We start from the raw sequence: 49,381 nt of genomic DNA, 5'->3' as shown, positions 1-49,381 counted from the left end.
ATCAAGCCAAACAACCCTGCCTGATCAACTCCTTCTGGGCTTCGATGACCCGAAGCAACTCGCTGCCGAAAACCGCGTAACTCTTTGTTTACCAAGGAGTTTTCCGTTTCGACTACGCCGGAAGTGGGGCGAATTATAGACTTCCAGAATCTGCCGTCAACCCCTGATTTGGCTTTTCTATCAATAAGTTGCAGAAAGCCGGAAACCAGGCCGATTCTCTCTATATATAGGAGAGCAACCCCCTCCCTTTTATATAGAAGGAATCTTCAGAGCACCCCCGCCTCTCTGAAAGCGGAAACCGTATCTGCGTCCAGACCCAACACTCGCTGCAAAACCTCCAGCGTGTGCTCGCCCAATAACGGAGGCGCATTACGATACTCCACCGGCGTTTCCGACAGGCGAATAGGGCTCGCTACCTGCGGCACCATCCCTGCCAGCACATGGGGTAGCTCGATCGCCAAACCACGCGCCTTGACCTGAGGATCAGCAAACATCTGAGCCAAGTCATTAATAGGTCCGCATGGCACACCCGCCTGCTCCAGTTGCAGTACCCACTCAGCCGTGGTCTTGAAGACGGTCGCCTGACGGATCAGCGGGATCAACACCGCACGATTCGCCACCCGCAGCTTGTTGGTCGCGAAGCGTGGGTCATCCGCCCACTGAGGCTGCCCAGCCACCTCCGCAAACTTGCGGAACTGCCCGTCATTACCCACGGTGAGGATGAAGTCGCCATCTGCCGTAGGAAAATCCTGATAAGGCACGATGTTCGGATGAGCATTACCCAGGCGCTTAGGCGCATTACCCGTAGTCAGATAGTTCATCGCCTGGTTGGCCAGACACGCAACCTGAACATCCAGCAACGCCATATCGATATGCTGACCGCCACCGTCATGATCCCTATGGGCCAACGCGGCAAGGATCGCAACAGTCGAATAGAGTCCGGTCAGGATGTCTGTCAGCGCCACACCGACTTTCACCGGCCCTGCGCCCTCATCCCCCTCAGGTCGACCGGTCAGACTCATCAGCCCACCCAGGCCCTGGATCATGAAGTCATAACCCGCACGCTTGGCGTAAGGCCCGGTTTGGCCAAACCCGGTAATCGAGCAATAAATCAGATTCGGATTGATGGCTTTGAGCGACTCATAGTCCAACCCATAAGCCGCCAGGCCACCGACCTTGAAGTTTTCGATCAGGATGTCCGACTTGGCTGCCAGCTCACGCACCAGCTTTTGCCCCTCTGGACGCGTGAAGTCGATGGTCACCGATTGCTTGTTGCGATTGGCCGACAAGTAATAGGCGGCCTCGCTGGTGTTCTCGCCATAGGCGTCTTTCAGGAAGGGCGGTCCCCAGGCGCGCGTATCGTCGCCATTGCCCGGGCGCTCGACCTTGATCACTTCGGCGCCAAGGTCCGCAAGGATCTGCCCGGCCCAAGGCCCGGCCAGCACCCGCGATAAATCCAGTACCCGTAGATGCGAAAGCGCGCCCATGGACGTTCTCCTATTAATAGAACGCCTGGATGCCGGTCTGCGCGCGACCGAGGATCAGTGCGTGGACGTCATGCGTACCTTCATAGGTATTCACCACTTCCAGGTTGACCAGATGGCGAGCGACACCGAACTCATCAGAGATGCCGTTGCCGCCCAGCATGTCGCGCGCCATGCGAGCGATGTCCAGGGACTTGCCGCAGGAGTTGCGCTTCATCATCGAGGTGATCTCGACTGCCGCAGTGCCTTCATCCTTCATACGACCCAGACGCAGGCAGCCTTGCAGCGCCATGGTGATTTCGGTCTGCATGTCTGCGAGCTTCTTCTGGATCAGTTGAGTGGCGGCCAACGGACGGCCGAACTGCTGACGATCCAGGGTGTACTGGCGAGCGGTGTGCCAGCAGAACTCGGCAGCGCCCAGCGCTCCCCAGGAAATGCCATAACGCGCGGAGTTGAGGCAAGTAAAAGGGCCTTTCAAACCACGGACGTCAGGAAAAATGTTCTCTTCAGGGACAAACACGTTGTCCATGACGATCTCGCCGGTGATCGATGCACGCAAGCCAACCTTGCCGTGGATCGCCGGAGCACTCAGGCCTTTCCAGCCTTTCTCCAGGACGAAGCCACGGATGTCGCCCGCATCATCCTTACCCCAGACCACGAACACATCAGCGATCGGACTGTTGGTGATCCACATTTTGCTGCCGGAGAGGCTGTAGCCGCCTTCCACTTTGCGTGCACGAGTAATCATCGCGCCCGGGTCGGAACCATGGTTAGGCTCTGTCAGACCGAAGCAGCCAATCCACTCGCCCGAGGCCAGTTTCGGCAGGTACTTCTGCTTCTGGGCTTCAGTGCCGAATTCATTGATCGGCACCATTACCAGCGAGGACTGCACACTCATCATTGAGCGGTAACCGGAGTCGACACGCTCGACTTCACGAGCGATCAGACCGTAGCTGACATAATTGAGGCCGCTGCCGCCGTACTGCTCAGGGATGGTCGCGCCCAACAGGCCGACTTCGCCCATTTCACGGAAGATCGCTGGATCAGTCTTCTCATGGCGGAAAGCTTCGAGAACGCGCGGTGCGAGCTTCTGCTGAGCGAATTGCTCGGCAGTGTCGCGAATCATGCGTTCTTCTTCGGTGAGCTGTTGATCCAGCAGCAGAGGATCGATCCAGTTGAAGCTAGCTTTACCGCCCATGAGTGTGTCCTCTCGAATCGGGTCAAATAACGTGGACTGATCCTAGGCCTGGCCCGGCATTACGGCAAACGAGGATTTTGCATACTGTTGTGCTAATTTCTCACTCCGTAACGTCGCGAAATAGCCTTTATGCGATGTATTAGTGAGGTTGGAGTACATGCGTCGGAAAATCCCTAGCACCACCGCCCTGATCAGCTTTGAAGCGGCAGCGCGCCACGAAAGCTTTACTAAAGCGGCGCAGGAACTTTCGCTCACTCAAGGCGCTATTTGCAGACAGATCGCCAGCCTTGAGGAGTTCCTCAGCGTAGAACTTTTCCGACGCTCGCGGCGCGGAGTGAAGCTGACGGAAGCCGGACTTTCCTACAGCCGCCGCGTAGCCACCCAGCTTGACGCGGTTGAGCGGGACACCTTGTCCGTGATGGGACAACAGGGCGCCAATGTGATCGAACTGGCCGTCGTGCCGACCTTTGGCACCCAATGGCTGCTGCCACGGCTCAAGGACTTCCAGCACAAACACCCGGAAGTGACGGTCAACCTCACCAACCGCACACGCCCCTTCCTGTTTGCCGACACCGATTTCGATGCCGCGATTTACTTTGGTGATGCGGATTGGTCGGGTACCGAATCCCACAGGTTGATGGGCGAAAATCCGATGCCGGTATGCAGCCCTACGCTACTGGGCAAAAAAGCCAATCTGACAGCCGATGAAATCGCCGAAATGCCCCTGCTGCAACAGACCACGCGCCCTTATGCCTGGCGCCAGTGGTTCAACTCTCAGCACCTTAATGTGCCGCGCGACATGACAGGACCGCGCTACGAGCTATTCTCCATGCTTGCCCAAGCGGCGATGCACGACATGGGGATCGCGCTGATTCCGCCATTCCTGATTCAGCGCGAACTGGCGGAGAAGCGCCTCGTGATAGCCAACACCCAGGCGCTGTCGAGCATCAAGGCTTATTACCTGATGATTCCGGAGCGAAAGGTCGAATCGGCGTCTCTAAGGGCATTTCGCGATTGGCTGGTCACCCAGGCCCAAAGCTACAGCCTAGAAGGGTAAAGGCTTACCGCTGTTAGCTGACCCCGTAGTCAGCAAAATCAAAGCCCTACAGATGTACGTTTTTGTCGCATATTGGCAGACTGTACCGACGAGCAGTACAAACGTCCCACAAGTCCCTGCCGACGTGGCTTTGAGCCTCTATTCACCAGCAATGACGCCTCATTCACCGTGCCGATGTGTAAATTCTTGAAATTCGGCCAGAATCCTTACAAGGCACGCCCTGCAAGGGATCTAGGCGGTTGGTTGCGACATTCGGTCACGGGGTGACTTGTAGTTAATTTTCCGTCACCCGTCATAATCCCTTGAAGGGCACAAAGTTCGCCTGCAAAATGCCGCGCCCCGCCCAGATTTGGCGGGATCGTGCTGATCGGCCGCCCCAGCCGCACCATCCGAAGTGCCTGGGTTTACTCAATAAGATCACGCAGGAGATTTGACGTGCACATTGGTGTTCCTCTCGAAACCCAGACGGGTGAAACGCGGGTTGCTGCAACCCCGGAAACCATCAAGAAGCTGATCGGCCAGGGTCATAAGGTCACTGTGCAAAGCGGCGCCGGCATTAACGCCAGCGTTGTCGACAGTGCCTATGAAGCGGCAGGCGCAATCATTGGCAGCGCCAACGATGCGTTTGGTGCCGAGCTGATTCTCAAGGTAGTCGCCCCCAGCGACAGCGAGCTGACGCTGATTAGAAGCGGCACCGTTGTGGTCGGCATGCTCAACCCGTTCAGCAATGAAACCATTGCCAAGCTGGCCGAGTGCGGCATTACCGCGTTCGCGCTGGAAGCGGCTCCGCGCACCTCCCGCGCTCAAAGCCTGGATGTGCTGTCTTCCCAAGCGAACATCGCCGGCTATAAAGCCGTGTTGCTGGCCGCTCACCACTATCCACGCTTCATGCCGATGCTGATGACGGCTGCGGGCACCGTGAAAGCGGCACGCGTGCTGATTCTCGGCGCTGGCGTCGCGGGTTTGCAGGCGATCGCCACGGCGAAACGTCTGGGGGCGGTGATTGAAGCGTCTGACGTGCGTCCTGCGGTAAAAGAGCAGATTGAATCCCTCGGCGCCAAGTTCGTCGACGTGCCGTATGAAACCGATGAAGAGCGCGAATGCGCTGTCGGTGTCGGCGGTTACGCCCGGCCAATGCCCGCCAGCTGGATGCAACGTCAGGCCCTGGCCGTGCACGAACGCGCCAAGCAGGCTGACATCGTCATCACCACCGCACTGATCCCGGGCCGCAAGGCACCGACGCTGTTGAGCGCGGAAACCGTGGCGCAGATGAAGCCAGGCTCGGTGGTCATCGACCTCGCCGCAGCTCAGGGCGGCAACTGCCCGCTCACCGTGGCCGACCAGGTCGTGGTCGAGAATGGCGTGACCATTTGCGGGCCGACCAATCTGGCCGGCGCGGTCGCGGCAGACGCTTCGGCTCTGTACGCACGCAACCTGCTGGACTTCCTGAAGCTGGTCTTCAACAAAGAAGGCCAGTTCGAGATCAACCTCGAAGACGATATCGTCGCCGCGTGCCTGATGTGCCGCGACGGCCAAGTCATCCGCAAAAACGCCTAAGCAGGGATTCAGACGATGGAAGAGCTTATCTCCCCCGGTATCTACAACCTGATCATCTTCGTGCTGGCGATTTATGTCGGTTATCACGTGGTCTGGAACGTTACGCCTGCACTGCACACGCCATTGATGGCGGTGACCAACGCGATCTCGGCGATTGTCATCGTCGGCGCAATGCTGGCCGCGGCTTTGACCGTGACGCCACTGGGCAAGACCATGGGCACCCTCGCGGTGGCTCTGGCTGCAGTGAACGTGTTTGGTGGCTTCCTGGTTACCCGCCGGATGCTTGAGATGTTCAAGAAAAAAGCCCCCAAAGCCGTAAAAGAAGAGGCGCCTAAGTAATGAGCATGAATCTTGTAACGACGCTCTACTTGATCGCGTCGATCTGCTTCATCCAGGCCCTTAAAGGCTTGTCGCACCCGACCACATCGCGGCGCGGCAACGTATACGGCATGCTCGGCATGGCGTTGGCGATCCTCACCACTGTCGGCCTCATCTATAAGCTGGGCGCGGAGCTGGCCACCGCCGGTATCGGTTACGTCATCGTCGGTCTGCTGGTCGGCGGCACTGCCGGCTCGATCATGGCCAAGCGCGTTGAAATGACCAAGATGCCGGAACTGGTCGCTTTCATGCACAGCATGATCGGTATGGCCGCGGTGTTCATTGCCATCGCCGCCGTCGTTGAGCCGCAATCCCTGGGCATCGTCAAGCAACTGGGTGATGCGATTCCTGCGGGCAACCGTCTGGAGCTGTTCCTCGGCGCCGCCATCGGCGCAATCACTTTCTCCGGTTCGGTGATCGCATTCGGCAAGCTGTCAGGCAAGTACAAGTTCCGCCTGTTCCAGGGCGCACCGGTACAGTTCGGGGGCCAGCACAAGCTGAACCTGTTGCTGGGTCTGGCCACACTGGCGCTGGGCATCACCTTCATGCTGACCGGCAACCTCAGTGCCTTTGCACTGATGCTGGCCCTGGCTTTCGTGCTGGGTGTGTTGATCATCATCCCGATCGGCGGTGCAGACATGCCGGTGGTGGTGTCGATGCTCAACAGCTACTCCGGCTGGGCAGCGGCAGGTATCGGCTTCTCGCTGAATAACTCGATGCTGATCATCGCCGGTTCGCTGGTGGGTTCGTCCGGTGCGATCCTCTCGTACATCATGTGCAAGGCGATGAACCGCTCGTTCTTTAATGTACTGCTCGGTGGTTTCGGCAATACAGTGGACGCGGCTGGCCCGGCCGGTTCGAAAGAAGCCCGCCCGGTGAAATCCGGTTCGGCTGACGACGCGACCTTCCTGCTGACCAACGCCGACACCGTGATCATCGTTCCGGGTTACGGCCTGGCGGTCGCTCGGGCGCAACATGCGCTTAAAGAGTTGACCGAGAAGTTGACCCACCGTGGCGTGACCGTGAAGTACGCGATCCACCCGGTTGCCGGTCGCATGCCTGGCCACATGAACGTGCTGCTGGCCGAGGCCGAAGTGCCTTACGACCAGGTGTTCGAGATGGAAGACATCAACTCCGAGTTCGGTCAGGCCGACGTGGTGCTGGTACTCGGCGCCAACGACGTGGTCAACCCGGCCGCGAAGAACGACCCGAAATCGCCGATTGCCGGCATGCCGATTCTCGAGGCGTTCAAGGCCAAGACCATCATCGTCAACAAGCGCTCGATGGCCAGCGGTTATGCCGGTCTGGACAACGAACTGTTCTACCTCGACAAAACCATGATGGTCTTCGGTGACGCCAAGAAAGTCATCGAAGACATGGTCAAAGCTGTCGAGTAAAACCTGCTCCAACGCAATACCCAAAACCTCAGCCTTTAGTAGGCTGGGGTTTTTTTATTCCCCGTGAAACCCGACCAAAGGCTCTAAATCAGGCCTCTGCATTCGACCATGGTAGCGGGACGGATTTTTTTCAAATCACTAGACTGCACACCTTGCTTCCGTTACCCGAGATAACCATCCATGTACCGTGATCGTATTCGCTTGCCTTCGTTGTTGGAAAAGGTGATGAGCGCCGCTGATGCTGCCGCTCTGATTCAGGACGGCATGACCGTCGGCATGAGTGGTTTCACTCGCGCTGGCGAAGCCAAAGCCGTCCCTCACGCCTTGGCCGAGCGCGCCAAAATCACTCCGCTGAAAATCACGTTGATGACCGGCGCCAGCCTGGGCAACGACCTCGATAAACAGCTCACCGAAGCCGGTGTACTGTCGCGACGGATGCCATTCCAGGTCGATAGCACTTTGCGCAAGGCGATTAACGCCGGCGAAGTGATGTTCATTGACCAGCATCTCTCGGAAACCGTGGAGCAACTGCGCAACCAGCAACTCAAGCTGCCGGACATCGCCGTGATTGAAGCCGTGGCGATCACTGAGCAGGGCCATATCGTGCCAACCACTTCGGTGGGCAACTCGGCCAGCTTCGCGATTTTCGCCAAACAGGTGATTGTCGAGATCAACCTGGCGCACAACCCGAACCTCGAGGGTCTGCACGACATCTATATCCCGACTTACCGCCCGACCCGCACGCCGATTCCTCTGGTAAAGGTCGACGATCGCATTGGCAGCACCGCCATCCCGATCCCGCCGGAAAAGATTGTCGCCATCGTGATCACCAATCAGTCCGACTCGCCCTCCACCGTCCTGCCGCCGGACGTCGACACCCAAGCCATTGCCGATCACCTGATCGACTTCTTCAAGCAAGAAGTGGCCGCAGGGCGCATGACCAACAAGCTCGGCCCATTGCAGGCCGGTATCGGCACCATTGCAAACTCGGTGATGTGCGGCCTGATCGACTCGCCATTCGAAGACCTGACCATGTACTCCGAGGTGCTGCAGGACTCGACCTTCGACCTGATCGACGCCGGCAAGCTGAGCTTTGCGTCAGGCAGTTCGATCACCCTGTCGAGCCGGCGCAACGCCGACGTCTTCGGCAACCTCGAGCGCTATAAGGACAAACTGGTACTTCGCCCTCAGGAAATTTCCAATCACCCCGAGGTGGTACGGCGCCTGGGCATTATTGGCATCAATACTGCGCTGGAATTCGACCTGTACGGCAACGTCAACTCCACCCATGTCTGCGGCACACGCATGATGAATGGCATCGGCGGTTCCGGTGACTTTGCGCGTAACGCGCACCTGGCAATCTTCGTGACCAAATCCATCGCCAAGGGTGGTGCAATCTCCAGCGTGGTGCCGATGGTCAGCCACGTCGACCATACCGAGCATGATGTCGACATCCTGGTGACGGAGATCGGTCTGGCCGACCTGCGGGGCCTGGCACCGCGGGAGCGGGCTCGAGTGGTTATCGACAACTGCGTGCACCCGGACTATCGCCAGGCACTGGATGACTACTTTACGGCAGCCTGCGCATTGGGCGGGCACACCCCGCATATCCTGCGCGATGCCCTGAGCTGGCACATCAGCCTGGAAGAAACCGGGCGAATGCTGGCGGTCTGATTCAGCAAAAAAACAGCTGACGCAAACACAGTTGCGTCAGTTGCCTTTGGCCACATTAGATTCTGTTTAAAACTGTACTGCTGTACTGGTCATTTCCTACCGTATTTGCCTACGCATTCAAGCGAAAACATCAAAATCGCACCAATGTAGTGCCGATAGGTACAGTTGCCTCAATTTCGACCAGTACACCCCCTATTAACAGTTAACTGGTCCCTCACAATACAGGTGAACTGTATCTACAGAGACTAGCCAAACGAGAGGATCATTGGCATCAGTTAACCACTACCTAATCCCGCCACAAGCGGAAGGATGTCAACCATGGAACGTACACTCAGTTCCGAACTGTTCTTCGAAGATACCGCTGCAAAAACCCAGGCTTCCATGCCTCTTCGCGTTATTGCCAACCTGATGCTGTGGCAGCGCCGCATCTCCAGCCGCCATCAACTGGCTCGTCTGGATTCGCGTCTGCTGGCTGATGCCGGGATTAGCGAAGCACAACGCTACGAAGAGCTGAGCAAGCCGTTCTGGCGCTAAGTTAGCGTCGCTGGCTCTGACCCACCGGGTCCACCGCCAGCACTCCAAATTGAAAAAACAAAGCCCGTCGTGGGAAACCACGACGGGCTTTGTCGTTTTCGTTCTTTGTTGGTGCCGGTACAAAAGGAATACCGGGCGACCAGTACAGTTAAAATAATTACATAATTGAATCGGTACAATTTCTCAGCGGTGTATCTGTAGATCCAGAGGTGAAGGACTCAACATGGAAGTCCTGACTCACCGGCAAAAGGACTGCGCCTTGAATAATCTACTGAATGTTTCCGCTTCTGCCCTTCAACCGAAGCCGCGATTCGTCAGGCTTAAACACTTGCTGAGGGTGCTCGCCGGCAACCTTGAGAGAGCTAGAACCCGACGTTTGCTGGGCCAACTCAATGATCAGCAACTCTCGGACCTGGGCATCAGCCACGCGGATCGGCTCAATGAATTGGATAAACCGTTCTGGCGCTAGGGCTCTGCTTTAACAGAAGGTACTGTTCGAACCGATAAAAGCAGGCCTAATATCGAACCAGAACGTGGCGAGCGCTGTACGACAGGCGTCTGACTCAACAGCTACTTCAACACTCTCAATCGGTTATCCAAAGGAGTTACACCATGTCCCGTCTTCGTCTGCTCAGCGCTGCAGCCCTGCTTGCCGTGGCTGCCAATTCCCACGCGACCAGCTTTATCGTGACCACGGATGCCGTTGTTGGCGCGCTGAAGTCCAGTTCCGATGCAACATCCGATGTCACTTCTTCCTTTCGCGATGACAAGATCGTGCGCGCTGCCCGTGACGACGCCGCCAGCTTCGTCGCCAGCGAAGGCGCCATTCGTGGCGTGAAACTGGAAAGCGCACTTGACCACATTCGCCACCAGGCGCCTCAGCTGAACGCCACTGATGCACAGCTGGCACAGGCCATCCTGACGATCTAAGCGACGCTGACACGTGGGACACGCTTGTCGTGTCCCAATGTTTCGGCGCTGGCTCTAGCCCGGGCATTGCGCTAGCCTTTGGACTCGCTTTCGACAATCGAGTCTCATGCGTCTTCCTTCAAAGCAGCTTTTCATTTCAGTATTTATCGCAGCCTGCTGGTCGGGCCCGACCTATGCCTTCGACGCGTTCAACCTGTCGACCCAAGGCATCGTCATCACGGGTTACGCCACCAGCATGGTGACCGCCGCCCCCTTCGACCGTAAGCTGCTGATCGAGGCACACGATGACGCTGCAGCGTTCATTGCCAGCGACGGCCAGTTACGCGGAGCGCAGCTAGAGTCCGCGCTGATTTACCTGCGCCGCAGCCAGCCAAAACTTCATGCAAGCGACCTTGAACTGGCGCAGGCAATTCTCGTCCAATAGTTATCCTTTGTCCTTGCGGAGTCGTTCCATGCGTAGCCCTCTAATTGCTGTTGCCCTTGGCCTGCTTTTATTGGCCGATGTGACCCAGGCGCATACCCTGGTCGCCACCAGTAACATCATCATCAATGCCACCCAGCGCACCCTTGATTTCACGTCTGACACCACCACGTCGATCCGCGATTCGAAGATCATCCGTGAAGCCCACGACGATGCCGCCAGTTTCGTTGCCAGCGATGGCGACATACGCGGCGCGCACCTTGAAGCGGCCATCAACACGTTGCGCACTCGTGTGCCGGAAGCCCGGGACGCCAGTGATCAGGTGCTCGCCGAAGCCATCCTCGCACTGTGAGGTCGCCAAGCGCCTGGCTGGTGGCCGGGCTGATGTTGCTGCTGTGCAACACGGCCCAGGCTGGCCTGCAATTACGGCTCAAGACCGAGGGTCTGAGCCCCGAACAACAGCAAGCCAGTCAGGTGTTGCTCGATGAAGCCATGCAGGCTTTGCCGCCACGCTTTATCGAAAAACTGGACCGGCGCATTGATGTCGGCTGGACCGACGACATGCCGAGTAATGCCTATGGCCAGGCCTCGCTGGTGTCCGAACTCGACCTGAACCGCAACCTGCTCGCAAGCCTCACGGACGGCAGCGCCGCCACCAAGAAAACCTATCGCCCCCATGGCACCGTCCGCCGCGAGATGCTCGCAACGGTGTTGCATGAACTCACCCACATTTACGACCGTTCACGCCTGTGGCCGGACGCGGAACGCACGCTGATACAGCGCTGCACCCGGCGCAACAGCAGTTCCGGCCTGATCGGCATCCCGGATGAATGCCGTGGCCAATCCGACCGCCGCTTTACCCTGAGCGATGACCCGCGCCTGCTCGACCTGGCCGGCTGGCCGCAATACGTCGGTCGCCGTGGCGAGCGCGAGCAGCACAACCGGCAAATCGCCCGCAGCCCGGACATCTACGAAACAAGCAGTCCCAAAGAGTTTGTCGCGGTCAACATGGAGTATTTCCTCCTCGACCCGAGCTATGCCTGCCGTCGCCCCGCGCTGTATCGCTACTACAAAGAACATTTCGGCTGGGCTCCCGCCGCCAAGGACACTTGCAGCAAATCCTTTGCCTTCCTCAATGCCGGCAACGACTTTGCCAAACAACCGCTGGGCCAGGTCGATCCGGAACGGGTGTACGCCGTCGACTATCTGCTGGCCGAAGCCAACCAGAACTGGGTCAGCCGCTGGGGGCACAGCATGTTGCGCCTGGTGATCTGCGCGCCAGGTAGGCCCCGCGGGCCAGATTGCCGCCTCGATCTCGACCAGCATCTTGTGTTGTCCTACCGCGCCTTCGTCGGCGACGTGCAGCTCTCGAGCTGGGATGGGCTGGTGGGTAAATACCCCTCGCGCCTGTTTGTACTGCCGTTGGCCCAAGTGATCGACGAATACACCAAGACTGAACTGCGCAGCCTGGCCTCGGTACCGCTGAACCTGTCGCGCAACGAAATTGAAGACGTGGTGGAGCACGCCGCCGAGATGCACTGGAGTTACGACGGAAACTATTTTTTCCTGTCCAACAACTGCGCGGTGGAAGGCTTGAAGTTGCTGCGCAGCGGTACCAACAATGCGCAACTGGTCGGGCTCGACAGCATCATGCCCAACGGTTTGCTGGAAGTGATGAAGGGCCGCGGACTGGCGAATACCAGCGTGCTCGACGACCCACGCGAAGCGCTGCGCCTGGGTTATCGATTCGACTCCTTCCGTGACCGCTATCAAGCGATGTTCGAAGTGCTGAAGAAGCACTTGCCGATCAAGCAGGAAAAAGTCGAAGACTGGCTGGCACTGAAAGCTGAAGAGCGTCGGCAATGGTTTGAACAAGCTGACCTACGCACCAGTGCCGCGCTGCTGTTGCTGGAGCAGGCCAGCTTCCGTCAACAGTTGGTGCTGGCCCAGGATGAAGTGAAACAACGTTATCTGGGCGCTCGGGAATTGAAGAACGGCGGCATGGACAAGGCGAACGCAACCTTGCAGCAGATTCTCGCCAATAGCGGCTTCCTCAGTCGTCCGGCGGAGCTGCTCGGCACCGGCGGTTATGGATTGCCTCAACCGAATGAATGGCAGCGCCTGGAATCGGAAAGCAGCTTGCGGCAGAAGCAGCTTCAGCTGCTGACCGGAGATCTGGACAAGGAAGTCAGGGCGCTGCTCGACCCAGGCCGGGCAGCTGAGATGGCTGCCAATGAAGCTAACCTGAAACTGGTTGGCGAACATTTGCGCAAATTGCATAAAGCAGCGGGCGGCCTGGAGTTGCCATAAGCAAGAAGGCGTCGTGGATGACCCATGACGCCTTCTTTTTGCCTGCACGTTAGATCAAAGCACCCCTTCCAGAATCTCATAGACGATCCCGGTGCCCACGGCGATCAGCACAATGTCGCCCCCCGCACGGCGCCATTCGTAGCCCGGGTAATACGGCAGCCGTCCCAAGGCACGGTCATCCAGACGCTCACCGTAATAGCCGTGAGGCAACGGCCGGCCACGCACCAGATGAACACCTGGAGGGGGAGGTGCGCCGCGTACAAAATAGCCGTGGTTATCGTGAATAGTCTGGCGCACCGGGCCGAAATCCCGTGGCGGAGGGCCGCCGCGATGATTGTCCTGCGGGCCACGGTGGTCATCGCCATGATTGTCACCACGGTTATCGTAATGGCCCTGCTGCGGGCCGCCGTGGTCGTGATCGTCGCGCTGATCGGCGCTCGCATGCAGCAACGGCGTGGCACTGAGCATCAGCACGCCCAGGCTGGCAATCAGACGTTTCGGCATTTTCATCGGGTCTTTCCTCACTGCACAAACAGCAAAAAGGGCTTCAGAACGTAGTCCTGAAGCCCTCGGTCTTGCTGTTTAGTCTGTACCGTGAGGCTCTAATTCCTCTGTATCAGGAACTTTACCTTCAGCTGACGCGGGCCTTACGCACGCCGTCAGCCAGCGCCGAGCACAGACTCAGCACGCCATCAACCGCCTGTTCCGGCGTGGTGGCATTGGCGATGTGATCGATCAATGCCGAACCCACCACCACACCATCGGCCAGACGCGCGATGGACGCCGCTTGCTCCGGTGTACGAATGCCGAAGCCAATACTGATCGGCAGGTCGGTGTGGCGACGCAGACGGGCAACGGCTTCTTCAACATGCTCCAGGGTCGCCGCACCCGCCCCGGTCACACCGGCAACAGAGACGTAGTAGACAAAGCCAGAGCTTCCGTTCAGAACAGTCGGCAGACGCACATCATCGGTTGTCGGTGTGGTCAGACGGATGAAGTCCAGGCCCGCTGCCTGGGCCGGGTCGCACAGCTCACCGTTATGCTCCGGCGGCAGGTCGACCACGATCAAACCATCAACCCCGGCCTCTTTAGCGTCGGCAATGAAACGCGGCACGCCGTACATGTGGATCGGGTTGAAATACCCCATCAGCACCAGCGGCGTCTCGGTATTGCCTTCACGGAACTCGCGAACCATTTGCAGGGTTTTCGCCAGGTTCTGCTTGGCGCCGAGTGCGCGGATGTTGGCTAACTGGATGGCCGGGCCGTCGGCCATTGGATCGGTGAAGGGCATGCCCAACTCGATCACGTCGGCACCGGCACCGGGCAAGCCTTTGAGGATCGCCAGGGAAGTGTCATAGCTCGGGTCGCCAGCGGTGACGAAGGTCACCAGGGCGGCGCGATTCTGTTCCTTGAGTTCGGCAAAGCGCGTTTGCAGGCGGCTCATCAGTGTTTCTCCTGCTTCGATTGTTCCATGTGGTGCATCACGGTTTGCATGTCTTTGTCGCCACGACCGGACAGGTTGACCACCATCAGGTGATCTTTGGGCAGGGTCGGTGCGCGCTTGAACACTTCGGCCAAGGCGTGGGCGCTTTCCAGTGCCGGAATAATCCCTTCCAGGCGGCAGCATTTGTGGAACGCATCGAGGGCTTCGTCGTCGGTCACCGAGGTGTACTGAACGCGGCCGATGTCATGCAACCAGGCGTGTTCCGGGCCGATGCCTGGATAGTCGAGGCCGGCAGAGATCGAGTGGGCGTCAATGATCTGGCCATCGTCGTCCTGCAACAGGAAGGTTCGGTTGCCGTGCAGCACGCCCGGAACACCGCCGTTCAGGCTGGCAGCGTGCTTACCGGTTTCGATGCCATAACCGGCGGCTTCCACACCAATGATTTCGACGCTTTTGTCATCAAGGAACGGGTGGAACAGGCCCATGGCGTTGGAACCGCCGCCGATGCACGCCACAAGACTGTCCGGCAGGCGACCTTCCTGAGCTTGCAGTTGGTCGCGGGTTTCCTTGCCGATAACGGACTGAAAGTCGCGAACCATCGCAGGATAAGGGTGCGGGCCGGCCACAGTGCCGATCAGGTAGAAGGTGCTGTCGACGTTGGTTACCCAGTCACGCAACGCTTCGTTCATCGCGTCTTTCAGGGTGCCGGTCCCGGCGACCACCGGGATCACTTCGGCGCCCAGCAGCTTCATGCGGAACACGTTGGCCTGCTGACGTTCGATGTCGGTGGTGCCCATGTAGATCACGCAATCCAGGCCGAAACGCGCTGCCACGGTCGCCGTCGCCACGCCGTGCATGCCGGCGCCGGTCTCGGCGATGATGCGTTTCTTGCCCATGCGCCGCGCCAGCAGAATCTGGCCGATGCAGTTGTTGATCTTATGCGCGCCGGTGTGGTTCAGCTCTTCGCGCTTCAGATAAATCTTTGCGCCGCCGCAGAATTCGGTCAGGCGTTCGGCGTAATACAGCGGGCTTGGACGTCCGACGTAGTCCCGCTGGAAGTAGGCCAATTCTTTTTTGAATGCCGGATCTTCCTTGGCCAATTCGTATTCACGGGCCAGGTCGAGGATCAACGGCATCAGGGTTTCGGCGACGTAACGGCCGCCGAACGAGCCAAACAGGCCGTTGGCGTCGGGGCCGTTGCGCAGATTAGTCTGGGTCATGGGTCGCTCCAGTAGGATTCGTGAGATGACAATGACGGTCACTCTACCCCTGACGCCCCAGCCTGAAAACCGATAAGATCGCCGCAACCTGTCAGGAAAACTCACAGATCTCATGAGCCACGACCTTCCCCCGCTGAACGCCCTTCGCGCCTTTGAAGCGACGGCCCGACTGAACAGCGTCAGTCAGGCAGCCGAACAGCTGCACGTCACTCATGGTGCGGTCAGCCGGCAACTCAAGGTGCTCGAAGAACACCTCGGCGTCAGCCTGTTCATCAAGGATGGACGCGGCCTGAAACTCACAGATGCCGGTGTGCGTTTGCGCGATGCCAGCGGTGAAGCCTTTGAACGTCTACGCACGGTTTGCGCAGAGCTGACCCAAAGCACCGCTGACGCTCCATTTGTTCTCGGCTGCTCGGGCAGTTTGTTGGCGCGCTGGTTTATTCCACGCTTGGGACGATTGAATGCGGACCTGCCGGACCTGCGTCTGCACCTGTCGGCGGGCGAAGGCGATCTCGATCCGCGACGGCCGGGGCTCGATGCCCTGCTGGTGTTTGCCGAGCCGCCATGGCCGGCGGACATGCAAGTCTATGAGTTGGCCAGCGAGCGAATCGGCCCGGTGATGAGCCCACGTTTCGCAGGTTACGAACGGCTGCAAGGTTCGCCGGCCACAGCGTTATTGAACGAACCCTTGCTGCACACCACCTCGCGCCCACAGGCCTGGCCGAGCTGGGCACAGCAAAGTGGCCTCGACGCCAAGGCGTTGAAGTACGGTCAAGGTTTCGAGCATTTGTATTATCTGCTGGAAGCCGCAGTGGCGGGGCTGGGGGTGGCGATTGCACCGGAGCCGCTGGTGGCTGAGGACTTGAAGGCCGGCCGCCTGGTTGCGCCCTGGGGATTCAGTGAAACCCCGGCGCAACTGGCTTTGTGGCTACCCAAGCGCGCCGCGGACGGGCGCGCTCGGCAGTTGGCGCAGTGGCTCAAGGCTGAACTGCGCCAGACAGATTAGTCGCCGCGCTTGAACAGCAGATAAGCCGCGAGCAGACCCAATGCGCCCACTGCAACGCCTGCGGTAGTCCAAGGGTGCTCCTGGGCGTAGTCCCGAGTGGCAATCCCGGTTTCGCGGGTTTTGACTTTGACTTCTTCATACGCATCGCTGAGCAGATGGCGCGAATGCTTCAGCGCGTTCTCGGCGTTGCTTTTCAGCGCTTTGAGGGTTTTACGCGACTCGTCCGAGGCGTCGTCTTTCAGATTTTCCAAAGATTTCAGCAGACTCTCGATCTCGGCTTCCATGCTTTGCAATGAGGCTTTACGTAAAGAGGTGTTGGCCATGGTGGCTCTCCTTCATTGATGATGAGTAGCGTGTGTTGGTTGGGACTTCAAGGGTTCGAGAAAGTGCAGTAATTCTGAACTTCTGCGTTGCAACAGCCGACAGAAGTAATACGAAAAATCACTGCTAGGCTGTATTTCATACCCCAAGGAGAACGCCATGACTGACCATCACACCTACAAGAAAGTCGAGCTTGTCGGCTCGTCCACCACCAGCATTGAAGACGCCATCAACAACGCGCTGGCCGAAGCCAATAAAAGCATCAAGCACCTGGAATGGTTTGAAGTGACCGAAACCCGCGGGCACATCAAGGACGGCAAGGCCGCCCACTTCCAGGTCACGCTCAAGGTCGGGTTCCGGATTGCCAGCAGCTGAGTTTGAGCTAGTCTTCTGAACTTGCGCGCTGGCCGAGTGCCATAGGGAAATGGCAAAGCGCTACATGAGTACCTCCGGCTGATGGCTGGATGCTCCCTTTGATCCGACCAGGGAATGCAACCGATGAAACATTTTATTTTAGCGGTAGGTTTGTTGAGCCTTGCGGGTACAGCGTTTGCTGAGGGCAAGTCGTGCGAAGAGCTGAAAGCCGAAATCGCAGCGAAACTTGATGCCAAGGGCATTTCTAATTATTCATTGGAAATAGTCGATAAAGGCGCTGCTGCCGGCGGGAAAGTCGTCGGCACCTGTGAGAAGGGCACGAAGGTCATCGTCTACTCGAAGTAGGTCGAATCCTGCGCACATCAAAAAGCCGACGCAATGCGTCGGCTTTTTGATGTGCGGCGTGTCCGAGCCTCAGCCCTTCATGACCTGCGCCAGCAGCTCATAGGAATGCACCCGATCCGCATGTTCGTAAAGGTCGCAGGTGAAAATCAGCTCGTCTGCCTGAGTCTGCTCGATCAGCACCTCCAGCTTGGCGCGGATTTTCTGCGGGCTGCCCACCATCGCAAGACCGAGGAAATCACCCACGGCTTCCTTCTCATGGGGCAGCCACAGGCCATCCATGGTTTTCACCGGCGGACGCTGCACCAGGCTTTGGCCACGCATCAACGCCAGGATGCGCTGATAGACCGAAGTCGCCAGGTAATCCGCTTGTTCGTCAGTGTCAGCGGCGACCAGCGGCACGCCGAGCATCACATACGGCTTATCCAGCACCGCCGAAGGCTTGAAGTGATTGCGGTAGACGCGAATCGCCTCATGCATGAAGCGCGGTGCGAAATGCGAGGCGAAAGCGTAGGGCAAACCTCGTTCACCGGCCAGTAGTGCACTGAACAGACTAGAGCCCAGCAACCAGACAGGGACATTGGTCCCGGTGCCCGGCATGGCGATGATGCGCTGGTCTGGCGTGCGTGGGCCGAGATATCGCATCAGCTCCGTAACATCTTCCGGAAACTCGTCGGCGCTGCCGGAACGCTCGCGGCGCAAGGCACGGGCGGTCATTTGATCAGAACCGGGGGCGCGCCCCAAGCCCAGATCGATCCGGCCTGGATACAGGCTTTCGAGGGTGCCGAATTGTTCCGCGATCACCAGCGGCGCGTGGTTGGGCAGCATCACGCCGCCGGAGCCGACACGAATGGTCGAAGTGCCACCGGCCAGGTAGCCGAGCAATACCGAGGTGGCCGAACTGGCGATGCCGTCCATGTTGTGGTGTTCGGCGACCCAGAAGCGGTTATAACCGAATTTCTCGACATGCTGCGCCAGGTCCAGGGAATTGCGCAGCGACTGGGCCGCGCTGCCGTTCTCGCGCACGGGCACCAGATCAAGGGTCGAGAACTTGATATCGGACAGTCGTTTCATAAGCCTGCTTCTCCAATGGTGAGCGCAGGTTTTTTCTTGCGAACGAAAACCTGCCGAATCTATAAGCGTGCTTCATGCAATGAGGGCATATACCCGAGATTCAATAGCCAAGACATAAATTCCTACGAAAACGGTAGGACTTTTGAGATGGGGTGAACTTTGCACCACCGTCTATCCTCAGAACCCTAGCAACCGAAAACCACGAAGGTGCGACGTTTCGCGCCGGATCTTGAGGAGGCAGACATGGCTATTACGAAGAAAGCATCGGCTCATTGGGAAGGTGATCTGAAAACCGGCATCGGCTCGATCTCCACTGAAACCGGTGTACTCAGAGAAGCACCCTACGGCTTCAAGGCTCGTTTCGAAGGCGGCAAAGGCACCAATCCGGAGGAACTGATCGGCGCGGCGCATGCGGGATGTTTCTCGATGGCGTTTTCGATGATCTTGGGTGATGCGGGGCTCAAGGCTGACAGCATCGATACCAATGCTGAAGTCACCCTGGATCAAGTCGACGGTGGTTTTGCGATCACGGCGGTGAAATTGATCCTCAAGGCGAAAATCCCCGGGGCGACTCAGGCGCAGTTCGAGGAGCTGAGCAACAAGGCCAAAGAAGGTTGCCCGGTATCCAAAGTGTTGAATGCGAAGATCAGCCTGGATGCGACATTGGTTAGCTGATGATCAGGCGCTGAATGTACTGAAGCCTTCGCGGGCAGACTTGCTCCCACATTTGGAATGCATTTCAAAAAGTGGGAGCGGGCTTGCTCGCGAAAGCGATCTTCTAAGCGACACAATCCCAACGGCTAAACCTGCGCTTTGTGAGCGAAGTCAGAACTCGCTTTACCAAACTGTGGTCGAATAAATGACAGCAGCTGAACCGCAGTCCCCTGCGCGTTGCCTCAATGGAGCTTCAACCATGAAACGTTTTGCCTTGGCGATTATCTGTTGCGCGCTGGCCACTTCGGCCCTGGCGGCACCGAAATCCTGTGAAGAACTCAAGGCCGAGATCGAGGCCAAGATCCAGGCCAATAACGTCTCGTCCTACACCCTGGAAATCGTCACCAATGACGAAGTCCACGATCAGAACATGGTCGTCGGCACCTGCGAAGGCGGCACCAAAAAAATAATTTATCAAAAAAACGACCGCTGATTTGCCTCACATCAGGCAGTAGGCCTCGCGATCTTCAGCGACGATCTCCCGCTTGGCGTTGTACAACCGGGCGCCGGGGGTGAACGCTATCGAACGGCCTTCCAGCACATAACGCTGGCCGGCTTCGAAATGATCGTAGTTGATGGTCAGGTAGCACAGCCGTTCCGTAGTGGAACTCATCATGCCCATGCCCCCGCCACCGGGCACTTCAAAGTCGAACCTGACGACCAGCTCATGGCTGCCGGGCGTCACCTGGAAAAAACGCCCGTCACGCAATCGCTGTTTGTCCAGTCGCTCCGCCATCAGCAACTTGTCGTTGGGGAATGGCGTCGAGAACTCGATCCAGGCCATCTGCGGATTTACCGCCGGTAACGGACTCTGGCAGCCGGCAACTACGCCTGCGGCGAGCAACAGCATCAATCTGCGCACGATGAATGTCCCAAAGGATGGTCATTCAGCATAGCGCCGATCAGCTGCTTTGGCAGCCAGCGGGCGTGCCTTGGCCAATCACTTTTCGTTGCTGGTCATAGAGCTTTGCCCATGGCCGGAAGCCGATATTCCCCGCTTGCAGCTGATACCGCTCACCGGCGTTGAAGTCATTGAATTTCACATTCAACTGGCAATCACGCCAAAGCGGTTCGGCGTCAGGGCCGATGTTGGTGGGCTGGACCGGAAACTGGTAACGCACCGTCAGCTCATGACTGCCCGGATGTACCTCGAAATAGCGTTTGTCGGTGGAGGCCTTGTCATCGACTTCCAGCGCTTGCAGGGCGGTGTCTTCTTGCTGTGAGTCAAGTTCGATCCACGCTTGCGACGGATCATGATGAGGTAAGCCGAAACCAGCACAGCCGGTCAGCATCAACAAGCCTCCCGTCAGCATCAATTTGCGCATAGCGGAGCTCCAGTCAGGCGGGATAGTCTTGCGGGCAGACTCTCCAGGGATGATTTTATTTTGATCAGGCCGCTTCCAAGCCTTGGGTTACTTGATCGCGTTTTGCGGATTTTGTTTCCGGGCGTGTTGCTTTTATTACTCAGTGGTTGCGCCGGCGTCAGTTACTACAGCCAATTGGCCAGTGGTCAGCTGCAGTTGCTGCGGGCCAGGGAGCCGGTGGCCGAGGTGGTTGCCGATCCGTCTCGCGATCCGATGCTGCGCGCGCATCTGGTCCAGTCACAAAAGGCCCGGACATTCGCCAGCCAACAGCTGCATCTGCCGGATAACCAGAGCTACCGTCTGTACGCCGACATTGGCCGGCCGTTCGTGGTCTGGAACGTCTTTGCCACGCCGGAATTTTCCCTGACACCGCAAAACCATTGCTTCCCTATCGCCGGTTGCGTCGCCTATCGCGGTTATTACAGCCAGAGTGCTGCCCGCGGCGAGGCTGCCTTACAACGCCTGAAAGGTATGGACGTGTCCATTGGCGGCGTCGAGGCCTATTCGACGCTCGGCTGGTTCAACGATCCGATTCTCAGCTCAATGATGGGTTGGGGCGACGAGCGGCTGGCAACGCTGATCTTCCACGAGCTCGCCCACCAACGCTTTTATGTGAAGCACGACACCGAGTTCAACGAGTCCTTCGCCACCTTTGTCGAGCAGGAAGGCACCCGGCAATGGCGAGCATCGCGCAGTCTGGCACCGGACAACGGCGCACAGGCGCAGCATCGAGACCAATTTATTCAATTGGTTCTGGATACGCGCACGCGACTCGAAAAGCTCTACGCCCTACCGCTACCCACCGATCAGATGCGCCAGCGCAAAGCAGCGGAGTTCGAACGACTGCGTCTTGAATATCGACAACTGCGCGACAGCCGCTGGGCCGGGGATAAACGCTATGACGCGTGGATCAATGCGCCAATGAACAATGCCCGGTTGTTGCCGTTTGGGTTGTATGACCAATGGGTCCCGGCGTTTGCGGCGCTGTTCAGGCAGGAGGGTGGGGATTGGCTGAAGTTTTATGCCGCCGTCGAGCAGCTTGGTGCGATGCCGGTTGATAAGCGCAAGGCGGCGCTGAAGGCTTTGGCAGGATCATAAAAGTGTTGGTGGTTGAGCGGGGCTTTTCGCGGGCAAGCCCGCTCCCACAGGCTCCGTGTCGCGTACGAAAAATGCGTGCGACATAGGTCCTGTGGGAGCGTGGCTTGCCCGCGAAGGCGTTTCAACTAACGCTGCAAAAACGCCCGATGCATCTCATCCAGCGTTTCAAAGTGATAGGCCGGCGCTTCTGCGCTCAACTCTTCCCGGCTGCCAAAACCATAACCCACCGCCGCCGCATCCAGCCCGTTGCTGCGCGCGCCGATCAGGTCGTGCTTGCGGTCGCCGATCATCAGGGTGTTGGCCGGGTCCAGGCTTTCTTCGGCCATCAGGTGGGCAATCAACTCGACTTTGTTAGTGCGTGTGCCGTCCAGTTCGCTGCCGTAAATCACCTTGAAGTGCCTGGCGAAGTCGAAGTGCCGGGCGATTTCCCGGGCGAACACCCACGGCTTTGAGGTTGCGATGAACAACTGTCGCCCTTGCCCGCCGAGGGTTTCCAGCAACGGTGTGACGCCGTCGAACACACGGTTTTCGTACAGGCCGGTGACCTTGAAGCGTTCGCGGTAGAAATTCACCGCTTCCCAGGCCTTGGGCTCGTCGAAGTCGTAGAACTGCATGAACGCCTGCAACAACGGCGGGCCGATGAAGTGTTCGAGCTTGGTCAGGTCGGGTTCATCGATGCCCAGTTTGCTCAGGGCGAACTGGATCGAACGGGTGATGCCCTCGCGCGGGTCGGTCAGTGTGCCATCAAGGTCAAACAAAACGGTTTGGTAATGCATGTTGAATCCTGAATAAGGGCGCAGGGTCAGAGCTGGTCGTAGCCTTCAGCCAGATGCAAATTCTTGAGCTTCACGTAGTTCGCCGCGCTGTACGTGAAAAAGGCATTTTCCTTGTCCGTCAGCGGACGGATTTGCTTCACCGGGCTGCCCACATACAGAAAGCCGCTTTCCAGACGCTTGCCTGGCGGCACCAGGCTGCCGGCGCCGACAATCACATCGTCCTCGATCACCGCGCCATCCATGACGATGCTGCCCATGCCGATCAGAATCCGGTTGCCGACACTGCAGCCATGCAGCATGACCTTATGGGCAATGGTCACGTCGTCTCCGATCAAGCAGGGAAAGCCATCGGGATTGAACGGCCCGGCATGCGTGATGTGCAGCACGCAGCCATCCTGGACACTGGTGCGCGCGCCGATACGGATGCGGTGCATGTCGCCACGGATCACCGTCAGCGGCCAGACAGAGCTGTCTTCGCCGATTTCAACGTCGCCGATCACCACCGCCGAGCCGTCGACAAAAGCGCCTTTGCCCAGCAGCGGCGTGTGGTTCTGATACTTGCGAAGGGTCACGATAGGGTTTCTCTCTGTTGCCGATAGCTGCGGTGAGCGTCGATTGTAATTAAGATGGCCGCATGTTTCTTCCAGCCAAGGTGCCAACCGTGAGCGTGAACAACCCTCTTTTGCAGTCCTACGACCTGCCGCCGTTCTCGGCGATCCGTGCCGAACACGTGCAACCGGCCATTGAACAGATCCTGGCTGACAACCGTGCCGCCATTATCGAGATCCTCGACAGCCAGGGCAAACAACCGACCTGGGCCGGCCTGGTGCTGGCAATGGACGAACTGAACGATCGTCTGGGCGCCGCCTGGAGCCCGGTCAGTCACCTCAATGCCGTGTGCAACAGCGCCGAATTGCGCGAAGCCTACGAGTCCTGCCTGCCGGCCTTGAGCGCCTACTCCACCGAGCTGGGCCAGAACCGTGAGCTGTTCGAGGCCTTCGAAGCCTTGGCGAACAGCCCGGAAGCCGCCGGTTTCGACGTGGCGCAGAAAACCATCCTCGAACACGCCCTGCGAGACTTCCGTCTGTCGGGTATCGACCTGCCGGAAGCCGAACAGAAGCGTTACGCCGAAGTGCAAAGCAAATTGTCGGAGCTGGGCAGCCGCTTCTCCAACCAGCTACTCGACGCGACTCAAGCCTGGACCAAGCACGTGACCGATGAAGCCGCCCTTGCCGGCCTCACCGATTCGGCCAAGGCGCAAATGGCCGCCGCTGCACAGGCCAAAGATCTGGACGGCTTCCTCATCACGCTGGAATTCCCGAGCTATTACGCGGTGATGACCTACGCCCAGGACCGTGCCCTGCGCGAAGAAGTCTACGCTGCCTATTGCACCCGCGCGTCGGACCAAGGCCCGAACGCCGGTCAGAACGATAACGGCCCGGTCATGGAAGAAATCCTCGACCTGCGTCAGGAGCTGGCCAAGTTGCTTGGCTTCGCCAGTTTCTCGGAACTGAGCCTGGCCACCAAAATGGCTGAATCCAGCGATCAGGTCCTCAGCTTCCTGCGCGATCTGGCCAAACGCAGCAAGCCGTTCGCCGCCCAGGATCTGGAACAGCTCAGGGCCTACGCCGCCGAACAAGGCTGCCCGGACCTGCAAAGCTGGGACAGCGGTTTCTACGGCGAAAAGCTTCGCGAACAACGTTACAGCGTGGCCCAGGAAGCACTGCGCGCTTACTTTCCGATCGACAAAGTGCTGGGCGGCCTGTTCGCTATCGTCCAGCGCCTGTACGGCATCGAGATCGCCGAACTGAAAGGCTTCGACGCCTGGCACCCGGATGTTCGCCTGTTCGAAATCAAGGAAAACGGCCAGCACGTCGGCCGCTTCTTCTTCGACCTCTATGCCCGCGCCAACAAGCGTGGCGGAGCCTGGATGGACGGCGCCCGCGACCGTCGCCGCACGATCAGCGGCGTGCTGCAAAGCCCGGTGGCCAATCTGGTGTGCAACTTCACCCCGGCCGACAGCGGAAAACCGGCCCTGCTGACCCACGATGAAGTCACCACCCTGTTCCACGAATTCGGCCATGGCCTGCATCACCTGCTGACCCGCGTTGAACACGCCGGCGTGTCCGGCATCAACGGCGTGGCTTGGGATGCGGTGGAGCTGCCAAGTCAGTTCATGGAAAACTGGTGCTGGGAGCCGGAAGGCCTGGCGCTGATCTCCGGTCACTACGAAACCGGCGAGCCGCTGCCTCAAGATCTTCTGGAGAAAATGCTCGCAGCGAAGAACTTCCAGTCGGGCCTGATGATGGTGCGCCAACTCGAGTTCTCGCTGTTCGACTTCGAACTGCACGCCACCCACGGCGACGGCCGCAGCGTGCTGCAAGTGCTCGAAGGCGTGCGCGACGAGGTGTCGGTGATGCGTCCACCGGCCTACAATCGCTTCCCGAACAGCTTCGCCCACATCTTCGCCGGCGGTTACGCAGCGGGTTACTACAGCTACAAGTGGGCCGAAGTGCTGTCGGCCGACGCCTTCTCGAAGTTCGAAGAAGACGGCGTGCTCAATGCCGAAACAGGTCGTGCGTTCCGCGAAGCCATCCTGGCGCGTGGCGGTTCGCAGGAACCCATGGTGCTGTTCGTCGACTTCCGTGGCCGTGCGCCATCGATTGACGCACTCTTGCGCCATAGCGGCCTGAGTGAGGACGCGGCAGCATGAGCGAGGGGCCTGTGATCACGAAAAGACGCTTTATCGCCGGGGCGGTCTGCCCGGCCTGTAGCGAGCCGGACAAATTGATGATGTGGAACGAAGACGAGGTCCCGCATCGCGAATGCGTGGCCTGCGGTTATTCGGACACGCTCAATGAACAAGGACTGTCAGTGCCCAAGGAATTGGGCACGCGGGTCAACACGTCGGCGCTCAAGGTGCCGGACGCCAAGGTTCAGGCGGTGCAGTTCTTCCCGAACCCGAAGTTGAAGAAAAAGCCTGACGAGCAACACTGAGTCAACTCCACCTTCCACCCTTTGACGGGGTGGAAGGTGGTATCTATTTACCACCCTTCCCCCGCGCGTCCTCCTTAGGCTGAATCCTTCAGCCCTATTCAAGGAAGACGCCATGCCTGATAACAATCCTCTGCTAAAGCACTGGGATCTGCCGCCCTGGCAGGACATCCGCGCCGAACACCTGGTGCCTGCCATCGACACCCTTGTTGCCGACAACCGCCAGGCCATTGCCGGAATTATCGCGAGCCAATCCACGATCCCCAACTGGGATGATCTGGTATTGGCCGTTGATGAAACCGATGCGCGTCTGGATGAGGCCATGGGCGTCATCGAAACCCTTTCTATGGTGAAACATGAGGGCAAGGCCTGGGACGCTGCCAGCGCGGCTTGCAGTGATGCCGCTGCGCAGTACATATCTGAAAAGATGGGTAATCACGCACTGTTCCGGGCTTATCAGCGGCTGGCGCAGAGTCCGGCTGCGGCGAATTACGATGAGCCGCGCAAAGCGGTCTTGAACAAGATTCTGCGCCGGTTTCGCTTGTCCGGCATCGAACTGCCCATCGACCAACAGCAGACGCTGGCCCGGCTGAATCGCGACATCGGGGTGCTGCAAAGCCTGTTCATGACCAACCTGGAAGGCGCCAGCGCAGCCTGGACAAAGCGCATCGACGACGACTCGCAATTGCGCGGTTTGTCTGCGGCGACACTGGAGCGTCTGGCAGTCAACGCGCAGCAGGCAGGGCACGAAGGCTGGCTGATGCGTCTGGACCAGGACAGCTTCACTCGCGTCATGGCCTATGCCGAAGACCGATCCCTGCGTGAAGAATACTTTGTCGCCTACTCCACCCGAGCTTCCGATCAAGGCCCCCACGACGGGCAATTCGATAATGGTCCAGTGCTGGAGGTGCTGTTATCCATGCGTCACCAGAAAGCCAGGTTGCTGGGGTATGAGAACTTCGCGCAACTCAGCCTTGTCACGGAAATGGCCGAATCCACCGCGCAAGTCACCGGTTTCCTGCGGCGGCAAATCGTGCAAGCCGCACCGGAACTCGAGAAGGACGCACAAGAACTCAAGGCATTTGCGCTTGAGCGCGGCATGACTGAGGTCCACCCTTGGGATCACGAGTTTCTCGCCGAACAGCTACGCCAGCAACGTCTCGGCGGGGCGTTGAAAGACCTGAGATCGTACTTTCCGCTGGACGGGACGCTGCATCGACTTTGCCTGTTCAGCGAGCGCATGTTTGGCATCCAGATCGTCGAACAGCGGGCATTCAGCCGCTGGCATGACAGCGTGCGCCTGTTTGAAATCAGCGAGCATGGCCAGGTCGTCGGGCACATTTACCTCGACCCTTTCCATCGGGATGAAGCGCCGGACTTTGCCTGGACCGCTACGCTACGTAATCGGCGACTGGACGCCGAAGGTCGATTGACGCTGCCGATCGCCGTGCTTCATGGCAACTTCACGCCCGGGAATGCCGAACGTCCTTGCCTTCTCGCTCATAAGGACCTGCGCGTTCTGTTCCATGAGTTCGGCCATTGCTTGCAGCACGTTCTGACCCACTCGCCTCACCATCGCCTGTCCGGTATCACCCAACTGGGACGCGATACGGCAGAGTTCACCGGGCAATTGTTCGAGCTTTGGTGCCAGTCAGGGGAGTTTCTGCTGTGGCTGGCCGCTCACCACCAGAGCGGCGAGCGTCTGGCCGAAACGCGAGTCGACGCAGCTTTGGCAGCCATCCAGACCCAGACCAGCCGGCAAACCGCAGAGCTGTTACTGGCCGCGTTGTTCGACTTCGAATTGCACCGCAGGCAAGGTGATGGCCGAAGCGTTGAACAAATTTTCGACGACGTGCTGCGAGAGATTCCCCACCTGCAACTGCCGCCCTACTGTCGGTTCGCCAACAGCTTCGATTACATGGTGACCGGGTACGCGGCGTCGGTTTATGCCTACAAATGGTCGGGTGTACTGGCGACCGAGGCATTCAAACGGTTTCAGCAGCATTGGGTATTCAACCCGCAAACCGGCAAGGCCTTTCGCGAAGCCTTTTTTTCACCGGGGGATTCGCGCTCGCTGTTGGTCGCCCTGGAAGAATTCCTCGGAGAACCAATCGCCGACAGCTTTTTCACATCGCCGCCCAGTAGCGCTCCCCGCTGAACTGATGCTTATTCGACGTGGGCGGATTTGAACCAATTTTTCATCGAGCAGGCCGCAAACGGGCTGGTGCTGCAATCGCCGTTGGCGAGCGCGGTTCGAAGCTTGTCAGCATCGGCCTGCATCATGTAACGCACACCGTCCTTGAAATGGGTGCTGTCACCAAAGCCGCCCTGGGTCATTTCGTTCAGGGCGTCCTCCTTGCTCCAGCCTTGCACCACCACCCGATACATCGCCGCGATCAGGCCGGTGCGGTCCGAACCGTGTTTGCAGTGCATGAGCACCGGGCCATGGGATTCGGCGGTCTGGATGGCACGCAGGGCTTTGAGCACCTGGGCGTCATCCACGTGATTGGTGCGATAGGGCAGCTGCACCTGAGTAATGTCCGGCGTGGACAACCAGCTTGAATCCGACTCGGGCAGAAAATTGATGACAGTCGCGACGTTGAGTTTTTTCAGCAGCGATACGGCGCCGCTGTCGGGCAAGGCGCTGCGGTAAAGCGTCGGGGACATTTGATAGAGGTTGTATTGCACCTCGACCGGCTGAGCCCATTCCGCCGGGCGGGGCGATGCGCTGTCGTCAGCGAAGGCCATCGTCAGGTTGAAAAGTGCGGCCAGCGACAACAGGCATGTTGCAGTTAAGAAGCGCAATCGGGGCATGCTCGGACGACCGTGTGGGGAAAAGTGGTTAGGTGCCACATAGCTTTAGCCCTGAGCAGTCAAAGGCCCGTGAGACTTCTGTCAAAGATCCGTGAATTGAAGGATTTAAACCTGCTTTCGTATGGCTGGCGCTTAATAAAAAAAGCGGTACTAAAATTCCATTCCGCTTTAAGTACTTACTCAAATTGCATGCGCATGAATACTTAAAAGTTTCATGCGCTCAATAACAATCAAGGATTAACGATTTTTGAATACGCTGTCGCCAGAGCAATCAGAACGGCCTTGTCCTGGGCATCGACAGTCCTGTCACCGTTCACGTCCGCCGGGTTTTGACGCATGGAGAAGGTTAAACCACCGTCATTCGAAACGGCTTCATGGGTGCTAGAGTCCAGCAGGGAGTACGTAGGCGTGCGGTGTTCCGGGTCATAACCCTCTTCTTTCAAAGCAAACTGCATGGAAACCCGAACTTCTTTCGGACTAACGACAGACGGGGCCAACCGTTGTAGAAAGACACCGCGCTGATTGTAATTCGACATTAATTAAATCCTTTTAATAGTGATAACACGTTAACTTCGTGTGATGCGCATAATACCGATTGATTATAACCAAGTTACTTTCTATCTGTTTCTCATCATTACAAGAAGCTCATTAGTAATAAACAACCCGTCGCGACTTAACACCTTTTCAGGCGCTGAACGGCACTGGCCTATTCGGCCGCGGCCATATACTGTATGAACATACAGCTTAAGGATGATGTCGATGGCGACCCCTCTGCCACCTCGCGGCCGCGGCACCGCAACCAACCCGCACAACCGCTTCGCGCCGAATCGCTCGGTGGCCGAGGATGACGGCTGGTATCAGGAAGCGCCGATCACCCAGGGCACGGAAGTGCGCATTGAAACGGCGAAAACCATCATCACCCGTAACACTTCCCCGGACCTGCCTTTTGATCGCTCGATCAATCCCTATCGTGGTTGCGAGCACGGTTGCATCTACTGCTACGCGCGACCCAGCCATGCCTATTGGGACATGTCACCCGGGCTGGATTTCGAAACCAAACTGATCGCCAAGACCAACGCCGCCGATGTACTGGAAGAACAGCTGTCCAAACGAGGCTATCAATGCGCGCCGATCAATCTGGGCTCCAACACCGATCCCTATCAGCCGATCGAGCGCGAACACAAAATCACCCGCCAGACCCTTGAGGTGCTGCTGCGTTACCGGCATCCGGTGACCATCATCACCAAGGGCTCGCTGATTCTTCGGGATCTGGACCTGCTGGCCGAACTCGCCGGGCAACGGCTGGTGGCGGTAATGATCAGCCTCACCACCCTCGACGATGAACTCAAACGCATCCTCGAACCGCGCGCCGCTGCACCCAAGGCCCGGTTGCGGGCGATCCGCGTGATGCGTGAAGCGGGAATTCCGGTGGGCGTGCTGTGTTCGCCGATGATTCCGATGATCAACGACAGCGAACTCGAAAGCCTGCTCACCGAGGCCCATGCTGCCGGTGCCCAGAGCGCCGCTTACATGATGTTGCGCCTGCCGCTGGAAGTAGCGCCGCTGTTCGAAGAATGGCTGGCCGCCCACTATCCGCAGCGTGCCGCTCATGTGTTGAGCCTGATTCGTCAAAGCCGCGGCGGGGAGCTTTACGACAGTCGGTTTGGCGCCCGGATGCGCGGTGAAGGGCCGTTTGCCGATCTGTTGGCGCAACGCTTTGCCAAAACCATCAAGCGCCTGGGGCTCAATCGTCGGGAAGGATTCGACCTGGACTGCGACGCCTTCTGTCCGCCGGGTCGCCAGATGTCGTTGATTTGAGGACAATTGGCCTATGGTTGAGTAGTGGGAAAATCACTTGGCCATTACGCTGGTCACGTTTTTAGTGACCTGGAACACACGTTCTAGAGCACTTGATTCAGTTTGAGTTAAGTTTCGGCAGATACCTTGTTCATCGAGTGACTGACGGGTCGAGATGTTCGGCCTGGATGTTTTTTAAACAGCCACTGGCTTCACACCGGACAAAACGGGAAAATTCCCTGACTCCGCCAAAGAGGATGAATCATGAGTGACAAGGATAAACAGCCGTTGGCTGCGTCGGCTTCTGCCCAACCCCAGGCGGAAACCGCCGATGCAGCGCTGAAGCATATCGTTGACGGCTTTTTGCATTTTCATCACGAGGTTTTTCCCCAGCAGGAAGAACTCTTCAAAAAACTCGCCACGGCCCAAAGCCCCCGAGCGATGTTCATCGCCTGCGCCGATTCGCGCATCGTTCCTGAACTGATCACCCAAAGCGCCCCCGGCGACCTGTTCGTGACCCGAAACGTCGGCAACGTTGTGCCGCCTTATGGGCAGATGAACGGCGGTGTTTCCACGGCCATCGAATACGCGGTCCTGGCCCTCGGCGTACAGCACATCATCATTTGCGGCCACTCCGACTGTGGCGCGATGCGCGCCGTGCTCAACCCGCAAAGCCTGGAAAAAATGCCTACGGTCAAAGCCTGGCTGCGCCATGCGGAAGTGGCGAAAACCATGGTCCAGGAAAACTGCCATTGCGCTGACGAAAGCGAAAGCATGCACGTCCTCACCGAAGAGAACGTGATCGCCCAGCTTCAGCATTTGCGCACGCATCCGTCCGTGGCCTCGCGCATGGCCAACGGTCAGCTGTTTATCCATGGCTGGATCTACAACATCGAAACCAGCGAAATCAGAGCTTACGACGCGGACAAAGGGTGTTTCCTGCCGCTTGATGGCAGTCATCCGATTCCCGTGGCGACGCCCAAAGCGCGCTTCTAAATCCTCCCAGGTGTGGTTTAGCCGAGGCTGCTGATCGAGCAGCCTGGCTTTGCCATGCCTGAAGAAAACTTCGGGAGAATCATCATGCGTGCTGCGCAATTGAAAGCTGTTCTGCCGCGGGAGCTGCTGGCATCCGTGGTTGTGTTTCTCGTCGCCCTGCCCTTGTGCATGGGCATTGCCATCGCCTCGGGCCTGCCGCCGGCCAAGGGTTTGATCACCGGGATCATCGGTGGTCTGGTGGTGGGCTGGATTGCCGGCTCACCGCTGCAAGTCAGCGGCCCGGCGGCGGGTCTGGCGGTTCTGGTGTTCGAACTGGTGCGCCAGCACGGCATTGCCATGCTCGGGCCCATCCTGCTGTTGGCGGGTTTTCTGCAACTGATGGCCGGGCGCTTCAAGCTGGGTTGCTGGTTTCGGGTCACGGCGCCTGCGGTGGTGTACGGCATGCTTGCCGGGATTGGCGTGCTGATCGTGTTGTCGCAAGTGCATGTGATGCTCGACGCCGTGCCCAAGCCCTCGGGGCTGGATAACCTGGCAGCCTTCCCGGCGGCCGTCCTCCAGGCCTTGCCCTCCCTTGGCTGGCAAGCCGGTTTGCTTGGGCTGTCGACGATTGCGGTGATGTGGCTGTGGGAGAAATTCCGTCCCCACTCCCTGCGTTTCATTCCCGGCGCGCTGCTTGGCGTGGGTCTGGCGACGGTCGCCAGCCTGATGCTCGCCTTGCAGGTCAAACGCGTGGAAGTCCCGGCCAACCTGGCAGAAGCCATCGACTGGCTGAAACCTGCCGATTTGCTCAATCTGGCTGACCCGACCTTACTGATCGCGGCATTTGCCGTGGCGTTTATTGCCAGCGCCGAGACCCTGCTCTCCGCCGCGGCAGTGGACCGCATGCACAGCGGCCAGCGCTCCGATTTCGATCGGGAATTGTCGGCACAGGGCGTCGGCAACATGCTCTGCGGTCTGCTTGGCGCGCTGCCCATGACCGGTGTGATCGTGCGCAGTTCGGCCAATGTCCAGGCCGGCGCCACTACGCGAATGTCGGCGATCTTCCACGGTCTGTGGTTGCTGGCTTTCGTCTTGCTGCTGTCCAGTGTGCTGCAAAGCATTCCGGTGGCGAGCCTGGCGGGCGTGCTGGTGTATACCGGTTTCAAACTGGTCGACCTCAAGGCGTTTCGCGGCCTGGGCCGTTATGGCCGGATGCCGATGTTCACTTACGCGGCGACGGCGCTGGCAATCATCTTCACCGACCTGCTGACCGGCGTGCTGATCGGCTTCGGGTTGACCCTGGCCAAACTGGCCTGGAAAGCCTCGCGGTTGAAAATCAGCCTGATCGACCTGCCGGCCGACGGTGAGATGGAGTTACGACTGACGGGGGCCGCAACCTTTCTCAAGGTGCCGGCGTTGACCCAGGTGCTGGGAACGATTCCCCCAGGCGCGACGGTGCATGTGCCGCTCAACAACCTGAGCTACATCGATCACTCGTGTCTGGAATTGCTTGAGGAATGGGGTCGGGCCAATGCGGCCAAAGGGTCGAAGCTGATTATTGAAGCGCGGGGGTTGAAGCGCAGGCTTGAAGGGCGGTTGCGGACCACTACCGGAGTTGGTTCAGCCGCGTAGAAAACAGTGTGGGAGCGAGCCTGCTCGCGATTGCGGTGTGTCATTCAGCAATAATGTCGACTGATGCACCGCTTTCGCGAGCAGGCTCGCTCCCACAGGGGATGGTGTTGATTCTAAAGAATCAGGCAGCTGGCTGATCCAGCTCCAGCCCTACGCCCAACTGGCGCGACAGGCATGGCCAGCGCTTCCATGCAGCGCCGGTGTCCGGGCTGTTGAGTTTTTCGCGGTAGGCCTCCACGGACTCCAGCGCGAAACTGTCTTCATCAAGCATCTCGTCCACGGCGTGATGCACCGCCTCATCCAGTTGATTGGCGAAGTCCTCGCCGATCAGTTGGTGGGCAATCAGGTTGGCGACCGTCATGTCCAAAGGGATCAGTGGCTGGCCAAAATGCTTGATGTACAGGTCATTGACCTCTTCTACCAACCGATGCGCCAGATAAGCTTCGTCCAGCAGGCTGTCCAGGCCGACATGACCGGCCATGATTGCCGGTGGCTGGAGGAAGAACTGCTCGGCGATTTTCAGCACCGGCTTGATCTGTGATTCGATACCCGCTTCCCTGGCGACTTCATTGGCTGCGTCCAGCAGGTCCGGCACTTGCTCTATATACGCGGCCACAAAACGCGTCATCACGCCGTTGGCGTCGACATCCGGCAATTGGATGGCGGAGTGAAGGTGTGGCAATTGAGTTTCAAGCTGACGAGTCAGCAGGCCGGTTTCGGCCTCGTGTTGTTGGGCTTTTTGGATCTGCTCGCGCAATGCGGCGGTGTTCATGAAAACTCCAGGAAACAAAGGCAATGAAATAGGGAAGACATAACTTAGCTGGCTTATGAAAAATGCTAAGACGCATTTGTCATAATTGTTTCATCCTTGAGACGCCTCCGTTATATCGATTTGCCACCACTCGTCTGCATCCTTCTCCATTCGTGCCCTTGAACGCAAGTCCCACCTGTTTCAGATCATTTACGCCATCACGTTGCGAGGTAGCAGTCGCTGTCTATACTCGGGTGGGAATGGAGTTAGCTGATGACGCCCGACTGCACACGCAGCAAGGCTCGGCGATTCAAGTTTCGTAGTCTGAAAAAGCCGCTCCCTTGCCGCAGGTGAAAGCCGGCGGGATAACAAGAACGATAAGGGGAACCCGCAATGATGCGACATCCACACGTCTGGATGGGCCTCCTGTTGTGGTCGATTTTCAGCCAGGCGCAAGCCGCCTGGACTGTGAATATGGCGCCGGGAGCGACTGAAATCAGTCACGCAGTATTTGACCTGCACATGACCATTTTCTGGATCTGTGTAGTGATCGGCATCATCGTCTTCGGCGCCATGTTCTGGTCGATGATGGTCCACCGCCGCTCCACCGGGCAGGTGGCCGCAAAATTTCATGAAAGCACCACCGTCGAAATCCTCTGGACCATCGTGCCCTTCCTGATCCTGGTGGCCATGGCGGTTCCTGCGACGGCAACCCTGATCAAGATGTACGACGCCAGTGAGCCGGATATCGATATCCAGGTCACCGGCTATCAGTGGAAGTGGCATTACAAATACCTGGGCCAGGACGTCGAGTTCTTCAGCAACCTGACGACCCCCGCCGAGCAGATCCACAACAAGGAAACCAAGGGCGAGCATTACTTGCTCGAGGTCGACAAGCCATTAGTGCTGCCGATTGGCGCCAAGGTGCGCTTCCTTGTGACGTCGGCAGACGTTATCCACTCCTGGTGGGTGCCGGCCTTTGCGGTCAAGCGCGATGCGATTCCGGGGTTCGTCAACGAAGCCTGGACCCGCGTCGACAAACCCGGCATCTACCGTGGCCAGTGCGCCGAACTGTGCGGCAAAGACCATGGCTTCATGCCGATCGTGGTCGAGGTCAAGGAAAAGGCCGATTACGAAAAATGGCTGGCCGAGCGCAAGGCCGAAGCCCTGCAGCTTAAAGAACTGACCAGCAAGGAATGGACCCTCGACGAGCTCAAGGAGCGCGGCGACAAGGTTTATCACACCACCTGCGTCGCCTGTCACCAGGCCGAAGGCCAGGGCTTGCCGCCGATGTTCCCGGCGCTCAAGGGCTCGAAAATCGCCACCGGACCGAAAGAAGGTCACCTGAGCATTGTCTTCCACGGCAAGCCCGGCACCGCCATGGCGGCGTTCGGCAAGCAGCTCTCGGAAGTCGATATCGCGGCGGTTGTGACCTACGAACGTAACGCCTGGGGCAACAACAAAGGCGACATGGTCACTCCTAAAGAAGTGCTGGAGCTGAAACAGGCGGAAAGCAAATGATCCGGTCTATTGCGCAACCAAGGAACCGGTCGGGGCAGCGCGCCCCGGCCTGCCCAGCCCATCTGTTTGCAGGAGACACGCCATGAGCGCCGTCATCGATGACCATGGTCATGCCGATCACGCCCACGGTCCCGCCAAAGGCCTGATGCGTTGGGTGCTGACCACCAACCACAAGGACATCGGCACGCTGTACCTGTGGTTTGCGTTTTCCATGTTCCTGTTGGGCGGCTCGTTCGCGATGGTGATTCGCGCCGAGCTGTTCCAGCCGGGGCTGCAAATCGTCGAACCGGCGTTCTTCAACCAGATGACCACCATGCACGGTCTGGTGATGGTGTTCGGTGCGGTAATGCCAGCGTTCGTCGGCCTCGCCAACTGGATGATCCCGTTGATGATCGGCGCGCCCGACATGGCCCTGCCACGGATGAACAACTTCAGCTTCTGGCTGTTACCGGCGGCGTTCATCCTGCTGGTGTCGACCCTGTTCACCCCCGGTGGCGGACCGAACTTCGGCTGGACGTTCTACGCCCCGCTGTCGACGACCTATGCACCGGAAAGCGTGACCTTCTTCATCTTCGCCATCCACTTGATGGGGATCAGCTCGATCATGGGTGCGATCAACGTGATCGCGACCATCCTCAACCTGCGCGCCCCCGGCATGACGTTGATGAAAATGCCGCTGTTCGTCTGGACCTGGCTGATCACCGCGTTCCTGCTGATCGCGGTGATGCCGGTGCTGGCGGGTTGCGTGACGATGATGCTGATGGACATCCACTTCGGCACCAGCTTCTTCAGTGCCGCCGGTGGCGGGGACCCGGTACTGTTCCAGCATGTGTTCTGGTTCTTCGGTCACCCCGAGGTGTACATCATGATCCTGCCGGCCTTCGGTGCCGTCAGCTCGATCATCCCGACCTTCTCGCGCAAGCCGCTGTTTGGCTACACCTCGATGGTCTACGCCACGGCGAGCATCGCGTTCCTGTCGTTCATCGTCTGGGCACACCACATGTTCGTGGTCGGCATTCCGCTGGTGGGCGAGTTGTTCTTCATGTACGCCACACTGCTGATCGCGGTGCCTACCGGGGTGAAAGTGTTCAACTGGGCCAGCACCATGTGGCAAGGCTCGCTGACCTTCGAGACACCGATGCTGTTCGCGGTGGCGTTCGTGATTCTGTTCTCCATCGGCGGCTTCTCCGGACTGATGCTGGCCATCGCCCCGGCGGACTTCCAGTACCAGGACACCTACTTTGTGGTCGCGCATTTCCACTATGTATTGGTGCCGGGGGCGATCTTCGGGATCTTCGCGTCGGCCTACTACTGGCTGCCGAAATGGACCGGCCACATGTACGACGAAACCCTCGGCAAGCTGCATTTCTGGCTCTCGTTCATCGGCATGAACATGGCGTTCTTCCCGATGCACTTCGTGGGCCTGGCGGGCATGCCGCGACGGATTCCGGACTACAACCTGCAATTCGCCGACTTCAACATGGTGTCGTCGATTGGTGCGTTCATGTTCGGCGCCACGCAGATCTTCTTCCTGTTCATCGTGATCAAGACCATTCGCGGCGGCCCGCCAGCACCGGCCAAACCGTGGGATGGCGCGGAAGGCCTGGAGTGGAGCATCCCGTCACCAGCGCCGTATCACACCTTCACCACGCCGCCGGAAGTGAAATGAACACCGCCCTCGCAGGAGCCGGCTTGCTGGCGATGAACGATAACGCGGTGCGCCTGATGCACCGCGGTGTTTGGATCGCCAGCAAGCCGGCTCATACATGGGTTGGCGCAGGAGTTGGAAATCATGGCTGATTCGATTTCGATGAAAAAACTCGTCACCCGTCTGCTGTTGGTGGTGGTGGCGATGTTTGTCTTCGGGTTTGCCCTGGTGCCGATCTACGACGTGATGTGCAAGGCGTTCGGCATCAACGGCAAGACCTCCGGGCAGTACGAAGGCGAGCAGACGGTCGACACGTCGCGGCAGGTGCGCGTGCAGTTTCTGTCGACCAATTCCGCCGACATGTCCTGGGATTTCTATCCCAAAAGTGACGAACTGACGGCCAACCCGGGGGCCGTGAACGAGATGATTTTTATCGCGCACAACCCGACCGACAAACCGATGAGCGCCCAGGCAGTGCCGAGCATCGCACCCAGCAACGCGGCGGCGTACTTCCACAAAACCGAATGTTTCTGCTTTACCCAGCAAGTGCTGCAGCCCGGTCAACGGATCGAGATGCCGGTACGTTTCATCGTTGACCGCGACATGCCCAAGGAAGTGAAGCACCTGACGCTGTCCTACACGCTGTTCGATATCACCGCCCGACATCCACCGGTAGCTGTAAACACTGGCGGCTGAGCGTGCCCGATAAGGAGAACAATAAATGGCAACTCATGAACACTATTACGTACCGGCCCAGAGCAAATGGCCGATCATCGCCACCGTCGGCATGTTCGTCACCGTGTTCGGCCTGGCCACCTGGTTCAACGACCTGAAGGCTGCGCGGCCGGAATCCCACGGCCCGCTGATCTTTTTCGTCGGCGGCCTGCTGTTGGCTTACATGCTGTTCGGCTGGTTCGGAACCGTGATCAAGGAAAGTCGCCAAGGGTTGTACAGCGCACAGATGGATCGCTCGTTCCGCTGGGGCATGAGCTGGTTCATCTTTTCGGAGGTGATGTTCTTCATCGCCTTCTTCGGCGCACTGTTTTATGTGCGTCACGTCTCCGGTCCGGCGCTCGGCGGTGAAGGGGCCAAAGGTATCGCCCACATGTTGTGGCCGAACTTCCAGTTCACTTGGCCATTGTTGAATAACCCGGACTCAAAACTGTTTCCGCCGCCCAAGGAAGTCATCAGCCCCTGGGGCCTGCCACTGCTCAATACCGTGTTGCTGGTGAGTTCCAGCGTCACCGTGACCATCGCCCACCACGCCTTGAAAAAGGGCCATCGCGGTGCGCTGAAAATCTGGCTGGCGATCACCGTACTGCTGGGCTGCGCGTTCCTCGGTTTTCAGGCCGAAGAGTACATGCACGCCTATCACGAACTGGGCCTGACACTCGGCTCGGGCATCTACGGTGCAACGTTCTTCATGCTCACCGGCTTCCACGGCGCCCACGTGACCATCGGCACCATCATTCTGTTTGTGATGCTGATGCGGATCATGCGCGGGCACTTCGATAACGAGCACCAGTTCGGATTTGAAGCGGCAAGTTGGTATTGGCACTTCGTGGACGTGGTGTGGATAGGTCTCTTCGTTTTCGTCTACGTGCTCTGAGGCTTTACCAAGGCGCAGTAGAAACCAACTGGCCGCTGAAAAAACCCCAGGCAATCAAGCCGACGGTGATGGCGGCCAGGGCAACACGAACACTCAAGGCAATGACGAGGCGGTTCGAGCTGCTGTCGTCCTTGACCAGAAAAAACAGGCCGCTGAACAGGCTGACAACCGTGGCAATCAGCATCAGGACGATGGCTGCTTTGAGCATGGTGGAACTCCGGGGGAAAGGCGATGCACTTGAGTATAGCTATCGCAACCAGCGACTTTCTGGCGACGCCATGAAGCGCTTCCGGCCGGGCATCGTGCCGACCCTGGTGGTCGCTATTCTGCTGCCCATGCTGGTGTCACTCGGGTTCTGGCAATTGAGCCGGGGCGCGGAGAAAAGCGCGCTGCTGCAAAGCTACGCCGAGCGTCGGACGGCTGAACCGATGCCCAGCACCGCGCTGCAACACACTGAAGATCCGGCTTTTCGTCGGGTTCGGCTGCACGGCCAGTTCGATGCCATGCACAGCCTGCTGCTGGATAACCGCCAGCGCGACGGCAAGGTTGGCGTCGAACTGCTGCAACCGTTTCAGGACCAGGCGACCGGGCTCTGGCTGCTGGTCAATCGCGGCTGGCTGCCGTGGCCGGATCGGCGCACCCCGCCGCAATTCACTACCCCGACTCAGGCCCTGAGCCTGGATGCCTGGGTCTACGTCTCCCCCGGCGCCACCTTCCAATTGCACGCCGACCCAAGCACCCCAAAGTGGCCACAACTGATCACGGCCGTCGAACCGGCCAAGCTGTGGACAGCGCTCGACCGTGACGGTTTTGCCTACGAATTACGCGCAGAAGCCGGCCCCGCGTCCTATCAGGCCGATTGGCCAGTGGTGGCCATGGGGCCGGAAAAACATATCGCTTATGCCGTGCAGTGGTTCGCCATGTCGATCGCCCTGTTCGGCCTTTATCTCTATCTCGGCTGGCACAACGCAAAGGAGAAACACCATGGGAGCGGCCATGAATCCACCCAGCATGTCTGAGGCGAAAACGCCGGCGAGTCGGCGCAAGGGCCGGTTGCAGTTATTGCTGATCCTGCTGGGGGTGATCGGTCCGATGATCCTCGCCACCGGGATGTACAAGTTGCAGTTCTGGGTGCCGGAGGGCCGCAGTTATCACGGCGAGCTGATCGGTAATGGCCAGACCCGCGCCGACCTGGGCGTGCAGGCGCAAGAGGAGCGCTGGCAAATACTGGTCACCGCACCCAAGGAGTGCTCGGTGGACTGCCAGCAACTGGTGTACCTGGCGCGGCAGATTCAGATCGGCCTTGGCCGCGATGCGTCACGCGCCAGCCACGCCTTGGCCGCCGCGCAACCGCTGACGGCCGATTACGACGCCAAGCTGACCCGCGAATACCCGCAACTGCAACGTTACCCAATGGACCTGACCACTTTCACCAAAACAGCGGGAGACAAAACTGCACCGCAACTGTGGATCATCGACCCGCACGGCAATCTGGTGCTGCGCTACGACCCGACGGTGAAGGGTAAGGACCTGCTCAATGACCTGCGTCATTTGCTGAAACTGTCGAACATCGGATAAGGGCATCGTCATGGCCAAACCTGGATTTCGCCTCGCGCTGTTTGCCACCTTGCTGGCACTGATTGTGGTGTTGCTCGGCGCCTACACCCGCCTGACCCACGCAGGCCTCGGCTGCCCGGACTGGCCGGGTTGCTACGGCTTTATCAGCGTGCCGAAAAGCGAAGCCCAACTGGCCCATGCCGAATTGCATTTTCCCGATGCGCCCGTCGAAGCCCACAAAGGCTGGAACGAGATGGTCCACCGCTATTTCGCCGGTACCCTCGGGTTGTTGATTTCAGTGCTGGCCGGTCGCGCCTGGGTGCATCGTCGTCATCCGGGGCAACCGGTGAAGTTGCCGCTGTTTCTGCTGGCGGTGGTCATCGCCCAAGCGGCGTTCGGCATGTGGACGGTGACGCTCAAACTCTGGCCGCAAGTGGTGACCGGGCATTTGCTTGGCGGTTTTGCGACGTTGAGCCTGCTGTTTTTGCTGACCTTGCGCCTGTCCGGCGTACTGCCGGCGCTGACCGTGCCACGGCGTTTGCAGCACTGGGCGACGGCCGGGTTGCTGCTGGTAATCTTGCAAATCGCCCTTGGGGGCTGGGTCAGTTCCAACTATGCAGCCGTGGCTTGCATCGACTTCCCGACCTGCCATGGGCAATGGCTGCCACCGGCTGATTTCGCCAACGGTTTTCACCTGACCCAACACATCGGCCCCAATTACCTGGGCGGGCAACTGGACAGTGATGCCCGCACAGCGATTCACCTGACTCACCGCATCGGCGCGTTGCTAGTGACGCTCGTGCTGCTGGGGTTGGCCTGGCAACTGAAAGTGGTTGGCATGACGCGCTTGGCCGGACTGGTGCTGATCGCCCTTGCGGCCCAAATCACCCTTGGCATCAGCAACGTCTTGTTCCACTTGCCGCTGCCCGTCGCCGTCGCGCACAACGCCGGGGGCGCAGCGCTGCTACTGACGATGGTGCTGGTCAATTATCACGCGCGAACCAGCCTGGTTCGGGTCAAACAGCAATCCCCTGCGCGCTGGCGGTTCAGCCCGCGCAAACACTCAGCCGGGCCCATAACAATAAAAGGAGAGATGCCATGGCGACTCTGATCGGCGAACGTCACAGTCAGGCGATCTGGCGTGACTACCTGGAGCTGACCAAGCCGAAAGTGGTGGTGCTGATGCTCATCACCTCGCTGGTCGGCATGTTCCTCGCGACCCGCGCCGGGGTGCCGTGGACGGTGCTGGTGTTCGGCAACCTGGGGATCGCGTTGTGTGCCGGGGGTGCGGCGGCGGTGAATCATGTGGTGGACCGGCGTATCGATGCAGTGATGGCGCGCACCCACAAACGTCCCTTGGCTGAAGGTCGGGTATCACCGGCGGCGGCGCTGACGTTTGCCTTGGTGTTGGCGGTGCTTGGGCAAGCCGTGCTGCTGGCCTTCACCAATGCGCTGACCGCTTGGCTGACCCTCGCGTCCTTGCTCGGTTATGCGGTGGTCTACACCGGTTTCCTGAAGCGCGCGACGCCGCAGAACATCGTCATCGGTGGCCTGGCCGGTGCCGCCCCGCCGTTGCTCGGCTGGACCGCTGCCACCGGTCATATCAGCGCCGAACCCTTGCTGCTGGTGCTGATCATCTTCGCCTGGACCCCACCGCACTTCTGGGCCCTGGCCATTCACCGCAAAGAGGAATACGCCAAGGCCGACATCCCGATGTTGCCGGTGACCCATGGCGAGCATTACACCAAGGTCCACATCCTGCTTTATACCTTCGCGCTGCTGGCCGTCAGCCTGATGCCCTACGTGATCCACATGAGCGGCATGCTCTACCTGATTTGCGCCTTGGGACTGGGCGCAAGGTTTCTGCAATGGACCGTGGTGCTGTACCGTGGCACTCGGCCGCACGCGGCGATCAACACGTTCAAGTACTCTATCTACTACTTGTTCCTGCTGTTTATCGCGCTGCTCGTAGACCACTACTTACTGTTGAACCTATGACTCGAACTCAGAAAACCGTCTTTATCCTCGTCGCCCTGATCGCGCTGGTTCTGGGCCTGACCATCAACAAAGTGCTGTCCGGCAAAGGCCAGGGCGATCCGACGGCGTTGATCGACGCCGGGATCATTTTGCTGCCGCAAAGCCGCAATCTGCCAAACGTGACGATGACCGATCAGGACGGCAAGCCGGTGATGGTCAACGAGCTGAAAGACAAATGGTCACTGCTGTTCTTCGGCTACACCTTCTGCCCGGACATCTGCCCGACCACCCTCGCCCAGCTGCGCCAGATCAAAAGCGAACTGCCGCCCGAGGCTGTGGCGAAGTTGCAGATCATCCTGGTCAGCGTCGACCCGAACCGCGACACGCCCAAGCAGCTCAAGCAATATCTGGGCTACTTCGATCCACAGTTCACAGGCCTGACGGCTTCGTCGGTTGAGGACATTCAGAAACTGGCCAATGCGGTGAGTATTCCGTTTATTCCGGCCGACACCAGCAAGCCGAATTACACGGTTGATCACAGCGGCAACCTCGCGGTGATCGGTCCGGACGGGACACAGCGTGGGTTTATTCGCGCGCCGTTGAATAACGCCAAGTTGGTGACACAGTTGCCGGTGATGCTCAACCGCAAATAAACACCGCAAGCCCGCTCCCACAGGGTCGGATTCCAGGTACAAAAAAGGGGCGCATTCGATGCGCCCCTTTTTTCGTTGCATCAGGTGATCAGAACGCCGGCAATACCGCGCCTTTGTACTTCTCGAGGATAAAGGCCTTCACTTCCGGGCTGTGCAGGGCAGCAACCAGTTTCTTCATGTCTTCGCTGTCCTTGTCGTCCGGGCGGGCTACGAGGATGTTCACGTAAGGCGAGTCGTTGCCTTCGATGACCAGCGCATCCTTGGACGGATCGAGCTTGGCTTCCAGCGCGTAGTTGGTGTTGATCAGCGCCAGGTCGACCTGGGTCAGCACGCGCGGGATGGTCGCGGCTTCCAGCTCACGGAATTTCAGGTCCTTGGTGTTCTCGGTGATGTCCTTGACCGTCGACAGGATGTTGTTCGAATCCTTCAACTTGATCAGGCCGGCCTTGGCCAGCAGCAACAGTGCACGACCGCCGTTGGTGGCGTCGTTCGGGATCACCACGTTGGCACCGCCTGGCAGTTCGGTCAGTGCCTTGTACTTGCTGGAGTAAGCGCCCAGCGGTTCCAGGTGTACGCCAGCAACGGCGACCAGGTCGGTGCCCTTGGCCTTGTTGAACTCATCGAGGTACGGCTGGTGCTGGAAGAAGTTGGCGTCCAGGCGTTTTTCGGCAACCTGCACGTTCGGCTGAATGTAGTCGGTGAACACTTTGACCTTCAGGTCCACGCCTTCTTTGGCCAGGGCCGGTTTGACGAATTCGAGGATTTCCGCATGCGGAACCGGCGTGGCTGCGACAGTCAGGGTGTCCGCGTGAGCGGAAAACGCTGCAACGGCTGCGAACGCGACGAGTAGTTTTTTCATTCAGCTAACTCCTTGTGGGTACCCGCTTGCGGCGCCTGGATTTGGCGCCTGCCAGCGAATGGCCGGCTCATGTCTTGTTTACGAGAACTGTTTATTTTCTGGAGAAATGGACGACCAGTTTGTCACCAACCATTTGCAGAACCTGCACCAGCACCAGCAACAGCACCACGGTGACGATCATCACATCGGTCTGGAAACGCTGATAACCGAAACGGATCGCCAGGTCGCCCAACCCACCGGCACCGACCACACCGGCCATCGCCGTGTAGGACACCAGTGTAATAGCCGTCACCGTAATCGCCGCGTAAATGCCCGGACGGGCTTCTGGCAGCAGGGCGTTGATGATGATCTGCCGGGTAGTCGCCCCCATGGCCTGGGTGGCTTCGATGATGCCGCGATCCACCTCACGCAGGGCGGTTTCCACCAGTCGCCCGAAGAACGGCGTGGCGCCCACTACCAGCGGCGGGATCGCACCGGCGACGCCGAGCGAGGTGCCGGTGATCAGCACGGTGAACGGGATCATCACGATCAGCAAAATGATGAACGGCAGCGAACGCAAGATGTTCACCACCAGCGACAGCACGGCATAGAGGGTTCTGGATTCCAGCAACTGACGCGGACTGCACAGGAACAACAGCACGCCCAGCGGCAGGCCGAGCAACACGGTGAACAACAACGAACCGAAGAGCATCAGCAGGGTATCGCCGGTGGCCAGCCAGATTTCGAACCAGTCGATATTGACGAAGAAACTTGTCAGGACTTCCATCAGCGCAGGACCTCCATGTGGACGTCAGCCGCGGTGAAGTGGGCGAACGCCGCCTCCATGTCGCCACCGGTAACAGCCAGGGTCAATTGTCCGTAGGGGACGTCTTTGATGCGGTCGATACGACCGGCCAGGATGCTGTAGTCCACACCGGTTTCCCGAGCGACGGTCCCCAGCAATGGCGCGTAGGTCGCTTCGCCCTGGAAGGTCAGACGCACGATGCGGCCCGGCACATGGGCGAAGTCGTCACGCTGTTCGCTTTCATCGATCTGCTCGTCTTCTTGCACGAAACGCTTGGTGGTCGGGTGTTTCGGATGCAGGAACACCTGGGCCACCGAACCTTGCTCGACGATCACACCCGCGTCCATTACGGCGACCTGGTCGCAGACCCGGCGGATCACGTCCATCTCGTGGGTAATCAGGACGATGGTCAGTTTCAGCTCGCGGTTGATCTCTGCCAGCAATTGCAGGACCGACGCAGTGGTCTGCGGGTCCAGGGCGCTGGTGGCTTCATCGCACAGCAGGATTTTTGGTTTGGTCGCCAGGGCGCGGGCGATGCCGACACGCTGCTTCTGACCGCCGGACAATTGCGCCGGGTACTTTTTGGCGTGGTCGGACAAGCCAACCCGCGCCAGCAACTCGGCGACACGCTGGTCGATCTCGCTGCGCGACAGTTCACCGGCCAGGGTCAGCGGCAGCGCGACGTTGTCGGCCACAGTCTTGGACGCCAGCAGGTTGAAGTGCTGGAAAATCATCCCGACCTGCTGGCGGAAGCGGCGCAGGCTGTTGGCGTCGAGTGCCGTGACTTCTTCGCCGTCGACGAAGATCTTGCCGCCGCTGGATTCTTCCAGGCGATTGATCAGACGCAGCAGGGTACTTTTTCCCGCGCCGGAGTGACCGATCAGGCCGAAGACCTGACCGTTCTCAATCGTCAGACTGGTCGGGTGCAGGGCGGGAATATCCTTACCGGCGACGCGGTAGGTTTTGTGGACGTTTTGAAACTCGATCACGTAGCGAACCTTGTGGGGCGCGTTGGAAAAGGGTCAGCGGTTAGCCGGGCGCGCATTTTAGCCTGTCCGTATAGAGGTTATTAGCATTTATTCCGCATTCAACCTTCCATTTGGCAATAACGCGATCAAAGGTTAGAAAAAAGGAACGGCTAAAAAGCTCGCCAGTCACTAATAAGGCAACTCGAAAACGCCCCCGGTGCCGTGCCTGGGGAATGCATATAAGTCCTGGCTACGGGATCGCAACGAGGAGTTTACGACTGATGAGCACTAAAAAGCCTGCCGCACCTAAAAGCGCACTGGCCGGGACCGATACCCTGGACCGCGGCAACACCAATGCCAAGCTCGAGAGCCTGGAAAAATTCCGCTCCGACGCCACCGAACAAGCCCTGCGCACCAATCAGGGTGTGAAGGTTTCGGACAACCAGAACACCTTGAAGGTCGGCGCTCGCGGGCCATCGTTGCTGGAAGACTTCATCATGCGTGAAAAAATCACGCATTTTGACCATGAGCGAATCCCGGAGCGCATCGTCCATGCACGGGGCACTGGCGCTCATGGTTTTTTCCAGACCTATGAAAACCATTCCGTACTGACCAAGGCCGGTTTCCTACAGGATCCCGGCAAGAAAACCCCGGTATTCGTGCGCTTTTCCACGGTGCAGGGCCCGCGTGGGTCAGGCGATACCGTCCGGGACGTGCGAGGTTTCGCCGTGAAATTCTTCACCGACGAAGGCAACTTCGACTTGGTGGGCAATAACATGCCGGTGTTTTTCATTCAGGATGCCATCAAGTTTCCTGACTTCGTGCACGCGGTGAAACCGGAGCCACACAACGAGATTCCTACCGGCGGCTCGGCTCACGACACCTTCTGGGACTTCGTTTCTCTGGTACCGGAATCAGCGCACATGGTGATCTGGGCCATGTCCGACCGGGCGATCCCGAAAAGCCTGCGCAGCATGCAAGGTTTTGGCGTGCATACGTTTCGCTTGATCAATGCCGAAGGGAAGTCGCGCTTCGTCAAATTCCACTGGCGCCCTACCGCCGGCACATGCTCGCTGGTGTGGGATGAGGCGCAAAAGCTCGCCGGCAAAGACACCGATTACCACCGTCGCGATCTGTGGGAGTCGATCGAGATGGGCGACTACCCGGAATGGGAATTGGGCGTGCAGGTCATCGAGGAAGAAAACGAACATAAATTCGACTTCGATATCCTCGACCCGACCAAACTGATCCCCGAAGAACTGGTGCCGATTACCCCGTTGGGCAAAATGACCCTCAATCGCAACCCCGACAACTTCTTCGCTGAAACCGAGCAGGTCGCGTTCTGCCCGGGTCATATCGTGCCGGGCATCGACTTCTCCAACGATCCTCTGCTGCAGGGTCGGCTGTTTTCCTACACCGATACGCAGATCAGCCGACTCGGCGGGCCGAACTTTCACGAGATCCCGATCAACCGCCCGGTAGCACCGTTCCATAACGGACAACGGGATGCGCTGCATCGCACGACCATCGACAAGGGCCGCGCGTCCTACGAGCCAAACTCTATTGATGGCGGCTGGCCGAAGGAAACCCCGCCCGCCGCGCAGGACGGTGGATTCGAGACCTACCCGGAGCGCATCGACGCCAACAAGATTCGCCAACGCAGCGAGTCGTTCAGCGACCACTTCTCCCAGGCGCGGCTGTTTTTCCACAGCATGAGCAAGCACGAGCAGGAACACATCATCTCGGCGTACAGCTTTGAGCTGGGCAAAGTCGAGCGTGAGTTCATCCGTGCGCGTCAGGTGAATGAGATCCTGGCCAATATCGATCTGGAACTGGCCAAACGCGTGGCGCAGAACCTTGGTTTGCCGGCGCCGAAGGCTGGCACCGTCGAAGTGCGTAAAACCTCACTGGATCGCTCACCGGCCTTGAGCCAGGCCAACCTGCTGCCGGGGGATATCAAAACCCGGAAAGTGGCGATTCTGGCGGCCAACGGTGTCGATGGTGCTGCGATTGATGCGATGAAGAAGGCGTTGAAGGCCGAAGGTGCGCACGCCAAGCTGCTCGGCCCGACTTCCGCGCCCGTGACCACCGCCGATGGCAAGACGCTGCCGGTGGACGCTTCGATGGAAGGCTTGCCTTCGGTGGCATTCGATGCGGTGTTCGTACCCGGTGGCGCGGCGTCGATCAAGGCGTTGAGCACTGATGGCGTAGCGCTGCATTACCTGTTGGAGGCGTACAAGCACTTAAAGGCGATTGCGCTGCATGGCGAGGCGAAGCAGTTGCTGGATGTGTTGAAGCTTGAAGTGGATGCGGGGCTGATCGTGGGGGCAGATGCGAAGTTGATCAAACCGTTTTTTGCCGCGATCGGGCAGCATCGGGTTTGGGATCGGGAGCCGAAGGCCAAAGCGATTCCGGCCTGAGGATTTGTATCGGTAGGAAGGACGCCTTCGCGGGCAAGCCCGCTCCCACAGGATTTGGGGTGGATCACAGAACTGTGATCAACGCTGATCCACTGTGAGAGAGAGCATGCTCGCGATGCATTTAAGGTTTGCGCGGACTCAGGACGATCTGCGCCGGAACGCTGCGCAGGATCTGCTTCTGCAGATTCATATCAAAATCCGCATCCAGCTTCTTCACCCGTTTGGTCAGCAATGTGGCCAACCAAGGGTAATCCTGGGTGCGCGGCGCCTGAATGCTCACGTCACATTGATAATTCACCACATCAGCGGCGATCGCATCCAGTTGGCGGCGAAGCTTGGTCATATCGGTGAGGTTCAGCGCAATCGTGGTGCTTTCAGCCGTGGGATCAATCACCTTCGCCTGCGGTTTGGCCTCGGCAGCCAGCAACGCCGCTTCAGCCCGGTCCAGCTCAGCTTTACGGGCATTGACGATGGCGTTGTTGACCCCACCCGTCAGCGCCGGAGCCTTTGGCATTAACGCCCGGGCCCGAGCCAGCGCAGTGGCGGCCGCATTCACATCGCCCTTTTGCAGCACGATCTGGCTGCGGCGCAAATAGGCTTCGGCCAATTGCCGCTGATATTGCACAAGGGATGGATCGTCGGGCGACTGGGCCTGCAAGGTCGCCAGTTGATCTTCGGCAGTGGCCAGCTCGCTGCTGGCCAGGTTTTGTTCCAGCTGCGCGATGGCCGTGGCCCGTGCATCGGTCGCCACAGTGGTGGCCGATGGCGTGCTTTGGCAAGCGCCCAGTAGCAGCGAAAATGCGACAAGGAGCAGATAACGGGAGGCTAACAGCTTCATTCCTGCGACTCTCTATTTGCGCAAAAAACGAGCAAGTCTACACCCCTCGACGGGGCAGGACAAAACTCAGCAGAAACAGTGCGGCGGCCGTCACAACAATCGACGGGCCCGCCGGGGTGTCCTTGAACCACGACAACGCCAGCCCGCCACAGACCGCGAGCATGCCCAGCAGGCTCGCGCCCAGTGCCATCTGCTCCGGCGAGCGGGCGTGACGTTGTGCCGCAGCTGCCGGGATGATCAACAGTGAAGTAATCAGCAACACACCGACGATTTTCATCGCCACCGCGATCACCACCGCGATCAGCAACATCAGGGTCAGGCGTAACGCCGGCACGGGCAAACCTTCCACCCGGGCCAGCTCTTCATGCACCGTAATCGCCAGCAATGGTCGCCACAACGTCACCAGCAGTGCCAGAACGGCCGCGCTGCCGCCGAGTATCCAGGCCAGATCGGTCGGGCTGATCGCCAGCAAGTCGCCGAACAGGTACGCCATCAGGTCGATCCGCACTTCGTGCATGAAGCTTAGTACGACCAGGCCCAGAGAGAGCGTGCTCGGTGCGAGAATTCCCAAAAGCGTGTCGGACGCCAGCGGCTGACGCTGTTGCAACGTCACCAGCAGCACCGCCAACAGCAAGCAGCCGACGGTGACAGCCACCGTCGGGCTGACATCCAGCAGAAAGCCCAATGCCACGCCGAGCAAGGCCGCGTGGGACAAGGTGTCGCCGAAATAGGCCATGCGCCGCCAGACCACAAACGAACCCAGCGGTCCTGCGACCAGCGCCAAAGCCAGACCTGCAAGCAGGGCGTAAAGCAGAAAATCAGCCATGCTTGCAGCTATCTCCGTGGACATGGGGTTGGGCCGTCGGGGCCGCGCTGACCACCGAACCATGCAGGTCATGGGCGTGATCGT

Annotated in this window: 54 protein-coding genes (1 of these 54 running past the window's edge); 33 read left to right on the top strand and 21 right to left on the bottom strand. The window is 58.9% G+C overall.

The window, feature by feature from the left end:
* Window positions 1–266: 266 nt before the first annotated feature.
* Together K0F88_RS08140 and K0F88_RS08135 are read right to left on the bottom strand one after the other, a co-directional pair.
* A complete protein-coding gene (locus K0F88_RS08140; protein WP_219094786.1) occupies window positions 267–1,487 on the bottom strand; it encodes a CaiB/BaiF CoA-transferase family protein in 1,221 nt (406 codons plus the stop codon).
* Between the two features lie 13 nt (window positions 1,488–1,500).
* The gene (locus tag K0F88_RS08135) at window positions 1,501–2,682 is read right to left on the bottom strand and encodes an acyl-CoA dehydrogenase (protein ID WP_219094785.1); all 1,182 of its coding nucleotides are present in this window, start codon (window positions 2,680–2,682) and stop codon (window positions 1,501–1,503) included.
* A 157-nt stretch (window positions 2,683–2,839) separates the two neighbouring features.
* Between K0F88_RS08135 and K0F88_RS08130 the strand changes: the two genes are divergently transcribed.
* The 11 genes from K0F88_RS08130 to K0F88_RS08080 all read left to right on the top strand — a co-directional run bounded on the left by K0F88_RS08130 (window position 2,840) and on the right by K0F88_RS08080 (window position 12,940).
* Complete coding sequence (locus K0F88_RS08130; protein WP_219094784.1) at window positions 2,840–3,739, top strand: LysR family transcriptional regulator; 900 nt, start codon at window positions 2,840–2,842, stop codon at window positions 3,737–3,739.
* A 435-nt stretch (window positions 3,740–4,174) separates the two neighbouring features.
* Entirely contained in the window at window positions 4,175–5,296 is a 1,122-nt protein-coding gene (locus K0F88_RS08125; protein ID WP_219094783.1) for a Re/Si-specific NAD(P)(+) transhydrogenase subunit alpha, read from the top strand.
* Window positions 5,297–5,311: 15 nt separating this feature from the next.
* On the top strand, window positions 5,312–5,635 hold the full coding sequence (locus tag K0F88_RS08120; protein WP_003187010.1) for an NAD(P) transhydrogenase subunit alpha: 324 nt from the start codon (window positions 5,312–5,314) through the stop codon (window positions 5,633–5,635).
* Window positions 5,635–7,071, top strand: coding sequence for an NAD(P)(+) transhydrogenase (Re/Si-specific) subunit beta (locus K0F88_RS08115; protein ID WP_219094782.1), 1,437 nt, complete (start codon window positions 5,635–5,637; stop codon window positions 7,069–7,071). Before K0F88_RS08120 ends, K0F88_RS08115 begins: the two co-directional genes overlap by 1 nt.
* 180 nt (window positions 7,072–7,251) lie before the next feature.
* A complete protein-coding gene (locus K0F88_RS08110) occupies window positions 7,252–8,745 on the top strand; it encodes an acetyl-CoA hydrolase/transferase family protein (protein WP_219094781.1) in 1,494 nt (497 codons plus the stop codon).
* A gap of 318 nt (window positions 8,746–9,063) precedes the next feature.
* Entirely contained in the window at window positions 9,064–9,279 is a 216-nt protein-coding gene (locus K0F88_RS08105; protein WP_007902752.1) for a DUF1127 domain-containing protein, read from the top strand.
* Window positions 9,280–9,538: 259 nt separating this feature from the next.
* Entirely contained in the window at window positions 9,539–9,748 is a 210-nt protein-coding gene (locus K0F88_RS08100) for a DUF1127 domain-containing protein (protein ID WP_176457718.1), read from the top strand.
* A gap of 143 nt (window positions 9,749–9,891) precedes the next feature.
* A complete protein-coding gene (locus K0F88_RS08095) occupies window positions 9,892–10,209 on the top strand; it encodes a DUF2388 domain-containing protein (RefSeq protein ID WP_010465729.1) in 318 nt (105 codons plus the stop codon).
* A 106-nt stretch (window positions 10,210–10,315) separates the two neighbouring features.
* Entirely contained in the window at window positions 10,316–10,633 is a 318-nt protein-coding gene (locus K0F88_RS08090; protein WP_219094780.1) for a DUF2388 domain-containing protein, read from the top strand.
* A gap of 28 nt (window positions 10,634–10,661) precedes the next feature.
* Complete coding sequence (locus K0F88_RS08085; RefSeq protein WP_094469762.1) at window positions 10,662–10,982, top strand: DUF2388 domain-containing protein; 321 nt, start codon at window positions 10,662–10,664, stop codon at window positions 10,980–10,982.
* Complete coding sequence (locus K0F88_RS08080) at window positions 10,979–12,940, top strand: DUF4105 domain-containing protein (protein ID WP_219094779.1); 1,962 nt, start codon at window positions 10,979–10,981, stop codon at window positions 12,938–12,940. Before K0F88_RS08085 ends, K0F88_RS08080 begins: the two co-directional genes overlap by 4 nt.
* 54 nt (window positions 12,941–12,994) lie before the next feature.
* Here the strand turns inward: K0F88_RS08080 and K0F88_RS08075 are convergent, their stop codons facing one another.
* The 3 genes from K0F88_RS08075 to trpB form a co-directional block, all read right to left on the bottom strand.
* The gene (locus K0F88_RS08075; RefSeq protein WP_094469764.1) at window positions 12,995–13,450 is read right to left on the bottom strand and encodes an anti-virulence regulator CigR family protein; all 456 of its coding nucleotides are present in this window, start codon (window positions 13,448–13,450) and stop codon (window positions 12,995–12,997) included.
* 121 nt (window positions 13,451–13,571) lie between these two features.
* Window positions 13,572–14,384 carry a tryptophan synthase subunit alpha gene (trpA, locus tag K0F88_RS08070; RefSeq protein ID WP_219094778.1) on the bottom strand — a complete coding sequence of 271 codons (813 nt, stop codon included), beginning with the start codon at window positions 14,382–14,384 and terminating at the stop codon, window positions 13,572–13,574.
* Window positions 14,384–15,604, bottom strand: coding sequence for a tryptophan synthase subunit beta (trpB, locus tag K0F88_RS08065; RefSeq protein WP_219094777.1), 1,221 nt, complete (start codon window positions 15,602–15,604; stop codon window positions 14,384–14,386). Before trpB ends, trpA begins: the two co-directional genes overlap by 1 nt.
* 112 nt (window positions 15,605–15,716) lie before the next feature.
* On the opposite strand from trpB, the gene K0F88_RS08060 reads away from it, so the two are divergent.
* Window positions 15,717–16,610 (top strand): LysR family transcriptional regulator, encoded by an 894-nt coding sequence (locus tag K0F88_RS08060; protein WP_219094776.1) that lies wholly within the window; start codon window positions 15,717–15,719, stop codon window positions 16,608–16,610.
* Here K0F88_RS08060 and K0F88_RS08055 read toward each other — a convergent pair.
* Window positions 16,607–16,933, bottom strand: coding sequence for a YqjD family protein (locus K0F88_RS08055; RefSeq protein ID WP_008152522.1), 327 nt, complete (start codon window positions 16,931–16,933; stop codon window positions 16,607–16,609). The two genes, K0F88_RS08060 and K0F88_RS08055, sit on opposite strands and share 4 nt — an antisense overlap.
* A 157-nt stretch (window positions 16,934–17,090) precedes the next feature.
* Here K0F88_RS08055 and K0F88_RS08050 point away from each other — a divergent pair, with 157 nt between their 5' ends.
* Together K0F88_RS08050 and K0F88_RS08045 are read left to right on the top strand one after the other, a co-directional pair.
* A complete protein-coding gene (locus K0F88_RS08050) occupies window positions 17,091–17,306 on the top strand; it encodes a dodecin (RefSeq protein ID WP_057011580.1) in 216 nt (71 codons plus the stop codon).
* Between the two features lie 123 nt (window positions 17,307–17,429).
* Window positions 17,430–17,651 (top strand): DUF1161 domain-containing protein, encoded by a 222-nt coding sequence (locus tag K0F88_RS08045; RefSeq protein ID WP_094469769.1) that lies wholly within the window; start codon window positions 17,430–17,432, stop codon window positions 17,649–17,651.
* 69 nt (window positions 17,652–17,720) lie between these two features.
* Here K0F88_RS08045 and K0F88_RS08040 read toward each other — a convergent pair whose 3' ends face one another.
* Window positions 17,721–18,722, bottom strand: coding sequence for an LLM class flavin-dependent oxidoreductase (locus K0F88_RS08040; RefSeq protein ID WP_219094775.1), 1,002 nt, complete (start codon window positions 18,720–18,722; stop codon window positions 17,721–17,723).
* Window positions 18,723–18,965: 243 nt separating this feature from the next.
* On the opposite strand from K0F88_RS08040, the gene K0F88_RS08035 reads away from it, so the two are divergent.
* Window positions 18,966–19,397: an OsmC family protein gene (locus K0F88_RS08035; protein WP_008152515.1), complete on the top strand. Its 432-nt coding sequence runs from the start codon at window positions 18,966–18,968 to the stop codon at window positions 19,395–19,397.
* Between the two features lie 238 nt (window positions 19,398–19,635).
* Window positions 19,636–19,869: a DUF1161 domain-containing protein gene (locus K0F88_RS08030; RefSeq protein ID WP_094469771.1), complete on the top strand. Its 234-nt coding sequence runs from the start codon at window positions 19,636–19,638 to the stop codon at window positions 19,867–19,869.
* Window positions 19,870–19,875: 6 nt separating this feature from the next.
* Here K0F88_RS08030 and K0F88_RS08025 read toward each other — a convergent pair whose 3' ends face one another.
* Both K0F88_RS08025 and K0F88_RS08020 read right to left on the bottom strand, forming a co-directional pair.
* Window positions 19,876–20,298, bottom strand: a complete 423-nt coding sequence (locus tag K0F88_RS08025; RefSeq protein WP_094469772.1) for a hypothetical protein — start codon at window positions 20,296–20,298, stop codon at window positions 19,876–19,878.
* Window positions 20,299–20,338: 40 nt separating this feature from the next.
* The gene (locus K0F88_RS08020) at window positions 20,339–20,761 is read right to left on the bottom strand and encodes a hypothetical protein (RefSeq protein ID WP_094469773.1); all 423 of its coding nucleotides are present in this window, start codon (window positions 20,759–20,761) and stop codon (window positions 20,339–20,341) included.
* A 60-nt stretch (window positions 20,762–20,821) separates the two neighbouring features.
* Here K0F88_RS08020 and K0F88_RS08015 point away from each other — a divergent pair, with 60 nt between their 5' ends.
* Window positions 20,822–21,898, top strand: a complete 1,077-nt coding sequence (locus K0F88_RS08015; protein ID WP_219094774.1) for an aminopeptidase — start codon at window positions 20,822–20,824, stop codon at window positions 21,896–21,898.
* 125 nt (window positions 21,899–22,023) lie between these two features.
* On the opposite strand, the gene K0F88_RS08010 is transcribed toward K0F88_RS08015, so the two are convergent.
* Window positions 22,024–22,674 carry an HAD family hydrolase gene (locus K0F88_RS08010; protein WP_219094773.1) on the bottom strand — a complete coding sequence of 217 codons (651 nt, stop codon included), beginning with the start codon at window positions 22,672–22,674 and terminating at the stop codon, window positions 22,024–22,026.
* 26 nt (window positions 22,675–22,700) lie between these two features.
* Window positions 22,701–23,246 (bottom strand): gamma carbonic anhydrase family protein, encoded by a 546-nt coding sequence (locus tag K0F88_RS08005; RefSeq protein ID WP_010465689.1) that lies wholly within the window; start codon window positions 23,244–23,246, stop codon window positions 22,701–22,703.
* 62 nt (window positions 23,247–23,308) lie between these two features.
* Between K0F88_RS08005 and prlC the strand changes: the two genes are divergently transcribed.
* The 3 genes from prlC to K0F88_RS07990 all read left to right on the top strand — a co-directional run bounded on the left by prlC (window position 23,309) and on the right by K0F88_RS07990 (window position 27,826).
* Window positions 23,309–25,387 (top strand): oligopeptidase A, encoded by a 2,079-nt coding sequence (gene prlC / locus K0F88_RS08000; protein WP_219094772.1) that lies wholly within the window; start codon window positions 23,309–23,311, stop codon window positions 25,385–25,387.
* A complete protein-coding gene (locus K0F88_RS07995) occupies window positions 25,384–25,671 on the top strand; it encodes a YheV family putative zinc ribbon protein (RefSeq protein ID WP_059403677.1) in 288 nt (95 codons plus the stop codon). The genes prlC and K0F88_RS07995 overlap by 4 nt, the downstream gene beginning before the upstream one ends.
* 112 nt (window positions 25,672–25,783) lie before the next feature.
* The gene (locus K0F88_RS07990) at window positions 25,784–27,826 is read left to right on the top strand and encodes a M3 family metallopeptidase (protein ID WP_094469777.1); all 2,043 of its coding nucleotides are present in this window, start codon (window positions 25,784–25,786) and stop codon (window positions 27,824–27,826) included.
* 8 nt (window positions 27,827–27,834) lie between these two features.
* Here the strand turns inward: K0F88_RS07990 and K0F88_RS07985 are convergent, their stop codons facing one another.
* A complete protein-coding gene (locus K0F88_RS07985) occupies window positions 27,835–28,482 on the bottom strand; it encodes a dual specificity protein phosphatase family protein (protein WP_219094771.1) in 648 nt (215 codons plus the stop codon).
* A gap of 230 nt (window positions 28,483–28,712) precedes the next feature.
* Window positions 28,713–29,018 (bottom strand): hypothetical protein, encoded by a 306-nt coding sequence (locus tag K0F88_RS07980; protein ID WP_094469780.1) that lies wholly within the window; start codon window positions 29,016–29,018, stop codon window positions 28,713–28,715.
* Between the two features lie 223 nt (window positions 29,019–29,241).
* Here K0F88_RS07980 and K0F88_RS07975 point away from each other — a divergent pair, with 223 nt between their 5' ends.
* The 3 genes from K0F88_RS07975 (at window position 29,242) to K0F88_RS07965 (ending at window position 32,886) form a co-directional block, all read left to right on the top strand.
* The gene (locus tag K0F88_RS07975) at window positions 29,242–30,300 is read left to right on the top strand and encodes a PA0069 family radical SAM protein (protein WP_219094770.1); all 1,059 of its coding nucleotides are present in this window, start codon (window positions 29,242–29,244) and stop codon (window positions 30,298–30,300) included.
* Window positions 30,301–30,543: 243 nt separating this feature from the next.
* Window positions 30,544–31,275, top strand: a complete 732-nt coding sequence (locus tag K0F88_RS07970) for a carbonic anhydrase (RefSeq protein ID WP_219094769.1) — start codon at window positions 30,544–30,546, stop codon at window positions 31,273–31,275.
* 84 nt (window positions 31,276–31,359) lie between these two features.
* On the top strand, window positions 31,360–32,886 hold the full coding sequence (locus tag K0F88_RS07965) for a SulP family inorganic anion transporter (RefSeq protein WP_219094768.1): 1,527 nt from the start codon (window positions 31,360–31,362) through the stop codon (window positions 32,884–32,886).
* A gap of 121 nt (window positions 32,887–33,007) precedes the next feature.
* Here K0F88_RS07965 and K0F88_RS07960 read toward each other — a convergent pair whose 3' ends face one another.
* Complete coding sequence (locus K0F88_RS07960; protein WP_094469784.1) at window positions 33,008–33,658, bottom strand: hypothetical protein; 651 nt, start codon at window positions 33,656–33,658, stop codon at window positions 33,008–33,010.
* Window positions 33,659–34,030: 372 nt separating this feature from the next.
* Here K0F88_RS07960 and coxB point away from each other — a divergent pair, with 372 nt between their 5' ends.
* The 4 genes from coxB (at window position 34,031) to K0F88_RS07940 (ending at window position 38,415) form a co-directional block, all read left to right on the top strand.
* Window positions 34,031–35,158 (top strand): cytochrome c oxidase subunit II, encoded by a 1,128-nt coding sequence (gene coxB, locus K0F88_RS07955; protein ID WP_219094767.1) that lies wholly within the window; start codon window positions 34,031–34,033, stop codon window positions 35,156–35,158.
* Window positions 35,159–35,240: 82 nt separating this feature from the next.
* A complete protein-coding gene (ctaD, locus tag K0F88_RS07950; RefSeq protein ID WP_150711544.1) occupies window positions 35,241–36,827 on the top strand; it encodes a cytochrome c oxidase subunit I in 1,587 nt (528 codons plus the stop codon).
* Between the two features lie 123 nt (window positions 36,828–36,950).
* The gene (locus K0F88_RS07945) at window positions 36,951–37,502 is read left to right on the top strand and encodes a cytochrome c oxidase assembly protein (RefSeq protein WP_219094766.1); all 552 of its coding nucleotides are present in this window, start codon (window positions 36,951–36,953) and stop codon (window positions 37,500–37,502) included.
* A 25-nt stretch (window positions 37,503–37,527) separates the two neighbouring features.
* Entirely contained in the window at window positions 37,528–38,415 is an 888-nt protein-coding gene (locus tag K0F88_RS07940; RefSeq protein ID WP_219094765.1) for a cytochrome c oxidase subunit 3, read from the top strand.
* Between the two features lie 4 nt (window positions 38,416–38,419).
* Here the strand turns inward: K0F88_RS07940 and K0F88_RS07935 are convergent, their stop codons facing one another.
* The gene (locus tag K0F88_RS07935) at window positions 38,420–38,623 is read right to left on the bottom strand and encodes a twin transmembrane helix small protein (RefSeq protein WP_094469789.1); all 204 of its coding nucleotides are present in this window, start codon (window positions 38,621–38,623) and stop codon (window positions 38,420–38,422) included.
* A 70-nt stretch (window positions 38,624–38,693) separates the two neighbouring features.
* On the opposite strand from K0F88_RS07935, the gene K0F88_RS07930 reads away from it, so the two are divergent.
* The 5 genes from K0F88_RS07930 to K0F88_RS07910 are packed head-to-tail and all read left to right on the top strand — an operon-like array spanning window position 38,694 to window position 42,602.
* Window positions 38,694–39,434 carry an SURF1 family protein gene (locus tag K0F88_RS07930; RefSeq protein ID WP_094469790.1) on the top strand — a complete coding sequence of 247 codons (741 nt, stop codon included), beginning with the start codon at window positions 38,694–38,696 and terminating at the stop codon, window positions 39,432–39,434.
* The gene (locus K0F88_RS07925; RefSeq protein ID WP_219094764.1) at window positions 39,400–39,993 is read left to right on the top strand and encodes a hypothetical protein; all 594 of its coding nucleotides are present in this window, start codon (window positions 39,400–39,402) and stop codon (window positions 39,991–39,993) included. The genes K0F88_RS07930 and K0F88_RS07925 overlap by 35 nt, the downstream gene beginning before the upstream one ends.
* A 10-nt stretch (window positions 39,994–40,003) precedes the next feature.
* Complete coding sequence (locus K0F88_RS07920) at window positions 40,004–41,083, top strand: heme A synthase (RefSeq protein WP_219094763.1); 1,080 nt, start codon at window positions 40,004–40,006, stop codon at window positions 41,081–41,083.
* The gene (cyoE, locus tag K0F88_RS07915; RefSeq protein ID WP_219094762.1) at window positions 41,071–41,970 is read left to right on the top strand and encodes a heme o synthase; all 900 of its coding nucleotides are present in this window, start codon (window positions 41,071–41,073) and stop codon (window positions 41,968–41,970) included. Before K0F88_RS07920 ends, cyoE begins: the two co-directional genes overlap by 13 nt.
* Window positions 41,967–42,602 carry an SCO family protein gene (locus tag K0F88_RS07910; protein ID WP_219094761.1) on the top strand — a complete coding sequence of 212 codons (636 nt, stop codon included), beginning with the start codon at window positions 41,967–41,969 and terminating at the stop codon, window positions 42,600–42,602. Before cyoE ends, K0F88_RS07910 begins: the two co-directional genes overlap by 4 nt.
* Window positions 42,603–42,690: 88 nt before the next feature.
* On the opposite strand, the gene K0F88_RS07905 is transcribed toward K0F88_RS07910, so the two are convergent.
* The 3 genes from K0F88_RS07905 to K0F88_RS07895 all read right to left on the bottom strand — a co-directional run bounded on the left by K0F88_RS07905 (window position 42,691) and on the right by K0F88_RS07895 (window position 45,234).
* Window positions 42,691–43,461, bottom strand: a complete 771-nt coding sequence (locus K0F88_RS07905; protein WP_219094760.1) for a MetQ/NlpA family ABC transporter substrate-binding protein — start codon at window positions 43,459–43,461, stop codon at window positions 42,691–42,693.
* A gap of 91 nt (window positions 43,462–43,552) precedes the next feature.
* Window positions 43,553–44,227 (bottom strand): methionine ABC transporter permease, encoded by a 675-nt coding sequence (locus tag K0F88_RS07900; RefSeq protein ID WP_010465643.1) that lies wholly within the window; start codon window positions 44,225–44,227, stop codon window positions 43,553–43,555.
* Window positions 44,227–45,234, bottom strand: coding sequence for a methionine ABC transporter ATP-binding protein (locus K0F88_RS07895; RefSeq protein ID WP_219094759.1), 1,008 nt, complete (start codon window positions 45,232–45,234; stop codon window positions 44,227–44,229). The genes K0F88_RS07900 and K0F88_RS07895 overlap by 1 nt, the downstream gene beginning before the upstream one ends.
* Before the next feature lie 260 nt (window positions 45,235–45,494).
* Between K0F88_RS07895 and katE the strand changes: the two genes are divergently transcribed.
* Window positions 45,495–47,633 carry a catalase HPII gene (gene katE, locus K0F88_RS07890; RefSeq protein ID WP_219094758.1) on the top strand — a complete coding sequence of 713 codons (2,139 nt, stop codon included), beginning with the start codon at window positions 45,495–45,497 and terminating at the stop codon, window positions 47,631–47,633.
* Window positions 47,634–47,754: 121 nt separating this feature from the next.
* Here the strand turns inward: katE and K0F88_RS07885 are convergent, their stop codons facing one another.
* The 3 genes in view from K0F88_RS07885 to znuC are tightly spaced (at most 37 nt apart) and all read right to left on the bottom strand, a layout consistent with a single transcriptional unit that may run on beyond the window.
* The gene (locus K0F88_RS07885) at window positions 47,755–48,471 is read right to left on the bottom strand and encodes a PA5502 family lipoprotein (protein ID WP_219094757.1); all 717 of its coding nucleotides are present in this window, start codon (window positions 48,469–48,471) and stop codon (window positions 47,755–47,757) included.
* Between the two features lie 37 nt (window positions 48,472–48,508).
* Window positions 48,509–49,297: a zinc ABC transporter permease subunit ZnuB gene (gene znuB / locus K0F88_RS07880; RefSeq protein ID WP_017341765.1), complete on the bottom strand. Its 789-nt coding sequence runs from the start codon at window positions 49,295–49,297 to the stop codon at window positions 48,509–48,511.
* Window positions 49,290–49,381, bottom strand: the 3' end of a protein-coding gene (gene znuC / locus K0F88_RS07875) for a zinc ABC transporter ATP-binding protein ZnuC (protein ID WP_219094756.1). 694 nt of this gene lie beyond the right edge of the window; the window shows 92 of its 786 coding nt (coding positions 695–786); its start codon lies off the right edge, out of view; its stop codon occupies window positions 49,290–49,292. The genes znuB and znuC overlap by 8 nt, the downstream gene beginning before the upstream one ends.

Origin of the sequence: Pseudomonas sp. UMAB-40 (assembly GCF_900095275.1) — a bacterium.
In the GTDB taxonomy this organism is placed as follows: domain Bacteria; phylum Pseudomonadota; class Gammaproteobacteria; order Pseudomonadales; family Pseudomonadaceae; genus Aquipseudomonas; species Aquipseudomonas mandelii_B.
This window is presented reverse-complemented; position numbering and strand designations above follow the sequence as displayed.

Bases quoted from the DNA above. Each gene is read 5' to 3' on its own strand.
- K0F88_RS08105 (WP_007902752.1), top strand. From the start codon at position 9,064: ATGGAACGTACACTCAGTTCCGAACTGTTCTTCGAAGATACCGCTGCA.
- katE (WP_219094758.1), top strand. From the start codon at position 45,495: ATGAGCACTAAAAAGCCTGCCGCACCTAAAAGCGCACTGGCCGGGACC.
- K0F88_RS08085 (WP_094469762.1), top strand. From the start codon at position 10,662: ATGCGTAGCCCTCTAATTGCTGTTGCCCTTGGCCTGCTTTTATTGGCC.
- trpA (WP_219094778.1), bottom strand. From the start codon at position 14,384: ATGAGCCGCCTGCAAACGCGCTTTGCCGAACTCAAGGAACAGAATCGC.
- ctaD (WP_150711544.1), top strand. From the start codon at position 35,241: ATGAGCGCCGTCATCGATGACCATGGTCATGCCGATCACGCCCACGGT.
- K0F88_RS08115 (WP_219094782.1), top strand. From the start codon at position 5,635: ATGAGCATGAATCTTGTAACGACGCTCTACTTGATCGCGTCGATCTGC.
- K0F88_RS08130 (WP_219094784.1), top strand. From the start codon at position 2,840: ATGCGTCGGAAAATCCCTAGCACCACCGCCCTGATCAGCTTTGAAGCG.
- K0F88_RS07980 (WP_094469780.1), bottom strand. From the start codon at position 29,018: ATGTCGAATTACAATCAGCGCGGTGTCTTTCTACAACGGTTGGCCCCG.
- K0F88_RS07900 (WP_010465643.1), bottom strand. From the start codon at position 44,227: ATGGAAGTCCTGACAAGTTTCTTCGTCAATATCGACTGGTTCGAAATC.
- K0F88_RS08050 (WP_057011580.1), top strand. From the start codon at position 17,091: ATGACTGACCATCACACCTACAAGAAAGTCGAGCTTGTCGGCTCGTCC.
- K0F88_RS07910 (WP_219094761.1), top strand. From the start codon at position 41,967: ATGACTCGAACTCAGAAAACCGTCTTTATCCTCGTCGCCCTGATCGCG.
- K0F88_RS07945 (WP_219094766.1), top strand. From the start codon at position 36,951: ATGGCTGATTCGATTTCGATGAAAAAACTCGTCACCCGTCTGCTGTTG.
- K0F88_RS07940 (WP_219094765.1), top strand. From the start codon at position 37,528: ATGGCAACTCATGAACACTATTACGTACCGGCCCAGAGCAAATGGCCG.
- K0F88_RS07965 (WP_219094768.1), top strand. From the start codon at position 31,360: ATGCGTGCTGCGCAATTGAAAGCTGTTCTGCCGCGGGAGCTGCTGGCA.
- K0F88_RS08090 (WP_219094780.1), top strand. From the start codon at position 10,316: ATGCGTCTTCCTTCAAAGCAGCTTTTCATTTCAGTATTTATCGCAGCC.
- K0F88_RS08055 (WP_008152522.1), bottom strand. From the start codon at position 16,933: ATGGCCAACACCTCTTTACGTAAAGCCTCATTGCAAAGCATGGAAGCC.
- prlC (WP_219094772.1), top strand. From the start codon at position 23,309: ATGTTTCTTCCAGCCAAGGTGCCAACCGTGAGCGTGAACAACCCTCTT.
- K0F88_RS07935 (WP_094469789.1), bottom strand. From the start codon at position 38,623: ATGCTCAAAGCAGCCATCGTCCTGATGCTGATTGCCACGGTTGTCAGC.
- K0F88_RS07960 (WP_094469784.1), bottom strand. From the start codon at position 33,658: ATGAACACCGCCGCATTGCGCGAGCAGATCCAAAAAGCCCAACAACAC.
- K0F88_RS07925 (WP_219094764.1), top strand. From the start codon at position 39,400: ATGGGAGCGGCCATGAATCCACCCAGCATGTCTGAGGCGAAAACGCCG.
- K0F88_RS07885 (WP_219094757.1), bottom strand. From the start codon at position 48,471: ATGAAGCTGTTAGCCTCCCGTTATCTGCTCCTTGTCGCATTTTCGCTG.
- K0F88_RS08040 (WP_219094775.1), bottom strand. From the start codon at position 18,722: ATGAAACGACTGTCCGATATCAAGTTCTCGACCCTTGATCTGGTGCCC.
- K0F88_RS07985 (WP_219094771.1), bottom strand. From the start codon at position 28,482: ATGCCCCGATTGCGCTTCTTAACTGCAACATGCCTGTTGTCGCTGGCC.
- K0F88_RS07905 (WP_219094760.1), bottom strand. From the start codon at position 43,461: ATGAAAAAACTACTCGTCGCGTTCGCAGCCGTTGCAGCGTTTTCCGCT.
- K0F88_RS08030 (WP_094469771.1), top strand. From the start codon at position 19,636: ATGAAACGTTTTGCCTTGGCGATTATCTGTTGCGCGCTGGCCACTTCG.
- K0F88_RS08135 (WP_219094785.1), bottom strand. From the start codon at position 2,682: ATGGGCGGTAAAGCTAGCTTCAACTGGATCGATCCTCTGCTGCTGGAT.
- znuB (WP_017341765.1), bottom strand. From the start codon at position 49,297: ATGGCTGATTTTCTGCTTTACGCCCTGCTTGCAGGTCTGGCTTTGGCG.
- K0F88_RS07990 (WP_094469777.1), top strand. From the start codon at position 25,784: ATGCCTGATAACAATCCTCTGCTAAAGCACTGGGATCTGCCGCCCTGG.
- K0F88_RS07970 (WP_219094769.1), top strand. From the start codon at position 30,544: ATGAGTGACAAGGATAAACAGCCGTTGGCTGCGTCGGCTTCTGCCCAA.
- K0F88_RS08010 (WP_219094773.1), bottom strand. From the start codon at position 22,674: ATGCATTACCAAACCGTTTTGTTTGACCTTGATGGCACACTGACCGAC.
- K0F88_RS08095 (WP_010465729.1), top strand. From the start codon at position 9,892: ATGTCCCGTCTTCGTCTGCTCAGCGCTGCAGCCCTGCTTGCCGTGGCT.
- K0F88_RS08120 (WP_003187010.1), top strand. From the start codon at position 5,312: ATGGAAGAGCTTATCTCCCCCGGTATCTACAACCTGATCATCTTCGTG.
- K0F88_RS07975 (WP_219094770.1), top strand. From the start codon at position 29,242: ATGGCGACCCCTCTGCCACCTCGCGGCCGCGGCACCGCAACCAACCCG.
- K0F88_RS07920 (WP_219094763.1), top strand. From the start codon at position 40,004: ATGGCCAAACCTGGATTTCGCCTCGCGCTGTTTGCCACCTTGCTGGCA.
- K0F88_RS08075 (WP_094469764.1), bottom strand. From the start codon at position 13,450: ATGAAAATGCCGAAACGTCTGATTGCCAGCCTGGGCGTGCTGATGCTC.
- cyoE (WP_219094762.1), top strand. From the start codon at position 41,071: ATGGCGACTCTGATCGGCGAACGTCACAGTCAGGCGATCTGGCGTGAC.
- K0F88_RS08035 (WP_008152515.1), top strand. From the start codon at position 18,966: ATGGCTATTACGAAGAAAGCATCGGCTCATTGGGAAGGTGATCTGAAA.
- trpB (WP_219094777.1), bottom strand. From the start codon at position 15,604: ATGACCCAGACTAATCTGCGCAACGGCCCCGACGCCAACGGCCTGTTT.
- coxB (WP_219094767.1), top strand. From the start codon at position 34,031: ATGATGCGACATCCACACGTCTGGATGGGCCTCCTGTTGTGGTCGATT.
- K0F88_RS08110 (WP_219094781.1), top strand. From the start codon at position 7,252: ATGTACCGTGATCGTATTCGCTTGCCTTCGTTGTTGGAAAAGGTGATG.
- K0F88_RS08140 (WP_219094786.1), bottom strand. From the start codon at position 1,487: ATGGGCGCGCTTTCGCATCTACGGGTACTGGATTTATCGCGGGTGCTG.
- K0F88_RS07995 (WP_059403677.1), top strand. From the start codon at position 25,384: ATGAGCGAGGGGCCTGTGATCACGAAAAGACGCTTTATCGCCGGGGCG.
- K0F88_RS08060 (WP_219094776.1), top strand. From the start codon at position 15,717: ATGAGCCACGACCTTCCCCCGCTGAACGCCCTTCGCGCCTTTGAAGCG.
- K0F88_RS08045 (WP_094469769.1), top strand. From the start codon at position 17,430: ATGAAACATTTTATTTTAGCGGTAGGTTTGTTGAGCCTTGCGGGTACA.
- K0F88_RS07930 (WP_094469790.1), top strand. From the start codon at position 38,694: ATGAAGCGCTTCCGGCCGGGCATCGTGCCGACCCTGGTGGTCGCTATT.
- K0F88_RS08020 (WP_094469773.1), bottom strand. From the start codon at position 20,761: ATGCGCAAATTGATGCTGACGGGAGGCTTGTTGATGCTGACCGGCTGT.